This window comes from Curtobacterium sp. UNCCL20, assembly GCF_900101675.1.
Classification (GTDB): Bacteria; Actinomycetota; Actinomycetes; order Actinomycetales; family Microbacteriaceae; genus Curtobacterium.
In genome coordinates this window covers 1393784-1449968 of record NZ_FNKG01000001.1, presented here as the reverse complement: position 1 = coordinate 1449968, position 56185 = coordinate 1393784, and the positions used below count along the sequence as shown (strand labels likewise).

Here is a 56185-nt window from a genome sequence, read left to right as displayed (position 1 = left end):
TGCACCGGCGTGGAGCGGATGTTCGTCCCGTAGTCCATCCGGATCGACGGCGACGGCATCTGGTCCGGCGCCGTGGGGAGGTCCCGCACCCGGGCCGGCGCCATGCAGGCGTGCCACTGGGCGGCGGCTCGGACCACGGTGCCGTCCGTGCGCGCGTCGACGGCAGCGAGGTACGTCAGCCGCTTCGCGACGGCCGAGGCGGCTTGCCCGGCCCCCGTCGGGTCGGTGAGACCGAGCGTGCGGTAGCTCGCGTTGAAGCACCGTGCGACGGCGGTCTGCGAGGCCTTCGCGAACGCGGCGTTGCGCTTCGGGTTCTGGCCCCACGCCCGCATCCCGTCGGTGTTCGCGCCGGCCGTCGAGGGCCCGTGGTAGCCACGGGTGCGGGCGAGGTCCGCGTCGAGTGGCCGGCTCCAGGCGAGCGCCGGCGAGGTGTTGCCCCGCTCCGGGGTCTCGGACTCGTCGGAGGACGCCTCGAGCCCGGCGACGGTCGCCCACGGCACCGGGAAGTCGATGCCGATGGCGCGCAGACACGGCTGGTCGACGAGGTTGCTCGCGTAGTCCTGCTTCGCCCCGGCCGGCTGGACGTACCCGTCGAGCGGCATCGTCCACGCTCCCGGCGAGCGCTCGGTCGTCGGGGCGACCGCGACGTCCGCCCGCTCCGGCATGGCGTGCACGACGCCGGCGGCGAGGCCGACGACGACGAGCGCGAGGGTGCCGGTCTTCGCGATGCGGCTGGTGATCTGCATGGTTCCCCCTAGGCGCGGACGAGGCCGCGTTCGTGTGCGGTGAGGACGACCTGGATCCGGTTCCGGAGCCCGAGCTTCTGCAGGACCGAGCGGACGTGGGTCTTCACGGTGGCCTCGCTGAGGAACACCGACGTCGCGATCTCGGCGTTGCTGAGGCCCTTCGCGACGAGCAGGAAGACCTCCCGTTCGCGGCCGCTCAGGGCGTCGAGCACCTCGTCGCGGCGGTTCGTCTCGACCGGTGTCCCCTGGGCCCGGAGCAGGTCGAGTGCTTCGGCCTCGGTCGGGGCAGGTCGCCCCTCGTGGACGTCGCGGATGGTGGCAGTGACGACGTCGGGCAGCGCGTCCTTGGTGAGGAACGCGGCGGCCCCGGCACGGAGTGCCGCGAGGACGGCGTCGTCCCGGCGGATTGTGGTGAGGGCGATCACCCGAGGCCGGTCGTCACCCTGCTCGGCGAGCCGCCCGAGGGTCTCGATGCCGTTCAGCACGGGCATCCGGAGGTCGAGCAGGAGCACGTCGGGTTGCTCGGCGTCGCAGAGGAGCAGCGCCTCGGCACCGTCCGCGGCCGTCCCGACGCAGGTCATGTCGTCCTGGGCGTCGACGAGCATCTGCATCCCCGAGGCGAAGAGTCGCTGGTCGTCGACGACGGCGACACGGATCGGGGTCACCGGGAGGCCCCGGTGTCGCGGGCGGTGGCAGTGGCCGTGGTCGGGGTGGCCGTCGTCGCGGCGGTCGCTGGCGTCGCGGCGGTCACGGCGGTCGGCGTGGTCCCGGGTCCGGTCTCGGTCGTCCGGGTGGCCGGCGCCGTCGGGACCCATGCCGTCACGACGTACTCGTGCTCCTCGTCACCGGCCCCAGCTCGGAGCCATCCACCGACGAGTCGCGCACGCTCCTGCATCCCCGCGACTCCGGAGCCGGCACCGTCCAGCAGGACCAGCGGCGCCGAGCCACGCGACGTCACCACGACACCGAGGCCCGGGCCGCGCCAGTCGAAGACCACCCGGGCGGCGGACGTCCGCCCCTGGTGCTTGAGGACGTTCGTCAGGCTCTCCTGCACGATCCGGTGCACCGCCGAGCCGACGTGGGGCGACACCTCCGACGCCGTACCGTGCTGCTCGAACACCGCGTCCATGCCGAGCTCCCGCATGTCCCCGACGAGCACCGGGACGTCGTCCAGCCCGTGCCGTGCGTCGTCGCCGGCGCCCTGGATCCGTTCCACGAGCGCTCGGACGTCCCCGAGCGCCGAACGGCTCACCTCGGCGATGTCCTGCAGGGCCCGGGCCGCGTGCTCGTCCCGCACCGCGATCGCCGCCGCACCCTGGGCCTGCGAGACCACCACGGCGAGCGAGTGCGCGAGCGAGTCGTGGACGTCCCGGGCGATCCGGGCACGCTCCTGTTCCGCGTGGAGCTCGACCGTCGTGACCTCGGCCTCCCGCTCGGCCTCGACGACGCGGCCCCGGGCGAGCCCGATCCGCCACGTCGCCCCGAGTGCGACGCCGATCGCCCACCCGATGCCGCTGGCCCCGGCGATCGCGAGCGCGATGAACGCCAGGTCCTTCCGGGTGCCGCCCGACGAGCCGATCCAGAGCGCCCACACGTCCGGGTCCGCGACCGTCGGCACCACCATCGCCCACGCGGCGGCGGCGCTCGCGACCGCCAACACCGGGACAGCGAGCCACCGGAGCAGATCGGACCGCCCGGCACCGACGATTCCGACGACGATCGCGATGGCGAGGTACTCCGGCCAGGTCGTGTCGGTCGGGCGGTGCAGCAGGCGGAGCGCCTGCAGCAGCGGCACGACGACGACGAGGCCGAGGGACGTCGCGGGCATCCAGTTCGTCAGGCCGATCGCGACGGCGAACGCCGAGACCACGACGATGTGGTCGGCGAGGCCGGAGCGGCCCGCTTCGGCGACGATCCAGAGCACGAGGTACACGGCTCCGGCGGCCGGGGCCACGAGGTGCCGGAACCGGCGGAGGGTGGAGGTCATGACGCCGAGCGTATGGCGGCGTTCGGTCGGTCAGCGAGGTGAGCGGGCGGTTTTCATCCGAGGTGATGAGCGACGCGTTCCCACCGGGTCAGCGGCCGCGGCGGGCCTTCCGGGCGGCCGTGAACGCGTCGCGGGCTCGGTCGCTGGCGGCTTCGGCGTCGTCCCGGGCACGTTCGAGGCGTTCGACCTCGGCGGTGGCGTCCGCCAGCTGTCGCTCGAGGTCGGCGTGACGGTCCTCGGCGTGCTCGAGTTCCTGCTCGGCGGCGTCGAGGGCTGCGTCGGCCTCATGGGAGGCGGCGCGCGCCTCGGCCTCCGCATCACGGGCGGCCCGGCGCTCGGCTGACGGATCGACCTTCGGTTCTCGTACGGCCCGATCGCGCGTCGGCTTCGGCTGCGGTTCGGGCTTCGGCGTCGGTTCGGGTTCCGGCGTCGGTCGTCGTTCCGGTGTCTCGTCGCGTTCCGGCGGCCTGGAGGCGCGGCCCGCCTTCCGCGATCGTCTCGCCTGGTCGATGGGGATGGGTGGCGCGTCGCTGCCGGACCACGCATCGGGCACGGCGTCCGGGTCCGCGAGGGCGCCGTCGAGGTCGACGTCGTCGAACCCGGCGCTCTCGAGCGGTCGGACGAGGAGGCCCGAGCGGACCGCGGCACCGGCGTGCGGGTCGGCCATCGCGGCCTCGATCGTCGCCCGGACCTGGTCGAGCACGGCGGGCGTCGCGGGGTGCCCGGCGTCGGAAGCGAGGTCCGCGCCGGCCTGGGCGAGCGCGTCGACGACCTGCGCGCGCTGGTGCCGGAGCTTCCGGATCTCGGCCGGGTCGGCGTCCGCCTGGGCCTTCCGGATCGCCGGTCCCAGGTCGACGGCATCGTCGAGGGCGCCGTCGTGGGCCAGCAGGTCGATCACCCACGCGGCGGGTGCCGGCTTCCGGAGACTCCCGATCGCCGCAGCGAGCTCGCGGTCGTCCTTCCGTGCAGCCCGCTGCCGCGCGGTGCGTTGGGCGACGAAGTCCGCGGGCACGACGAGGAGCAGTTCCCTCGCCACGTCTGCGAACCCCATGCCTCCACTCTGCCCGTTCCGCCTCGGCGAGACACCGGTGTTCGTGCTCAGCGCCGCGGATCGGCGCGGTGCGGAGGACGAACACCGGTGTTCAGCGAGGGGTCACCAGTCGTGGACGGTGCCGTCGGCGAGGCGGTTGAACGGCAGGTAGGCCTGCTCGTACGGGTACTTCCCCGCCTCGTCGACGTCGAGTGTGACGCCGAGTCCGGGCTCGTCGCCGGGGTGCAGGTAGCCGTCCGTGAAGGTGAACGTCTGGTGGAACACCTGGTTCGTCTTCGGGCCGTGCTGCATGTACTCCTGGATGCCGAAGTTGTGGATCGCGAGCCCGAGGTGCATCTGGGCCGCGAGCCCCACCGGCGAGATGTCGGTCGGCCCGTGGAACCCGGACTTGATCTGGTACATCGCCGCGTAGTCCATCGTCTTCTTCAGCGGAGAGATGCCGCCCATGTGCGTCACGGCACCGCGGACGTAGTCGATGAGCTGGTCGCGGATGATGTCCTTGAAGTCCCAGATCGTGTTGAAGACCTCGCCGATCGCGAGCGGCGTCGTGGTGTGCTGCCGGACGAGCCGCAGGGCCTCTTGGTTCTCGGCGGGGGTGCAGTCCTCGAGCCAGAACAGGTCGTACGGCTCGAGGGACTTCCCGAGCTTGGCGGCCTGCAGCGGCGTCATCCGGTGGTGCCCGTCGTGCAGGAGCGGCAGCTCGGGGCCGAACTCGTTGCGGACGGCTTCGAACACGGTCGGCACGTGCCGGAGGTACGCCCGGGTGTCCCAGTCCTCCATCGCCGGGAACGCCCCACGCTGCGCCGGCTCGAAGTCGTACCGGACGCCGCTGTTGCCCTCGGTCGTCTTGTTCGACGCGATGCCGTAGATCGACTCGAGCCCGGGGACGCCGGTCTGCACGCGGATCGACCGGTAGCCCTCGGACTGGTGCTCACGGATGGAGTCGAACAGCTCGGGGAGTTCCTTGCCGGAGGCGTGCCCGTACGCCATCAGTCCGGTCCGGGAGGCACCGCCGAGCAGCTGGTACACGGGCATCCCCGCGACCTTGCCCTTGATGTCCCAGAGCGCCATGTCGACGGCGGCGATCGCGGCCATCGTCACCGGGCCCCGACGCCAGTACGACGACCGGTACAGGAACTGCCAGGCGTCCTCGATGCGGCTGGCGTCACGGCCGACGAGCAGCGGGACGACGTGCTCGGACAGGTAGGCGGCGACCGCGAGCTCACGTCCGTTGAGCGTGGCGTCGCCGAGGCCCGTGACGCCGTCGGCGGTGGTGAGCTTCAGCGTCACGAAGTTGCGGTTCGGGCTCGTCACGATCACCTCGGCCCGGTCGATCAGCTGGCCGCGGTCCGCCGAGGCCCACGTGTCCGGGCGGCCGGAGGTCGGGTCACCCGCGCGGCCCGGGTCGGTCGCGCCGGGCACCGGTGCCGCGGGGTTCGTCGTGGCGGCGCCGTTCGAGCCGGTGCTCGTGTCGGTCATGCGTGGACTCCTTCGTCGGAGGGCTCGCGGGCGGCTGCCGCGGCGGTGCGGATGCGGTCGGCCGCGGCCGTGACGGCAGCGACCAGGGGGGTGGTGTCGAGGTCCGGGGCGATCACGGCCAGGACCTCGTGCACGTCCGAGTCTGGCCCGGGTGCCCCGGCGTCGTCCACGAGGTCGGTCTGCGTCGTGACGTGCAGCCACCACGCGGCGATCGCGGTCGCGGCGCCCGGTCCGATGCCGGCGGCGGGGTCGCGGCGGTGCCGGTGCCGGAGCACGTCCACGACCCGGACGGGCAGCTTCTCGGAGCCGCTCGAGGCGATCTGCCGGAGCGTGTGGCGGATGCGGGGGTTCGCGAACCGTTCGACGAGGTCGGTGCGGGCGGCGGTGACCTCGTCGGCGGGGAGGGGCAGCTCGAGCGCGGCCTCGTCCCAGAGGTCGTCGACCGCGCCGCGGCACACGGGGTCGTCCATCGCCTCGGCGACGGTCTCGTGGCCGAGGAGCAGCCCGAGGTACGCCAGCAGGGAGTGCGACCCGTTGAGCAGCCAGAGCTTCCGCTGCTCGTACGGGGTGACGTCGTCGACGATCCGGACGCCGGCGGTCTCCCACGCCGGACGGTCGATCCCGTCGAAGGCATCCTGGAGCACCCACTCGGCGAACGGCTCGGTGACGACCGGCACGCGGTCACCGGCGAGCGCACCGTCGAGCCCGGTCAGTGACGCGACGTCGTCATCGGTGGTGGCCGGGGTGATCCGGTCGACCATCGAGCTCGGGAACGCGACGTTCGTATCGATCCAGGCGCGCAGTTCGTCGTCGTCGACTGCGGCGAGCACCGCGTCACGCAGGACCTGGCCGTTGTGGGTCAGGTTGTCGAGGCTGACCAGTGCGATCCGACCGCCGCCGGCTGCGCGACGGGCATCGAGCCCGGCGACCAGCCTGGCGGGGACGTCGGAGCCGGCGCGGTACCCGTTCTCGGTGACCGTCAGCGTGACGATCGTGGTGTCCGGGGAGGCGATCGCGTCGTTCCGCGCCGCGTCGTCGCTGCCGGGGTGGGCCGCGACGATCGTCTCGACGACCTCGGCGGTGTCACCATCGGCAGCGCGGGTGACCAGCGTGTACCGGCAGTCCTGCGCGGTGAGCGCGTCCGCCGCGTCCGGGGAGCGCCCGGTGAACGCGGTGATACCCCACGCGTCCCCGGGCACCCGTCCCGTGTACCAGGCGAGGTGGGCCCGTGCGAACGCCCCGATGCCGAGGTGCACGATGCCCGGACGACGATCGGTCATGCCGACACCGGCACGAGGGACCGCAGGTAGGCGAGGTTGTCGGCGGTGCGGGTCTCGAGCGGGAGGTCGGTGGAGAAGTCCTCGATCGTGACCCAGCCGTCGTACCCGACCTGGCGGAGGGCGTCGAGGTACTCGGACACCGACGCCTGGCCGGTGCGGAGCGGTGCCCACTCGTTCTGCCAGATCGCGCTGCCGTCGGCCCGGGTGTCGCCGGTGTCGACCCACCGGGCGTTCTTGACGTGGGCGTGCGCGAGGTACGGGCCGAGGAGCTCGAACGCCGCGAGGTGGTCTTCCTGCCCTTCGATCACGAGGTTGCCCAGGTCGTGGATGACCCCGACGTGCGCCGGGTCGAGTCCGTCGACCAGCCGGAGCGCCGCAGACGCCGAGGGGGTGATCGTCATGTGGTGCAGCTCGACGAGTGCCTTCACGCCGAGCTCCGATGCGCGCGACGCGACCCACTCGAGGTCGGCCCGGGTGCGGTCGAAGAGCTGACCGTAGGTCTCCCCCGTGCGCTCCTTCTCGGCGCGGTAATGCGGCATCGTGACCCGCACCTGGCGTGCGCCGAGCTCGCTCGTGACGCGGAGCATCGTGTCGACGCCCCGGTGGTCCGACGCCGGCTGGTACCCGCCGATGCCGGAGTACTCGAGCCCGGCGTCGTCGGTGATGCGGGCGATGTCGCCGACGTTGTCCTCGATGCCGGTGAACTGCCACGTCGACTTGTTGCCCGCCCAGAACGACCGGCCCGCCGGGACCTCGGTGCCCTCGGCAGGGCGGTCGTCGACGACGCGCCACTCGACGCCGTCCCAGCCCTGCTCGGCGAGCGTCGTCGCGGCCTGCTCGGGGGTCCAGTCGGGGGTGGAGGCGGTGAACACGGAGAACTTCATCGGTCGGCTCCTTCGGTGGCTGCGGTGGCGGGGGCGCCCACGACGGGGATGACGTCGTCGTACTTGCCCTCGATGACGTCGTCGATCCGGACGGGCTGGCCGAGGGTCGCGCTGACGTAGAGCCCGCGCACGGTGGCGAGGGACACGAGGGCGTCCTCGACCCCGACGCCGGGGTCGGTGCCGCCACGGATCGCGGCGACGATGTCGGTGTACTGGCGCGCGTGCCCGGCGGCGAAGTGGTCGGGCTCGGCCGGGCCGCCGACGACGTGCTCGGCGGGGACGACGTCGTCCTTCTGGTCGACCGCCCCGGCGACGGCGGTGGCGTTCGACGTCGTGGACGCCGATTCGAGCGTCGCGGCGTCGGGCGCGATGTGGAAGTAGGCGAGCCGGTCGTCGTCGACGATCGCCGAACCGTGGGTGCCGTAGACGGCGTAGCGCGCGGACAGTCCCGGGTAGGCGGCGGTCGTGCAGTGGATGACGCCGAGTGCGCCGTTCTCGAAGCGGACGGTGGCGACCGCCGTGTCCTCGACCTCGATCCGATCGTGCGCGAGGAGCCCCGTCTGTGCGGAGATCTCGACCGGCCGGCCGAGCACCCACACGAGGAGGTCGACCGTGTGGACGCCCTGGTTCATCACCGCGCCGCCACCGTCGAGCTCCCAGGTGCCGCGCCAGTCCCCGGAGTCGTAGTAGCCCTGCGACCGGTACCAGGCGACGCTCGCGACCCCGGAGGTCACGGTGCCGAACCCACCGCCGTGTGCGGCACCGGCGACGGCGACGGACGCGGGGTCGAAGCGGTGCTGGCTGATGACGCTCGTGACGAGCCCGCGAGCACGGCCCTCGGCGGCGAGCGCGGCGATCGACCGGGCACGGGGCATCGTGGTGTCGAGCGGCTTCTCGATGACGACGTGCTTCCCTGCGGCGAGTGCCGCTTCGGCGAGCTGGACGTGCATGCCGGACGGGGAGCAGATCGCGACGACGTCGATGTCCGTCTCTGCGATGGCCTGTTCGATGGTCTCGGTCGTGATCGGCCGGTCGACGCCCATCGCCTCGAGCTCGTCGGCGGCGCTGGTGGCCGCGGCGGGGATCGCGTCGACGAGGGCGACGACCTGCAGGTCCGGGTGGTGCACGGCGACCTTGGCGTGGTGGCGTCCGATGACGCCGGCGCCGACGACGGCGAGCTTGAGGGGCGTTGCGGTGGTGGTCATCGCAGGGTCACTCCGATCTGGTCGGTGAGCTTCCGGAGGGCGCGGCCGGCGCGGCCGAACGCCGCGGGGCCGGAGAACCCGCCGAGGTGGGTGAAGTCGCTGAGGTGCGGTTCGAGGGAGGCGTACCCGGTGTAGCCGGCGTCGCGCAGTGCGGTGAGGGTCTCGACGAGTTCGCCGTCGCCCTCGCCCGCGGGGACCACGGAGGAGTCGGTGGACAGTGCGTCCTTCACCTGCAGGTAGTCGACGTACGGGGCGAGCTGCGCCCAGCCGTCGGTGAACGGCTTGACGCCGCACTGCACGTAGTTCGCGTTGTCCCAGGCGAGGCGGAGCGCGGGTGAGTCGACGCTCTCGACGATGTCGAGCACCCGCGAGGGGACGTCGCCGTAGATGTCCTTCTCGTTCTCGTGCAGCAGGGTGACGCCTTCGCGCTCCGCGAGGTCGGCCAGCGCACGCATCCGGACGAGCACGTCATCACGGACGGCTTCGGGCGTGCGGCCCTCGAAGTAGAACGAGAAGATCCGGATGTTCTTCGTGCCCAGGGCGTGGGCGGCGCGGATCGCCCGGCCGAGTCGTTCGACCTCGTGCTCGACGGGCTCGTCGACGGACACCTTGCCGATCGGCGAGGCGATGGCGGACACGGTCTGCCCGCGTTCCTCGAACAGGCGGTGGAGCCCGGCGAGCTGGTCCTCGTCGAGGTCGACGACGTTGACGCCCCAGGCGCTGCGCACCTCGATCGCGCTCGCACCGAGCGCCTGCAGGACCGCCACCTGGACGGCGGGGTCGGCGTCGATCTCGTCACCGAAACCGGAGAGCTCCCAACTGAGCTGGGTCATTGCATTCCCTTCATGACGACCATCCTGGAGGCGCGGGGCGGGCTGGCACCGTGCCTCCAGGCGGTCTGTGGACAACTCGGCAGACTGCACAGCGCTACTTCACGGAACCGGCGGTGAGGCCGCCGACGAGGTACCGCTGGAAGATGAGGTAGAGCGCGACCACGGGCACGGCGCAGACGATCGACGCGGCCATCATCTGGCCGTAGATCGGGACGGCGCCGCCCTCCTGGGTGGTGCCGAGCACCTGGAGGACCACAGCGACGGTGCGCGTGTTCGGGGTGGTCATGATCGTCGAGAACAGGACGTCGTTCCAGCCGAGCAGGAAGGCGAAGATCGCGGACACGACGATGCCGGGCCACGACAGCGGCAGGACGATCTTCGTGAGGATCTTCGTCGACGACGCCCCGTCGATGCGGGCCGCTTCCTCGAGTTCCTTCGGCAGTCCGCGGAGGTACGTGACCATCACCCAGGTCGAGAACGGCAGGGCGAACGTCAGGTACGTGACGAACAGGCCCCAGCGGGTGCCGATGATCTGCACGCCGGTCGCGCTCGCGATGTTCGAGAACACCACGAAGACGGGCAGGAGCAGGAGGGTGCCGGGGATGGACTGCAGCGCGAGGAGGCCGCGGAGGATCGTCAGGCGACCGAGGAACCGGAACCGGACGAGCACGTAGGCGGTGGACACGGCGAGCGCAGCACTGGCGACCGCCACCGCACCGGCGGTGAGGATCGAGTTCACCAGTCCCTGACCGAGCGCGACAGTGGACCAGATCTCGACGTAGTTCGACAGCGTGAACTCGGACGGGAAGTACTCACCACGGGCAACGGCGACGTCGGAGTTCACCGAGCCGAACAGGATGTAGAGCACCGGGACGGCGATGAACGCGATGATCACGGCGATCACGACGACGAGCAGCCAGCGCGGCAGGAGCCGGGTGACGTCGGTGTCGTAGGGCCGCTTGTGCCGACGGTCGCCCGAGGCGGTGATGCTCTCGGTGAGCGTCGCGGTGGGGCGTGTGCGGGTCTGGCTGAAGGCGCTCATGCGCGTGCTCCGTCGACGTCGGCGGCGGTGGGGGCGGCAGCGAGCGTGGCGCGGTCGGCGCGGCGCTGCTTCCGGTTGGGTCCGGCGTCGTCACCGGTGTCGAGCTTGACCGCTCGGAGGTAGACGAACAGCGGGATGGCGACGATCACGAGCGAGCAGATCGCCATCGCGGCGGACAGGCCGAAGCGGAACGACTGGAAGCTCGCGATGTACGTCAGGACGGGCATCACCTCGACGCTCGACGGCAGCGGGATGCCGAACAGCACGAACGGGAGCGTGAAGTTGTTGATGTTGTGCAGGATCGAGATGATGATCGCCAGGCTCAGCGGTCCGCGCAGGTACGGGAAGATGATGTACCGGAGCTTCGCCCACCAGGTCACGCCGTCGAGCGCAGCGGCCTCGTGCACCTCGTTGTCGACGGCCTGCAGCCCCGCGAGGGACAGCAGGTAGACGAACGGCCAGCTCGTCCAGATCATGACGCCGGCGAGCGCCCAGTACGACGCCGACCCGTTCAGCCAGAGGACGTCGGTGTGCAGGATCGAGTTCACGACGCCCTGCGGCTGGAGCATGGTGCGGAAGAACGTGCCGACGACGAACGCGGGGAGCACGTACGGGATGAGGTAGATCGACCGGACGAGCCCACGGCCGGGGAAGCGGTTCTGCGTGGAGATCGCGGCGGCGACGCCGATGGGCACGGTCACCGCGGTGACGAGGACCGACAGCGACACCGAGATCCAGATGGAGTGCAGGAGCGGCGAGTCGGTGAACGCCTCGGCGAAGTTCTGGAACCCGACGAACGGGGCGCTGAACCACTGCCGCAGCGTGTACTGGTCGAGGTCGAGCATCGCGATGAACACGCCCACCAGCAGCGGGACCACGATGACGGCGATCATCAGGACACCGCCGGGCAGGAGCATCCAGAGCGGACGCTCGCGCTTGGAGAGCGGGGTCGTACCGTGCGGCCGGACCGGCGGCCGGTCCTGGCCCGGTTGTCCGCGCTCCGCGCGCGAGCGAGTCTGCGTGGCGGTCATCACAGACCTCCGTTCTTCTGACGGTCGAGCGTGGACTGGGCGTCCTTCTGGGCGTCCTGCAGGCGCTTCTCGAGCTGGTCGTCGGTGACCTCGCCGCCCTTGAGGGACGGGATGGACTGCACGACGACGTCGACGAGCGAGAGCTGGATGTCCGACCAGGCGCCGGTGAAGGCGGTCGGCTTGGAGAGCTTCCCGGCGTCGATGATCGGCTTGAGCTGGGGGTTGTCGGCGGCGAGCTGGGCTGCGGCGTCGGCGTTCGTCGGCAGGTTGCCGAAGAGCTTGTAGTACTCGAGCTGCGCCTTCGGGGCGCTCAGCTGCTTGATGAAGTCGAACGACAGGTCCTGCTTCGTGCCGTAGTCGGCCACGACCCAGTTGTCGCCGGACAGGATGCTCGCGGCCTCGATGCCGTCGGCGGGGCGTTCCGTCGCCCCCGGGGGCACGGTGGGCAGCAGGGCGAACTCGTACTTGCCGTCGACCTTGGTCCCCGCGAAGGAGTTGATCGCGGTCGTGGTGGTCATCGGGAAGAAGGCGGCCTTCCCCTCGGTGAACTGCGCGAGGGCCTGGGCGTTGTTCCAGCCGATCGCGGCCTTGTCGACGACGCCGTCCTTCGTCACCCAGTCGAAGTAGGTGCGGTAGGCGTTGCTGACGGCCTCGGTGTCGATCTCGGCCTTGCCGCTCTTCGACACGATCGTGTTGCCGGCGTTCTGCGCCATGCCCCAGATGAACTTCCACGGGTCGAAGCCGTCGGCGTACGCGACCGCCATGCCGTGGTGGTCACCGGTCGTGGTCGCCTTCGCGTCGGCGGTCAGCTGGTCCCACGTGGTGGGCATCGAGTCGATGCCGGCCTGGGCCAGGAGGTCCTTGTTCACGGCCATCACGAACGGTCGGCTGGCGAACGGGATGCCGATCTGCTTCGAGGTGCTCGGGCCGGAGATGCCGAACGACGCCGGGTCGAACTGGTCCTTCCCGCCGACGGCCTTCCACTCCTTCGCCCCCATCTGCACGAAGGCACCGGTGGCGTACGCGGTCGGCGTGAAGGTGCTGCCGATCGCGTACACGTCGGGACCCTGCCCCGAGATGACGCTGGTCTGGATCGCGGTGAGCTCCTCCTGCGCGGACGAGTAGGTCTCCCACTGGATGTCGGCCCCGGTGGTGCGCTTGAACTCGGCGGCGGTGTCCTGCTGCCACTGCTTGCGTTCCTTGGGGTACGTGGTGTCCGCGCCCATCATGACGCGGAGGGTGTTCGGGTCGTCACCGCTGCCGTTCACCACGGCACATCCCTGCAGGGACAGCGCGGCGAGGGCGACCACGGCCACGGCACCGACCAGGGTGCGTGTCCTGAGTCTTCCTGTGCTCATGCGGGGGTTTCCTCCTCGAGACCTCCACCCGGGAGCGACGCTGCATCCCGGGCACCGGTGGACGTGCCGCCGGCGTGGTGACCACTGTTCCGCTGGTGGCAACATCCGGCAACCGGTTGCCACTTGTTGCCAGACCGGCCTACGTTCGGTCCATCGACGAGCTTCCCGGGGAGCACCAGCACCGTTCGGGCGGCCCGTCGCCAGGCGCACCGCGGCGCCGCAGCACGACGGAGGACACGTGACCGACACCGACACCGCCCGGCGGGTGACCATCCGCGACATCGCCGACGCGACGGGCGTCGCGCCGTCCACCGTGTCACGGGCGCTCTCCCTGCCGGACCGGGTGAACCACGCCACGCAGCAGCGCATCCAGCAGGCCGCCCGCGAGCTCGGCTACGTCGCCAACTCGCAGGCGCGGGCACTCACCTCCGGTCGGACCCGCGCGGTCGCCGTGCTCGTCTCCGACATCACGAACCCCTTCTACTTCGACGTCATCCGCGGCACGCAGCACCAGCTCGCGGGCGCCGGGTGGACGCAGCTGCTCGTCGACACCGAGGAGTCCGCCGACGCCGAGATGGCGGCCCTCAGCGCGATCGCCGGAAAGGCCGACGGCGCCGTGCTCACGGCGTCCCGGCTCACCGACGCGCAGATCGCCCGGTTCGCCGAACGCACCCCGCTCGTCGTCGTGAACCGGCGGCCCGAGGGCGTGCCGTCCGTGCTCATCGACACCCCCGGCGGGGTCGAGCAGGCCGTGCAGCACCTGGTGTCGCTCGGACACCGGGACATCCTCTACGTCGCCGGACCGGACAGCTCGTGGTCGAACGAGCGGCGGTGGAAAGCCCTGCTCCGCGTCGCGAAACGGCTCGGCGTCCGCGTCGCACGGGTCGGTCCGCACGCACCGTTCGTCGACTCCGGCGCGGCCGCCGCCGACGCCGCCGTGCACGCCGGCGCCACCGCGTGCATCGCGTTCAACGACCTCATCGCGATCGGCATGCTGCAACGCCTCCGGGAGCGCGGTGTCCGCGTGCCCGAGGACATGTCGATCGTCGGGTGCGACGACATCTTCGGCGCCGACTTCTGCAACCCGCCGCTCACCACCATGACCTCGCCGATCGAACGGGCCGGCCGGGTCGCGATCCGGATGCTGCTCGGCCGGCTCGGAGCGATCCCCGCCGACGAACTGCCCGGCGAGCACATGACCGGCGCCGTCGCCCTGCCCACCCACCTCACCGTCCGCGAGTCCACCGGGCCCGCGCCGGTCCGTCCGTCCTGAAGGAGTCGACGATGACCCAGACCAGCACCGCCACCCCGCTCGCTCCGCACCCCGACCGGCTGTTCGCCGCCGACCCGGGCGCGCGTGACGTCGCGAGGATCGTCTACGAAGCGGTCAAGGACGCGCCGATCATCTCCCCGCACGGGCACGTCGACGCGGCCCTCATCGCGGACGACCAACCGTTCGCCGACCCCGCGTCGCTGCTGATCACGCCCGACCACTACGTGCTGCGGCTCCTGCACGCGAACGGTGTGGGACTGGAGGCGCTGGGTCGCGCCGACCTGTCCGGAACGCACCCCGCGCCTCCAGGCCGGCAGATCTGGAGGCAGCTGGCGGAGCACTGGGACGACTTCCTCGGCACCCCCGTCCGCTACTGGTTCGAGACGGAGCTACACGACGTCTTCGGGCTGACGGAGCAGCCGTCGGCCGCGAACGCGGACGAGCAGTACGACCACATCGCCGAACTGCTGCAGCAGCCGCAGATGCGGCCGCGTGCCCTCTTCGACGCCTTCGGCATCGAGGTCCTCGCGACCACCGACTCCCCCACCGCAGACCTCGCCGCGCACGCGCGGCTCGCCGCCGACCCCACCTTCACCGGTCGGGTCGTCCCCACCTTCCGCGCGGACGCCGTGTTCGACCCGTCGGGCCCGGACTGGAGGCACGTGGTCGTGTCCATCGGAGAGGCCGCCGGCATCGACACGGGCACCCACGACGGCCTGCTGGCAGCGCTCCGCGCACGTCGCCAGTACTTCATCGAGCACGGCGCGACCGCCACCGACACCGGGGTCATCGACCCCGGTTCGACGCCGCTGTCCGCGGAGTCGCGACAGCGCATCCACGCTGCGGCACTCTGTGACCCGGCGTCGGTCTCGCCCGCCGACGCCACCGCGTACCGGCACGACATGCTCTACCGCTGGGCCGAGATGAGCGTCGAGGACGGCCTCGTGATGCAGCTCCACCCCGGCGTCGTGCGGAACCACCACACGCCGACGCTCGACCGCTTCGGGCCGGACACCGGGCACGACCTGCCCGCCGTCGGGTCGTTCACCCAGCCGCTCCGTCCGCTGCTCGAGTCGTTCGGCACCGCTCCCGGCTTCCACCTCGTGCTGTTCACCGTCGACGAGACGGTGTTCTCGCGGGAGATCGGACCCCTCGCCGGCTTCTACCCCGCTGTGTACGCCGGCGCTCCGTGGTGGTTCATCGACACCCCCGCCGCGATCGGCCGCTACCGGTCCGCGATCACCGACTCGGCGTCGTTCACGAAGACCTCCGGGTTCATCGACGACACCCGCGCGTACTGCTCCATCCCCGCTCGGCACGACATGGCGCGACGGGCGGACGCGGCGTACCTGGCGTCGCTCGTGGTCACGCACCAGATCTCCGAGGAGGACGCCGTACGGACGGCGCGCCGCATCGTGTCGGACATCCCGCGGGCGACGTTCAAGCTCTGACGGGCGGGGGTTGCGCGTGGCGCGTGGCATTCGCGCGCGTGGTGGTCGCGCGCGTGGCGATCGTCCGCTTGGCGTTCGCGCGGAGTGGCCCCACGGGGTCCGTCGGACGCACGGGTCCGACGGACCTCGAGCCGGCGGGCGTCAGGCGGTGAGCACTTTTCGCATGAGCACCCGGGGGAAGCCGTTCAGCACGGACGTCGTCGCCGCCGCACGGTCGAACCCAGCCGCCTCGAACAACGAGCGGGTGCCGACGAAGGCCATCGTCAGGTCGACCTTCGCGCCGCGGTTGTCGACCGGGTACCCCTCGACGACTCGCGCACCGTTCGAACGGGCGAACTCGACCGCGCCCGCCAGGAGCGTGTGCGAGATGCCGGTGCCGCGGTGACCGGGACGCACCCGGAGACACCAGACGCTCCAGACGCCTCGGTCGTCGGGGGCATCGAGGTGCGGGATCTTCCGGTTCCGGGCGAACGTCGTGTCCGGTCGCGGGTGCACTGCGGCCCACCCCACGACCTCGTGGCCCTCGTAGGCGAGGACACCCGGGGGGACGTCGGCCGCGAGGAGCTCCCGGACCCGTTCACCGCGGGCCGGCCCACGGAGCGCCTGGTTCTCCTTCGACGGGATTCGGTAGCTCAGGCACCAGCAAACGTTCGCGTCCGGGCGCTTCGGGCCGACGATCGTCCGGACGTCGTCGAAGGACGCCGCCGGCCGCACGTCGATCGTCATGACACGAGGATGCCACCGGCATCGCGGACGCGTCCGAGGGCGCTGCGGATCTGCACCTCGGCGTCGTCGACGTCGGGAGACCACCGGCACTCGAGCGACACCGAACCGCCGTAGCCGCCCTCGTGCACGATGTCGAGGAAGGTGCGCCAGACGTCGTCGACCGTGCCCGGCGGTTGTCGATCCGGGTCGCTGAGGTGCACGTGGCCGATGCGGTGTCCGTACGCGCCGACGACCTCGAGCGGTTCGCCCTCGTTCCGGATGTGGAACAGGTCCGCGACCACGCCCACCCCGTCGATGCCGGCGTCGTCGAGGAACGCCACGGTCTCGGCAACGGTGTGGAGCAGGTTCGTCTCGGCGCGGCTGAGTGGTTCGACGACGACGCGGAGGTCGTGCTCGGCGGCGACGTCACGCGCGGTGCGGACGACCTCGGCGAACCGGCGTCGTCCCTCGTCGGTCGGCATGCCCTCCGGCACCCGCCGCGCCGTACCGGAGCCGAACACGATCGTGGCCCCGGGGTCCGCGACCGAGTGGACGAGCGGGAGCACCGACTCGAAGTACTGCCGAACCGTACCCGGCTCCCCCGTCAGCAACGGGAGGTCCCCGGGGACGAGGACCGCGAACGATGGGAAGCGCTGCCCCGAGTACGACCCGGCGAGCGCCCAGCCCGGCCCGTCGCGGACGACGAGGTTGCCGGCGATCGACGGCTCGACGTGATCGGCACCGGCCCGACGGACGGCGTCGGTCAGTTCTGCTCCGGCGACGACGCCGAATCCCGTGAACGACATGCGTTCATGCAACTCGGGAGCAACCGGTACCGCAGCTGTTGCCAGCTGTTGCCACCTGTTGCCAAGCGCCGGGCGGCGGGTGACTCCACGGCGCTGACCGCCCGCAGGTCGCACGCAGCCGTCATCAGGGGCGCCACCCCGGGGTGACGAGGCCGGTCTCGTAGGCGAAGACGACCAGCTGGGCGCGGTCGCGGGCTCCGAGTTTGATCATGGCGCGGGAGACGTGGGTCTTCGTGGTCATCGGGCTGACGAAGAGGCGTTCCGCGATCTCGGCGTTCGTCATCCCGACGGCGACGAGCTGCATCACCTGGCGCTCGCGGTCGGTGAGCACGCCGAGTTCGGGCGCGAGGGCGGTCGGCTTCGCGTGGGTCGCGTACGCCTCGATGAGGGAGCGGGTGGCCCGCGGCGAGAGCAGGGAGTCACCGGCGACGACGGTGCGGATCGCCCGGAGGAGTTCGGCGGGCTCGGTGTCCTTCACGAGGAAGCCGGCAGCGCCGCCGCGGATCGCCTCGAACACGTAGTCGTCCTCTTCGAAGGTCGTCAGGATGACCACGTGCGCGCCCGCGAGGTCCGGGTCGGCGGAGATCCGCTGGGTGGCGGCGAGTCCGTCGGTGCCGGGCATCCGGATGTCCATGAGCACGACGTCGGGGCGCTCGGCCCGGACGGCTTCGACCGCGGCGTCGCCGTCGCCTGCTTCGCCGACGACGGTCATGCCGGGCTCGGCGTCGACGAGCGCGCGGAGTCCGGCGCGGACCAGGACCTGGTCGTCGACGAGGACCACCCGGATCGGGTCAGGGAGGGCGGAGAGCGCGGTCATGGTCGGTCCCCGTCGGTGGCGGTGGCCGTGGCGTCTGCGTCGGCATCGGCATCGGCGTCAGCGGCGATGACGGGGAGCCGTGCCGCCACACGCCAGCCGCCGCTCGTCGTCGGCCCGGCCTGCAGGGTGCCGCCGACGGCGACCGCACGTTCCCGCATGCCGATGATGCCGTTGCCGGTCGGGCCCAGCACCACCGGCGTGGACGCCTCGTTGTCGTGGCGGGCAGGTCGGTCCTCGACGACGAGGTCGACGACGTCCGGTCCGATCGTCACCGCGACGTCTGCGCGGTGCCCGGGCGCGTGCTTCATGACGTTCGTCACGGACTCCTGGATGATGCGGAAGGCATTGCGGTCGGTCACGCCACCGACGGCCGCCGGGTTCCCCGTGATGGTCACGTCGATGTCGACGCCGGCCGCGCGCGCACGCTCGACCAGGGCGTGCAGACGGTCGAGGCCGGGGGTCGGGTTCCGCTCGTGCGCGCCGTCGCCGTCCCGCTGCCCACCGCCGGTGCCCGGTGGGACGTCGACCGCACGGAGCACACCGAGGATCGTCCGGAGCTCGACGAGGGCGTCGCGGCTGGAATCGCGGATGTTCGCGAGTGACTCGCGGGTCTGCTCGGGCAGGCCAGGACTCAGATGCAGAGCGACACCGGCCTGCAGGTTGATGAGGGACATGCTGTGGGCGACCGAATCGTGCAGTTCGCGGGCGATCCGGACGCGCTCGTCCCCGGCGCGGCGGCGATCGGCCTCGACCCGCTGGCGGTGACGCTCGGCGACCCGCTCGAACCGGACGCGGATCAGCTCGGACACCGCGATCGTCACCGTGACCCACGCGAACGCGAGCAGCACGGTGCTGAGGTCGGGCGCCGGTGCACGGCCGAGCTGGACGTCCGCCGTCGGGAGCACCGCGACACTGATCGTCGCAACGGCAGTCACCGTCCACCGGTGTCCGCGGAGCCAGGCGTTCGCGAGCGCCATCGTCAGCGCTGCGACGAACGGACCTCGCGGACTGACGACCAGGGCGTAGCCGATCGTCGTGGCGAGGGTGACGACGAGCACCGCGCGGGGCCATCGCCAACGCCACGGGAGGACGACCACCCCGGCGACGAGGAGCACGAGCGCGAGCGGTCCGAGGTGGACGGCGTCGATGACGGTGCCGACTGGCTGGCGCATCCACGGCGGACCACTGCCCGCACCGTCGGTGGCGAACCGGGAGGCCAGGAGCGTTCCGACGATCTGCACGAGTGCCACGGGCAGCACACGGCCGACGCGGGCGAACCGACGACGGCCGCGCCAGCGGGCGTCGGTCGCCAGCGGGTCCTCGGCGGTCGGTGCGGTGTCCATGCAGCAGAGCCTAGGGTCGGCCGACGCGCTCGACATCGGACGGCAGCACGACCTGCGGACTACTCCCCCGGGAGTAGGACCCTGTGGAGGAGGCGCCTCTCTACGACTGCGGGAGCAGCCGGAAGTGGGGCCGACCGGCGGACGCGTGACGTGCCTCCAGGCCGGATCGTTGCAGTGTCGCGACAGCGGCACCGAAACCGACCTCAGGAGGTCCCCATGCTCACCACCATCGCAGCGACCGCGCCGTACTGGCACGGCGGCGGGTTCCCGTTCTTCGTCTTCCCCGCGTTCTTCTTCTTCGCGTTCCTCGTCGTCTTCCTGGTGTTCGGGGTCGCTCGACGGGGAAGCTGGCGGGCGCGCTCCGATGCACGATCGGTGCTCGCCGACCGCTTCGCACGCGGCGACATCGACGCCGAGGAGTACCGGGCGCGACTGTCCGAGCTCAGCCGGAAGTGACCGACAGCGCGGCGAGGATCGTCGCCACCGTGTCGTCGACCGACCCCTCGATCGACACGGCGACGGCGGCCTCGTCCGGCTGCGGGCGCTCCAGCGTCGCGAACTGCGAGTCGAGCAGCGTGTTCGGCATGTACTCGTGGTGGCGGTGCGACTGGCGCTCGGCGATGAGCTCGCGCGACCCGTCGAGGAACGCGATCACGAGGCCAGGAGCGCTCTCGCGGAGCCGGTCGCGGTAGACGCGCTTGAGGGCGGAGTTCGCCATCACGCAGCGGCTGCCCGAGTCCTCGACCTCAGCGATACGCGCCGCGCAGGCGGCGAGCCACGGCCACCGGTCCTCGTCGGTCAGCGGCACGCCCTGCCGCATCTTCTCCTTGTTCGCGGCGGGGTGCAGGTCGTCGGCGTCGACGAAGACGCACGGCTCGCCACGCGCCGCCAGCGCGTCCGCGAGGGACTGGCCGATCGTCGACTTGCCGGAGCCGGAGACCCCCATCACGAGCACGGGCGGGAGGACGTCGCTCTCGGTCATCCCTCCACAGTATTGGTCCCGTGAACAGTCATCCCCAGTTGCCGTAACAGCCGTGCGGTCCCAGGGCGCCGACCGTAGGTTGGTGCGGGAAACGTCAGGTGCCGCACCGCACTGTGCGGCACCGCAGGGTGCTGCATCGCACGGTGCGGCACCGCAGGATGCTGCACCGCACGGTGCGGCACCGCAGGGTGCGGCACCGTCAGGACAAAGGAGACCTTCGTGGCAGACAACAGTGGTCAGGCGAACATCGGGGTCGTCGGCCTCGCAGTCATGGGTTCGAACCTCGCGCGGAACCTCGCGTCGCGAGAGGGCAACACGGTCGCGGTCTACAACCGCACCTACGCCCGCACCGAGGAACTCATGAACGAGCACGGCGACGCCGGGTTCATCGCCTCGGAGGACATCGACGACTTCGTCGTGTCGCTCTCGAAGCCCCGCACGGCGATCATCATGGTGCAGGCCGGCAAGGGCACCGACGCGGTCATCTCGCAGCTCGCCGAGAAGTTCGAACCCGGCGACATCATCGTCGACGGCGGCAACGCGAACTTCCACGACACCATCCGCCGCGAGCACGACCTGCGCGAGAAGGGCCTGAACTTCGTCGGCACCGGCATCTCCGGCGGTGAAGAGGGTGCCCTGAAGGGTCCGTCGATCATGCCCGGCGGGTCGAAGGAAGCCTGGGAGACCCTGGGTCCGATCCTCAAGTCGATCGCCGCGGTCGCCGAGGGCGAGCCCTGTGTGACCCACATCGGCACCGACGGAGCCGGGCACTTCGTGAAGATGGTGCACAACGGCATCGAGTACGCCGACATGCAGCTCATCGCCGAGTCCTACGACCTGCTCCGTCGTGTCGGCGGGCTCTCCGTCGAGGACCTCGTGAAGGTGTTCGACGAGTGGAACAAGGGCGACCTCGAGTCCTACCTGATCGAGATCACCGGTGAGGTCCTCAAGCAGCAGGACGCCGACACCGGCAAGCCGCTCGTCGACGTCATCCGCGACGAAGCCGGCTCGAAGGGCACCGGCGTGTGGACCGTGCAGAACGCGGTCGGCCTGGGGATCCCGGTGTCGGGCATCGGTGAAGCGGTGTTCGCGCGCGCGGTGTCGTCGAAGCCGACGCAGCGCGCCGCCGTGCAGGAGTCGGTGCAGAACCGTCCGTCGATCGCCGAGGTGCCGGACACCTTCGCCGACGACGTCCGCGCCGCGCTGTACGCATCGAAGGTCGTCGCGTACGCGCAGGGCTTCGACCTCATCATCGCCGGAGCCAAGGAGTACGGCTGGGACATCAACCTCGGCAACATCGCGAAGATCTGGCGCGGCGGCTGCATCATCCGCGCCCAGTTCCTCAACCGCATCGTCGAGGCGTACGACAAGAACCCGAAGCTCGAATCGCTGTTGGTGGACCCGTACTTCGCGAACGCGGTCGCCGAGGGCGAAGCGGCATGGCGTCGCATCGTCGGCATTGCAGCCGCGTCCGGGATCCCGGCGCCGGGCTTCTCGTCAGCGCTGTCGTACTTCGACTCGCTCGCATCCGAGCGCCTGCCCGCTGCGCTCCTCCAGGGGCAGCGCGACTTCTTCGGCGCGCACACCTACCAGCGCATCGACAAGGACGGCACGTTCCACACGCTGTGGTCGGACGACGACCGTCGCGAGGTCGAGCAGGAACCCTCGACGCACTGACCGCCGACGACCGCGCGGAGCTGTGGTCGACGACCGAGACTGCGCGACGACAGCGCCAGGGAAGGTCCCGCCGATCGGCGGGGCCTTCCGCCTTGTCGTGCGTGTCTTCCGCCTTGCCGTGTGGGCGTTCGCCTTGTCGTGTGTGCGGTGGGCGGCGGAGCTCCGCTACGCCACGATGCGTTCGCGTGCCAGGTCGGCGACGAGCCGTTCGAGCCGCGGGCCCCGACCGAGCATGCGTCGGGAGCCCGGGGCCGATCGGACGAAGAAGGTCGCCACGGCCGTCGTGTCGTCCGGCCGGACGTAGTGCATCGCGATCGCCCACGACCGGCCGTCGCCCTGCACGTCCTCGAGGCCGACGTGCACCATGCGGCTCCACCGGATCACGAGCAGCCGGGTGGCACGACGCTCCTCGAGTTCCCACAGGGAGGCCTCGGTCGCACCGAAGGCCCACGTGACCCGGTGCCCCAGCGAGACCTCGGGTCGGATCGTCTCGATCGAGGACCGCAGTTCGGCGGTGGGCGCCGCGGGGACGAGCCAGACGGTGGGGTCGATGCGCCGGATCGCCAGGGCGAGCGCTTCGTCCTCGTGGCGGCGTCGCATCGACTGGCCACGCACCACTGCGACGGCGATCACGGCGAAACCGAGTGCGATCGAGACGACCTCAGCGATGCCGAAGAAGGTGAGATCCGCGTCGGGTGACACCGCGACGACGATGACGCGCGCCGTGAGCAGTGCGGCCCAGACCCCGACGATGGCCCAGCGGAGCGCGAGGAAACGCCGGGCGGGTGACATCGGGCGGCGCTCCCGCCGTCGGGCGCGGCTGAAGCGCGGAACTCGATCGGGACGCCTCAGCACACCCCGATCCTCGCACGCCCCGCTCGGGATCGGCTGCCGAGCCCTGGTGAACGCCCGACGAAGCCCCGCGGTGAACGACCGACGATGCTCCTCCACAGGGTCCGGGCCGTCGCCGTCCGTCCACAGTGTGCACCGCTGTCAGCCCACACGCGGCACGGGCGACCTACGCTCAGCCCGTGACCATCGACCACGACACCACTCCGAGGACCCGGCGTCCGGTGCTGTTCGCTGCTGCGTCGGGGCTCGTCGCCGCTGCGGCGTTCTTCGCAGCGGCGGAGCTCGGCGCCCTCGTCCTCGGCGGCGCGGGCAGCCCCCTGGTCGCGGTGGGCTCCGCCGTCATCGACCTCGCACCGCGCGGCGCGAAGGACCTCATGGTCGCGCTCTTCGGCACGGGCGACAAGGTCGCGCTCTTCGTGCTCATGGGCGTGATCGTCGCCGTGGTCAGCGCCGCTGCCGGCGTCCTCGAACGGGCTCGTCCGCCGTTCGGTGCCCTCGTGTTCGCGGTCGGGGGCGTCCTCTCCCTGATCGCGGTGAGCACCCGGTCCGGCAGCGGCACGTTCGACGGTGCTCCCTCGGTCCTCGGGGTCGCCGCCGCAGTGCTCGTACTCCGGACCCTCGCGACGCGGCTCCGGCGGTGGGAAGCCGCCGAGGCGGTCCCGTCGGCCGCACCACGCCCGGCATCGGCCGAACGGCGCGCGTTCCTCACCTGGGGCGTCACGGCGGCTGCGCTCGCGGTCGTCGTGGGCACGGCGTCGAGGCTGGGCTCCTCGGGCATGCAGGCGGCAGCGGCGGTCCGGCGAGCGATCAAGCTCCCGTCCCCGGCGACTGCTGCCCCGGCCGTCCCCACCGGCGCTTCGCTCCACGTCGCCGGGATCACCCCCTACGTCACTCCGAACGCGGACTTCTACCGGATCGACACCGCACTGCGTGTGCCCTCCGTCGACACCGCGGACTGGAAGATCCGCATCCACGGTGCCGTCGACCACGAGGTCGAGCTCACCTGGGACGAGCTGCTCGCCCTGCCACTGGAGGAGCACCACGCCACGCTGAGCTGCGTCTCGAACGAGGTCGGCGGTGACCTGATCGGCAACGCGCTGTGGCTCGGGTACCCGATCCGGAAGCTGCTCGAGCGGGCGTCGCCCCACGACGGCGCGGACATGGTGCTGTCCCGGAGTGTCGACGGGTTCACCGCGGGGACGCCGCTCGACGTGCTGCAGGACGACGGGACCGCGGCACTCCTGGCGGTCGGGATGAACGGTGAGCCGCTGCCGCCCGAGCACGGGTTCCCGGTGCGGATGGTGGTCCCCGGTCTGTTCGGTTACGTGTCGGCGACGAAGTGGGTGATCGAGCTCGAGGTGACCCGGTTCTCGGAGGCGCAGGGCTACTGGACGCCTCGTGGCTGGTCGGAGCGCGGGCCGGTCAAACTCGAGTCCCGCATCGACACACCCCGCGACGGTTCGACGGTGAACGCCGGCTCGACCGTCGCAATCGCCGGGGTCGCGTGGCAGCCCCACACGGGAGTGAAGGGCGTGCAGGTCCGCGTGGGGGACGGCGCGTGGCAGGACGCCACCCTCGCGGACTCCGTGTCCGCGGACACGTGGCGGCAGTGGGTCTACCGCTGGACGCCGAAGAAGGGGTCGCACCGCATCCAGGTGCGTGCGATCAGCGCCGACGGCGAGGTCCAGACCAGCGTCGAGCGGCCACCGGCGCCCGATGGCGCCTCCGGGTGGCACACGGTCGAGGTGCGGGCGTCCTGAGCCTCGGCTCGGCCGGCCCGCCGACGTCGACTCATGGGCGTCAGCCTGCTCGACGTCGGCCTGGAGGCACGTGGGGCCGACGCGTGCACACTCGCGTCCCCGAGTCGGCCGGGCTCGGGCGTCACGCCACCGGTCCGCCACGCGCAGTCAGCACCCCGGTGAGATCGCGTTTCGACGGTGATCCGGCACGTCTTCGCGCGCCGGACTGCGATCTCACCGGATGGGGGACGGGCGCGCGCGCGACGCAGCGCGCGCAGCGCGCACGGCGCGTCGCGCACGGCGCGCAGCGCTCAGGACGGACGGGTCGCCACGACGCAAGTGCCGTCGACTGCGTCGTCGGACTCGACGGTGGCGACGAACCCAGCGGCCTCGAATGCCGCGGCCGAATCGGGAGCCTGCGCCTCCGACACCTCGATGACGACCACCCCGCCCGGCCGTAGCCACGCTCCGGCCTCGGCCGCGATCCGCCGGTGGAGGTCGAGCCCGTCCGCTCCCCCGTCGAGTGCGACACGGTGCTCGTGGTCACGCGCTTCGGACGGCATCATCGCGATGGCCGCTGTCGGCACGTAGGGAGCATTCACCGCGATGACGTCGACGACACCGCGGAACCGATCGGGCAGCGGCGCGAAGAGGTCCCCCGCGACGACGATGCCCCGGTCCCCGATGTTCTCGGCCGCCACGTGCACCGCGTCGGGGTCGACGTCCGATGCGACGAGGTCGAGCGCGCCGACACGACCGAGCAGCGCGACCGAGATCGCACCGGCGCCGCAGCAGAGATCGACGACGCGGTCGTACCGCTGCAGCCGTCGGGCGGCCTGCTCGACGACGACGGTCGTCCGGGCCCGTGGAACGAAGACGCCCGGGCTTACTCGGATCCGGTGCCCGTCGAACGCCGCCCAGCCGAGGACGTACTCCAGCGGCTCGCCACCGAGCCGCCGTTGCACGATCGAGCGCAGCCGCGCAGGGTCACCGTCGCCGGCTTCGAGGAGCAGGTCCGCTTCGTCCTCGGCGAAGACGCTGCCCGCGGCCCGGAGTCGGGCCGCGAGCGCGTCACGTGCGGGTGCGGTCAAGCAGCACCGTCGAACATCGAGGTGACCGACCCGTCGTCGAAGACCTCGTGGATGGCGCGTGCGATGAGCGGAGCGATCGGCAGGACCTCGAGGCGGTCCCAGCGCTTCTCCTCCGGCAGCGGCAGGGTGTCGGTGACGACGACCCGGTCGATGAACTCGCTCTGCAGCAGTTCGGTCGCGGGGTCGGAGAACACGGCGTGCGTCGCGGCGACGACGACGCCGGTGGCACCGGCTTCCTTGAGCGCCTCGGCTGCCTTGGCGATCGTGCGACCCGTGTCGATGAGGTCGTCGACGAGCAGGCACACCCGGCCGGAGACGTCACCGACGATCTCGTGCACGGTGACCTGGTTCGGCACGAGCGGGTCGCGCCGCTTGTGGATGATGGCGAGCGGCGCACCGAGCTTCTCGGACCAGATGTCGGCGACGCGCACGCGGCCCATGTCCGGGGAGACCACGGTGAGCGTCGACGGGTCGAGGATCTGCTGGAAGCGCTGCAGCAGGACGGGCATCGCGAACAGGTGGTCGACGGGGCCGTCGAAGAAGCCCTGGATCTGCGCGGCGTGCAGGTCGACGCTCATGATGCGGTGCGCACCGGCGGCCTTGAACAGGTCGGCGACGAGACGCGCCGAGATCGGCTCACGTCCGCGGCCCTTCTTGTCCTGGCGGGCGTAGGGGTAGAACGGTGCGACGACGGTGATGCGCTTCGCGGAGGCACGCTTCAGGGCGTCGACGATGATGAGCTGCTCCATGAGCCACTCGTTGATCGGTGCGGTGTGCGACTGGATGACGAAGGCGTCACAGCCGCGGACCGACTCGTCGAAGCGGGTGTAGAGCTCCCCGTTCGCGAAGGTCCGTGCGTCCGTCGGGACGAGCTCGACCCCGAGTTCCTCGGCGATCTCGGCCGAGAGCGCCGGGTGTGCGCGTCCCGACACGAGGACGAGTCGTTTCTGGCCGGTCGTTTTGATTCCGGACAAGTGCGGTGCTCACTCCCTGACCCCGTGGGGTCGATGCCGACGACGGGTGGTCGCCGAGTTCTATTCGCCGTTCGCGCGCCGAGCAGCCTCGGCCGCCGGCGAGCCGGGTCGGTGTTCCTCGACCCATCCGTCGGTGTTGCGCTGTGGGGCGTAGCTGATGGCCAGCGACCCGGCCGGTACGTCCTTGCGGACGGTCGTACCCGCGCCGGTGTACGCCCCGTCCCCAATCCTAACCGGGGCGACGAACACGTTGTGCGAGCCTGTACGGACGTTCGACCCGACCTCGGTGCGGTGCTTGTGCACGCCGTCGTAGTTCGCGGTGATCGTGTTGGCTCCGATGTTGGAGTCCTCGCCCACCTCGGCGTCGCCGATGTACGACAGGTGCGGGACCTTGCTGCCCCGGCCGATCGTGGCGTTCTTCGTCTCGACGAAGGTGCCGATCTTCCCCTGGTCGCCGAGGATCGTGCCCGGGCGCAGGTACGCGAAGGGGCCGACCGACGCACCGTCACCGATGACGGCGAGGGTGGCGTCGACCCGGTTCACGACGGCTCCGGCACCGACCTCGGTGTCGCGGAGCGTGGTGTCCGGCCCGACGACCGCGCCGGTGGCGATCGCGGTCGCGCCGATGAGCTGGGTGCCCGGGAGGACCTCGGCGTCGGGTTCGATCGACACGTCGAGGTCGATCCAGGTCGTGGCCGGGTCCTGCACGGTGACGCCGGCGACCTGGTGCCGGCGGACGATCCGGGCGTTGAGTTCTCGGGCGGCGTCGGAGAGCTGCGCGCGGTCGTTGATGCCGGCGACGAGCCACGGGTCGGTCAGGGTCACGACGTCGACGAGGCCACCGCGGTCGGCGATGAGGCTCGGCGCGTCGGTGATGTACTTCTCGCCCTGCGCGTTCGCGGTGGTGAGCGTCGGCAGCACGGCCCGGAGGTGCGCGACGTCGAACGCGTAGATGCCGGCGTTCGCCTCGGTGATGGTCAGCTGCTCGGCGCTGGCGTCCTTGTGCTCGACGACGCCGACGAACGCGCCGGCCGCATCTCGCACGACGCGCCCGAGGCCGGTCGGGTCGGGTGCGATCGCGCTGACGAGGGTGGCGGCGTTGGCGGCACCGAGGTGTGCGTCGACGAGACGACGGAGGGACTCGGCGTCGAGCAGCGGGACGTCGCCGGAGAGCACGACGACGGCACCGTCGAAGTCGGCGGGGAGCGCCTGGACGGCGACCTCGACCGCGCGTCCGGTGCCGGGGACGTCGTCCTGGTCGACGACGATGGCGTCCGGCGCGCGCTCGACGACCTCGGCCGCGACGCGGTCGCGCTCGTGCCGCACGACGACGGCGACGTGCTCCGGGTCGAGGGACGACGCCGTCCGCAGCACGTGGGCGATGAGCGGCAGGCCGGCGAGGCGGTGCAGCACCTTGGGGGTGGACGACTTCATGCGCGTGCCCTGCCCGGCGGCGAGGACGACGACGGCGATCCGCTGGTCGGTCATGGCTCCATCCTGGCGCACGCGACCGCCTGAGGTGCCCCGCACCACGGCCCTGTGCAGAACCACGCGGAGAACCGCAGCTGTGGAGGGACGGCGAGCTGCGCCTCCAGGCCGCACAGCGCCGCACCGCGACGCACCACGCCGGACCGCGCCGCACAGCGCCGCACCGCGACGCACCGCGACGCACCACGCCGGGCCGCGCCGCGACCCGCCGCGGCCCGCGCCACCGTGATCAGCGCGGACCGGCCTCCGCGCGCTCCCGCCGCACGAACGCCATCAGGACCAACCCCGCCACGAGCACCACGACCACGCCGATGATGCCGAACCGCGTCGACCCGCCGATCGTCACCGCGATGCCGAACAGCGCCGGCGCGAGGAACGACGCCGCACGCCCGGTGGTGGCGTAGAGGCCGAAGAGCTCCCCCTCGCGGCCGGGCGTCGCGAGCCGCGCCAGGTACGCCCGCGAGGACGCCTGCACCGGTCCGACGAACACGGCGAGCGTCAGCCCGAGGATCCAGAACCCCGAGGTCGCGTTCCCGATGAGGAACACCCCGAGCCCGGTGACCACGAGTCCGACGAGCGAGACGGTGATGACGGCGCGGGAGCCGAACCGGTCGTCCAGTCGACCGGAGAGGAACGTCGCCACGCCGGCGACCACGTTCGCGGCGATCGCGAACAGGATCACCTGCGACGGGCTGAACCCGAACACCTGGCCGGCGATGATCCCGCCGAACGTGAACACCGCGCCGACGCCGTCGCGGAACACCGCGCTCGCGAGCAGGAACGCGAGCACGTTCCGCCGCTCCCGCCAGAGGCGGGCGATGTCCCGGCCGAGGTCCGCGTAGGCACCGAACACGCCGCTGGTGCGGGCTGGTCCGGGCGGGGCCTCGGACACGGTGACGAACAGCGGGATCGAGCTCACGGCGAGCCAGATCGCCGCGATGCCGATCGCCACACGGACGTCCCACTGCCCGGACGCGACGGTGGCGGGCAACTGCAGGAGCCCGCCGACGCCGGGGACGCCGAAGTCTTGGATGCAGAGCACGAGGAGCAGGACCAGCAGCACGATCCCGCCGAAGTAGCCGGCCGCCCAGCCGATCGCGGACACGCGGCCCTTCTGCTCCCCCGACGCGACCTGGCCGAGCATCGCGTTGTAGCCGACGCTCGCGATCTCGTACGCCACCGTGCCGATGCCGAGCAGTGCGGCGCCGAGCAGCAGGAACGGCTGGCTCGGGGCGACGAAGACCATGCCGCCGATGGACAGTACGATGCCGATGGTCGCCATGAGGACGGACCGCCGACGGTGACCGGACGAGTCGGCGAGGCGGCCGACCGCGGGGGCGACCAGCGCGACGACGATACCGGCGATGGTCAGGGCGGTCGAGACGGCGGCGGCGTTGTGCGCGAGCTCCCGTTCGACGACGGCCTTCGCCTGCGCGGACGAGCCCTCGGCGGCGACGAGGGCCGGGTCGACGAAGGCGCGGCTCGCCAGGTACGTGCTGAACACGAACGTGGTGACGACGGCGTTGAACGCCGCGGACCCCCAGTCCCAGAGCGCCCAGGACACGAGCGCGCGTCGGTCGGTGCGCTGCGGCACTGCAGCCGAGGGTGTCGCCGTCATGCGCGAACCGTAGCGCGTCCGGGTGACGCGGCGGTGCCCCCAGTTGCGGTGCGTCCGCCAGGTGGGCGGGTTCCGGGCGTGGGTCGCGCTGGTCGGCGGTGACGGTCTGCGGGCCTGGAGGCGCGGGGCACGTCCGGCACCGCGCCTCCAGTCCGCCCCTCGGTCACGTCGCGGACGGGACCCCGCCGGGGTAGACGACGGACTTCAGGGACGCCGGGTCGGTGTCGCTCTCGAGCGCCTCACGGACGTCGTCGAGACCGAAGCGTCCCGTGACCAGCGAGTCGAGGTCGACCTGCCCGGACGCGACCAGCTCGATCGCGACCGGCCACGTGTTCGTGTACCGGAAGATGCCGGTGACGGTCACCTCCAGGTTCTGGATGTGCTCGACCGGCAGCGTCATCTCGGAGTTCCCGAGCCCGACGAGCACCGCCGCACCGGCCGGTCCGACGGCCTTGATGCCGTCCGACACCGCGCGCGGCGCACCGCTCGCGTCGATGAACGCGTCGACCGGGACGATGTCGGACGCGACCGACACGACGGTCGGGTCGACGACCTCGGTCGCGCCGTACTGCAGCGCTCGGTCGCGACGCTCCGGGACGAGGTCGCTCACGACGATGCGCGAGGCACCGAACGCCTTCGCGGCCTGTGCGCAGATGATGCCGATCGGACCGGCGCCGGCGATGAGGACCGACGAACCGGGGACGATGCGGGCCTTGCGGACCGCGGCGATGCCGACCGAGAGCGGCTCGAGGAGCGCACCCGCCTCGAACGACACGGTGTCGGGCAGGGTGTGCGCGAACTCGGCTTCGATCGTGACGAACTCGGCGAACGCCCCGTCGATCGGCGGCGTCGCGTAGAAGCGCATGTGCAGGCAGAGGTTGTACCGGCCGGCGAGGCACTGGGCGCACCGGTGGCAGGGGCGCTGCGGTTCGACGGCGACGCGCTCTCCCACGCGGGACTCGTCGACGCCGTCGCCCACGGCGACGATCGTGCCGGAGAGCTCGTGGCCGAGGACGAGCGGTTCCTCGACGACGAAGTCGCCGATGCGGCCGTGCCGGTAGTAGTGCACGTCCGAGCCGCACACGCCGACGGCGGCGACCTGCACGAGGACGTCGCCGGGGTCGACGGCGGGGACCGGGCGGTCCTCGACGGTGAGGTCCTGGGTGCCGAGCAGCACGCTGACGCGCTGACGCTGGATGGAGGTCATGCGGGACTCGCTTCCTCGGCCGCAGCGGCGCGGCCGGACGTGGTGGTGGCCGCAGCAGCGCGACCGGTCGGGGTGGTGACGGCGGAGGCGTCGGTCGGGGTGGGGATGACGGCGCGGCCGGTCGGGGTGGGGATGACGGCGGCGGGGTCGCGGAGGAGGTCGCGGAACGCGATCTCGGCCGCGCCGCGCAGCAGCACGTCGGTGCCGAGCGCTGCCGGCGCGATCCGGAGCCGCTCGGTCATCGCGGACATCGACTGCGCCCGGACCTCGGCCTCGATGCGGTCCCCGACGTGTTCGAGCAGCACGCCGAGGAACCCGCCCAGGACGACGACCTCGGGGTTGACGGTGTGGATCGCGTTGCGGAGTGCGGTGGCGAGGGCGGCGACCTGCCGGTCGACGACCTGCTCGACCTCGGGCCGTCGTTCGGCGAGCACCGCGGCGAGCGCCGCCGGATCGTCCGGGGCGACCCCGGCTGCGGCCACGAGGGCGTCGCGGGAGGCCTCGGTCTCGAGGCACCCGGCGGCACCGCAGTGGCAGCGCACCCCGTTCGCCGCGACGAACGTGTGGCCGAGTTCGCCCGCGTACCCGTCCGCGCCGCTGAGGGGCCGGGCGGCACTGATCACGCCGCCACCGATACCGCTCGCGCCGCCGTTCAGGTAGATGAGGTCGTCGACGCCGCGCCCGCTGCCGTAGAGCCGTTCGGCCCAGGCACCCGTGTTCGCGTCGTTCGTGGCACGGACCGGGAGGCCGGTGCGGGCGGCGAGGGGTCCGGCGACGGGTTCGTCGTGCCAGCCGAGGTGCGGGGCGTAGCGGACGACGCCGTCCTCGACCCGGACGGTGCCGGGGACCGCGACGCCGATGCCGGCGATGCGGGGGCGGCCGGGCGCGTCCGTGTCCGTGTCCGCCTCCGTGCCCGTGGCCGTGCCCATGTCTGTGTCTGTGTCCTTGCCCGTGCCCGTGTCTTTGCCCGTGCCGTGCTGTGCCGTCAGGTCGTCGAGCAGGCCGGCGATCGTCTCGACGGCCTCGGACGCCGTCGGCGGGTGGTCGGAGGCCGCGGTCGCACGTGCCGACACGCTGCCGTCGAGACCGACGAGCGCGACGGTCACCTCGTCCACCTCGACGGTGACCGCGACCGCGACGACGTCGGCGGCGGCGCGGACGATGGGACTCGGGCGGCCGACGGACGAGGCCGCGTCAGCGGTGCCGCTGCCCGCGCTGCCGGCGGTACCGCTGCCCGCGCTGCCGGCGCTGCCGGTGCCCGGCGCGTCCTCCCGCACCAGCCCGAGGGCCACGAGCTCGCCGACGATCGCGAGCGTCGTCGACCGGTTCAGCCCGGTCCGCCGGGTGAGCTCGGCACGGGTGAGCGGTCCGTTCTCGTGCACGAGTCGGAGGACACGCGCGGCGTTGCCCGGCGCCGCCGATGGCTTCACGGCGGCACCGGCGGCGGCACCGGTCCCCGCGGCGGCACCGGCACCGGACGGGCCCGTGCCGCTCACCGGGACCGCGAGAACGCCGCGTCGAACGAGGCCTCCGGCGGCGCGATGGTGCCGAGCTGCCGCACGAACGCGAGCGCCTCCGGGCCACCGACGAGCCGGTCCATCCCGGCGTCCTCCCACTCGACACTGGTCGGGCCGGCGTACCCGATGTGGTTGAGCACGCGGAACACCCGCTCCCACGGCACGTCGCCGTGGCCGGCGGTGACGAAGTCCCACCCGCGGCGCGGGTCACCCCACGGCAGGTGCGAGGACAGCCGACCGTTCCGTCCGTCGAGCTGCTTCACCGACTCCTTGCAGTGCACGTGGTACACCCGGTCGGCGAAGTCGAGCAGGAACGCGGCGGGGTCGAGGTCCTGCCAGACGAAGTGCGACGGGTCGAAGTTGAACCCGAACGCCGGGCGGTCGGCGAAGACGTCGAGCGTCCGACGAGCCGTCCAGTAGTCGTAGGCGATCTCGGACGGGTGCACCTCGAGGGCGAAGCGGACCCCGACCTCCTCGAAGACGTCGAGGATCGGCGACCAGCGGTCGTGGAAGTCCTGGTAGCCGGCGTCGATCATGCCGGGCGGCACGGGTGGGAAGCCGGCGACGGTCTTCCAGATCGAGGAGCCGGAGAAGCCGGTGACCGTGTCGACACCGAGTGCTGCGGCTGCCCGGGCGGTCCACTGGAGTTCCTCGGCGGCACGCTGCCGGACGCCCTCGGGGTCGCCGTCGCCCCAGACGTGCGGCGGGACGATGTCCTCGTGGCGCTGGTCGATGGGGTCGTCGCAGACCGCCTGGCCGACGAGGTGGTTCGCGATGGTCCAGACCTGCAGGCCGTTCCGTTCGAGGATCGCCTTCCGGTCGGCGACGTACTCGGGGTCGGTCGCGGCCCGACGGACGTCGAGGTGGTCGCCCCAGCAGGCGATCTCGAGTCCGTCGTAGCCCCACTCGCCCGCCAGACGTGCGACCTCCTCGAAGGGCAGGTCGGCCCACTGGCCGGTGAACAGGGTGACCGGCCGTGCCGTCTGCGGTCGTGCCGTCTCCGGTCGCGTTCCTTCCGGCCTGGAGGCACGGGTCGTGTCCGTCATGCTGCTTCCTTCCCCTCGTGGCCGGTTCGGCCCGCTCGGCGCCTCACCAGGTCTCCGGTCGCGCCCCGGCCGGCACCGTCGCCGGTCGGTCGACGCGCGAGTCGACGGTCACGACGCGGTGCTCGTGCGCAGCGGTCGCGATCGCCTCCATGATCTCGAGCACGTGGTACGCCAGTTCCCCGGACGCACGGTGTGGGCGGTCGGTCGCGATGGCGTGCGCCATGTCCGCGAGACCGTACCCGCGCCCGGCGTCGGCGTACCCGGCGGTGGTCGGCAGGTCACGCCATTCGCGGTCGTCGGCCGTGGCGATCGACACCGTGTCCGAGAACCGGTTCGGGTCCGGGACACCGAGGGTGCCGGCGGTGCCGTACACCTCGAACAGCGGACTGCGGCTCGCCCAGACCTCGAACGACACGGTGACCGTCGAGACGACCCCGCTCTCGTGCTCGAGGATCGCGACGACGTGGGTGTCGATGTCGACCGGGATCGTCGTGCCCGCAGCCGGGCCGGTGGCGATCGTCCGCTCCCGGGTGGATCGGGTGCCGCTGCCGCTGACCCGGACGACCGGGCCGAAGAACGACACGAGGCTGGTCAGGTAGTACGGCCCCATGTCGAGCAGCGGACCGCCGCCAGGCTGGTAGTAGAACGCGGGTGCCGGGTGCCAGAGCTCGTGCCCCGGAGCACTCCACGAGACCGCCGCCGCGACGGGGGTCCCGATCGCGCCGTCGTCGAGCGCGGCGCGAGCGGTCTGGATGCCCGTCCCGAGCACGGTGTCGGGAGCGCTGCCGACCCGCAGACCGGCACGTTCGGCGAGCTCGAGCACCGGGGCGGCCTCGGCGGTCGACATCGCGAGCGGCTTCTCGCCGTAGACGTGCTTGCCGGCGGCGAGCGCCCGGGTGGCGATGTCGGCGTGCGCGGCCGGGATCGTCAGGTTCAGGACGACGTCGACGTCGTTGGCGGCGAGCAGGTCCTCGACGGAGCTGCCCCGCACCCCCTGCGCGGCGCCGACGGTCCGAGCACGCTCGACGTCGATGTCGGCGACCGCGACGAGCTCGAGGTCGGGCAGGGCCGGGAAGTGTTCGAAGTACTGCTGGCTGATCACGCCGACGCCGATGACGCCGACCCTCATCGGGCTGCCCACAGGAGTCCCCTCTCGATGATCGTGCGGAGTGGTTGCGACTCGACGACCTCGAGCCGGTGTCCGGGTGCCGAGACGAACACGCGTCCCTCGCCCCACTGCCTGGTCCAGATCGCGGGCGCGGTCACCGGTCGGTTCCAGGCGTCGAAGTCGCGGGCCTCCTGCGTGGTGGTGGCCAGGACGTCGTTGTACTCGTCGGAGAGCACCCAGTACTGCTCGGTGACGAGGTCGAAGTCCTCGATGCCCTGCGTGATGGGGTGCGACCGCCCGAGGTCCGAGATGTGGACCGTGTACGGGATGTAGTTGTCGGACTGTTCGCCGACCCGCTCGGACGGGTGCTTGCCGGCGTGGTGCGCGAACTGCCCGCCGATCATGTGGAGGTAGTCCGCGGTGTTCCGGAACGCGTCCGCGATGCCGCCGTGCCACCCCGCGAGACCGGCGCCGTTCAGCACGGCCCGCTGGAGTCCGGCGAACTCGTCGTCCGCGATGGTCGACATCGTGACGATCTGGACGATGAGGTCGACCGAGTCCATGACCGAGGCGTCGGCGTAGACCGCCGTGCCGTCCTCGACCCGGACCTCGAAGCCGTTGTCCCGCAGGAACGGGACGAACAGGTCGGTGGTCTCGACGGGCTGGTGGCCGTCCCAGCCGCCGCGGACGACGAGTGCCTGCCGCGTGGCCATCAGATCACCGTCCAGCTGCTGCCGTCGGCGGCGCTGCGTTCGACGGCGTCGAGCACCCGCTGCACGTGCAGCCCGTCGTCGAAGGACGGCGACGGGTCGGTGCCCGCGACGATCGCCTCGACGAAGTCCTTCACCTCGTGACTGAAGGTGTGCTCGTAGCCGATGAGGTGCCCGGTGGGCCACCACGCCGCCATGTACGGGTGCTCGGGCTCGGTGACGAGGATGCGCTGGAAACCCTGCTCTCCCGCCGGCGCCGTCGCGTCGTAGAGGCGCAGTTCGTTCATCGACTCGAGGTCGAACTGGATCGCGCCGGTGGAGCCGCTGATCTCCAGCGTGAGGCCGTTCTTCCGGCCGGTGGCGTAGCGGGTGGCCTCGAAGGACCCGATCGCACCGTCGGCAGCGCCACCACCGAGCCGCCCCAGGAAGAAGGCCGCGTCGTCGACGGTGACCTTCCCGCGCTCGGTCGAGGCGGTTCCGGAGAGCCCGACGCCGTCGGCCAGCAGCGGGCGTTCGGTCACGAAGGTCTCGAGCGTGCCGGAAACGGTGGTGAGTGCCGCGCCCGTGACGTGCTCGACGAGGTCGATCGCGTGGGCGCCGATGTCACTGAGCGAGCCGGAGCCCGCGAGCGACTTGTCGAGGCGCCACGTCATGGGGCCGTCCTCGTCGGCGAGCCAGTCCTGCAGGTACAGCGCCCGGACCTGCCGGATCGTACCGAGCCGACCGGACTCGACGAGCTGCTTCGCCAGGGCGATCGCCGGCACCCGGCGGTAGCTGAAGCCCACCATCGACCGGACGCCGTTCGCCCGCGCTGCCGTCGCGGCGGCGGTCATCGCCTCGGCCTCGGCGACGGTGTTGGCGAGCGGCTTCTCGCAGAGCACGTGCTTGCCCGCTTCGAGTGCCGCGATCGCGACGTCCACGTGCGACGAACCGGGTGAGCAGATGTCCACCACGTCGATGTCCGGGTCGGTGACCACGGCGCGCCAGTCGGTCGACGCCTCCTGCCAGCCGTACTGCTGCCGGGCAGCCTCGGTCCGGTCCGTGTCCCGCCCGACGATCACCGCCATCTCCGGTTCGACCCCGAGGTCGAAGAACCTGGGGGCGGTGCGCCATGCCTGTGAGTGTGCGGCTCCCATGAAGCCGTGCCCCACCATGGCGACCCGAAGTCGTTCCTGTGCCATCCGCTCGCTCCTTTGCGATCACGTCCTTGCCACAAGCAACACTACCGCTTATGTTGGGCGCGGCAACATTTTGTTTCGACGAAGAACGGTGACCACCATGGCAACGACGCCCACCCGTGCAGACAGGTTCTCCTTCGGTCTCTGGACCATCGGCTACAACGGATCCGACCCCTTCGGCGGACCGACCCGGCCCGCCCTCGACGTGGTCGAGGCGGTCGAGAAGCTCGATGAGCTCGGCGCCTACGGCCTGACCTTCCACGACGACGACCTCTTCGCGTTCGGCTCGACCGACGCCCAGCGGCAGAAGCAGATCGACCGCCTCAAGGGCGCGCTCGAGTCCACCGGCATCGTGGTGCCGATGGTCACGACGAACCTCTTCTCGGCCCCCGTGTTCAAGGACGGCGGCTTCACCTCGAACGACCGGCAGGTCCGCCGGTTCGCGCTCCGCAAGGTGCTCCGCAACATCGACCTCGCCGCCGAGCTCGGCGCGTCGACGTTCGTGATGTGGGGTGGCCGCGAGGGTGCCGAGTACGACAGCGCCAAGGACGTGCAGGCCGCGCTCGAGCGCTACCGCGAGGCCGTCAATCTCCTCGCCCAGTACGTCACCGACAAGGGCTACGGCATCCGGTTCGCCATCGAGCCGAAGCCGAACGAGCCCCGCGGCGACATCCTCCTGCCGACCCTCGGTCACGCGATCGCCTTCACCGAGACGCTCGAGCGTCCGGAGATGTTCGGCATCAACCCCGAGGTCGGCCACGAGCAGATGGCGGGCCTGAACTTCACCGCCGGCATCGCCCAGGCGCTCTACCAGGGCAAGCTCTTCCACATCGACCTCAACGGTCAGCGCGGCATCAAGTACGACCAGGACCTCGTGTTCGGCCACGGCGACCTGCAGAACGCGTTCTCGCTCGTCGACCTGCTCGAGCACGGCGCACCCCAGGGCGGCCCGGCCTACGACGGCCCCCGCCACTTCGACTACAAGCCGAGCCGCACCGAGGACATCACGGGCGTCTGGGACTCCGCCGCAGCGAACATGCGCATGTACCTCCTCCTCAAGGAGCGTGCCGAGGCGTTCCGCGCCGACCCCGAGGTGCAGGCCGCGCTCGAGGCGTCGAAGGTCCCCGAGCTCTCCACGCCGACGCTCAACCCGGGCGAGTCGTACGACGACTTCCTCGCCGACCGCACGGCGTTCGAGGACTTCGACGCCGACGCGTACTTCGGTGGCAAGGGCTTCGGCTTCGTGAAGCTGCAGCAGCTCGCCATCGAGCACCTGATGGGCGCTCGTTGAGCGAGAGCGGACAGCTCGTCGCCGGGGTCGACTCGTCGACCCAGTCCTGCAAGGTGACGATCCGCGACGCCGCGACCGGCGCCGTCGTCCGGGAGGGACGCGCGTCCCACCCGGACGGCACGTCCGTCGACCCCCGCCACTGGTGGGACGCGCTCGGGACCGCCGTCGCGGACGCCGGTGGGCTCGACGACGTCGGCGCGATCGCGGTCGCCGGGCAGCAGCACGGCATGGTCGCGCTCGACGCGGACGGCCGCGTGGTCCGCGACGCCCTGCTCTGGAACGACGTCCGCAGTGCGGACGCCGCAGCGCAGATGGTCGAGGAACTCGGACGGGAGGCATGGGTCGCCCGGACGGGACTGGTGCCGGTCGCGTCGTTCACCGGTACCAAGCTGCGGTGGCTCCGCGACGCGGAGCCGGAGAACGCGGCCCGCGTGGCCGCCGTGGCGCTCCCCCACGACTGGCTGTCCTGGCGACTCCGCGGGTACGGCCCGGCGGACGAGAGCCCGCTCGGCCCGGACCTCGACGCGCTGGCGACCGACGCCTCGGACGCCAGCGGCACCGCGTACTGGGACCCGGTGCGCCGGGACTACGACCCGGAGCTGTTCGAACTCGCACTCGGCCAGCCGATGCGCACGGCCGAGACCGGTGACGACGACGCCGTGGTCGTGCCGCGGGTCGTCGCGCCCGACGAGGCGATGGGCACGCTGTCCACCGACGTCGATCTGCCCGGTGGTGCGGTCGCACGCTCCGGACTCCTCGTCGGCGCCGGACTCGGCGACAACGCCGGGGCAGCGCTCGGCCTCGGACTGGACCCGGGCGACGTCGCGGTGTCCCTCGGCACGAGCGGCACCGTCTTCGGGGTCACCGACGCCGAGGTGCGCGACCCGAGCGGGACCGTGGCGGGCTTCGCCGACGGGAGCGGGTCGCGCCTCCCGATCGTCACGACGCTCAACGCGGCACGCGTGCTCGAGGTGATCGGACGCCTGCTCGGCGCCGACCACGACGAGCTGGGCGAGCTCGCGCTGACGGCGCCCGCGGGTGCCGACGGACTCGTGCTCGTGCCGTACTTCGTCGGTGAGCGCACGCCCAACCGGCCCGACGCTACCGCGTCGCTGCTCGGGATGACCCCGCTGACGACGGACCGCGCGCACCTGGCCCGGGCCGCCTTCGAGGGGATGCTCTGCGCACTGGCCGACGGGCTCGCTGCGGTCGAGGCGACCGGCGTCACCGTGTCACGACTGCTGCTCATCGGCGGCGCCGCGCGCAACGAGGCTGTCCGCGTCGTCGCACCGCAGGTGTTCGGACGCGACGTCCTCGTGCCCGCTCCCGGCGAGTACGTGGCGGCCGGAGCCGCACTCCAGGCCGCCTGGGTCCTGACCGGGACTCTGCCCCGGTGGGACCTGGACACCGTCGTCGTCACCGGCGACGCCCACCCCGAGGTGCTCGAGCAGTACCGCGCCGCCGCGCGCTGACCCGTTCCGCACCCGACACTCCCTGCCCCCGGCGCCGTCCACGACGGTGTCGGGGGCAGGATCGTCCCTGGAGGACACACATGCCATTCACCGACCTGCCCCTCGACGCGCTCCGCACCCACCGAGCGGCCGTGCGCCGACCCGACGACTTCGACGCGTTCTGGGCCGACACCATCACGTCCGCACGCACCGCCGGCGCGGACACCCCACCCGTCCTGGTGCCCGCCGACACCCCCGTGACCGGTCTCGTCATCGAGGACCTGACCTTCCCGGGCTTCGCCGGCGACCCCGTCCGTGCCTGGGTCAACCGTCCGGCTGGGGCGTCCGGCGACCTGCCCGTCGTCGTCGAGTTCCTCGGCTACAACGGCGGCCGTGGGCTGCCCGGCGAGCGCGTCTCGTGGGCCCTGGCCGGGTACGTCCACGTCGTCATGGACACCCGCGGGCAGGGCAGCGGCTGGAGCTCCGGTGGGGACACCCCGGACCCGCACGGTTCCGGTCCGCGCATCGGCGGATGGATGACGAGCGGGATCGACTCCCCCGCCGACCACTACTACCGGCGCGTCTTCACCGACGCGGTCCGCCTCGTCGATGCCGTCCGCACCCTTTACGGTGTCGACCCGACGCGCATCGCCCTCACCGGCGGCAGCCAGGGCGGCGGGATCGCCATCGCCGCCGCGGCCCTCGTCGAGGCGCACGTCGGACCGATCACGGCCGTGCTGCCGGACGTGGCGTTCCTGTGCGCCTGGGAGCAGGGCACCGAGGTCGCCGTGGGCGGCCCGTACCTCGAGCTCGCGACCTACCTGTCAGTGCACCGCGACGCGGTCGACACCGTCTGGGACACAGCGGCCTACTTCGACGGGGTCAACCACGCCGCTGGCATCACCGCCCCCGCGCTGTTCTCCGTCGCGCTCATGGACGACGTGGTGCCACCGCGGACGACCTTCGCGGCCTACAACGCGCTCGGCTCGACCGACAAGGCCATCGAGGTGTACCCGTACAACGGGCACGAGGGCGGGGACTTCCGGCACTGGGAGCGGCAGGTGGCGTTCCTCCGCGAGCGCGGCTGAGCCCACCGCGCCGATGCGCGGGTCGGCCGGGCGCCGCACGTTGGTGCGCGTGCGGTGGGCACTGACGTCGTCGTCCATGGTCCGCTCCTCTCCGAGCGAGGGCGGTGCGGCGGCGGGAGCGTGCTGTGCTGGCGGCGGTCGCTGCTGTCCTCAGGAGGTGTTCGGAGCGGCGGGCGCAGCGGGGTGGGACCGGAGGTCACGCCGCTGGCAGCGGCCTCCGCCAGTCGGAGACGAGCACGCGGACCCGGGAGGACGGCGAGCCGTCCCAGTCGACCTCGAGCCCCGCATCGCGGAGCACCTCGACGAGGACCGCTGCCGCGGCCCCGGCGTCGGCCTGGGCCATCGCGTTCCGTCCGTGCTCGGACCGCATCGCTGCTTCGACCACGTGCGCAGGTGTCGCCGGGTTCGGCGCGAACACCGAGAACAGCAGGTACAGCGTCGCCGGCGTGGTCGCCAACCGATCGGCGTCCTGCTGGTGGAAGCCGGCACCGGCCCATGCCTCGCCCCCTGCACTCCGACGCCGCTCTCGCAGTTCGTCCCAGAGCTCGCCCTTGTCGAAGCCCGCAGCCATCGCGGTGACGAAACCGTGGTCACGTTCGAGCACCGCGAACCCGCCGGTGAGCCGGTCGTGGTCGGACGGCCCGACTCCGGTCGCGAGTTCCGCGATGCGTGCATCCCAGATCGACCGGACTCGGGACCGCGCGGCTCGGACGTCGCCACCGGCGTCCTCGATCAGCTCCTCGGCCGCTTGCACGGCGGATTCGAAGTCGGTGAAGCCCGGCCCGATGATTGTGCGGAGTTCCTCGTCCACCCCGTCGTCGTCCGGCTACGCCGTTTCCGTGGTCGGTGCATCGTCCGTCGGCCTGCCCGGACCGCGTCGCCATCGGTCGAAGATCCCCATGCGAGCAGCCTACGAGGCGGACAGGTCACCATCGCGGACGGACGACGCGTGCCTGGAGGCGCGTGGCGGCGCCGCCACGCGCCTCCAGGCTTTCCGCCCCACCGTTCCGGAGCCGCGAGCCGGCGGCGGTAGCGTGGGGCGATGCCACCGATCCGGGTCCGCCCAGCGCGGCCGTCCGACGCCGCCGGCATCGCCGCGGTGCACGTCCAGGCGTGGCGCGAGGCGTACGCGCACCTGATGCCGGCAGACTTCCTCGCCGCGCTCGACGTCGGGCGACGCGAGACCGGCTGGAACGCGATCATCGCCGACGACAGCACCGACGTCGTCGTCGCGACCGACGGTTCGCGCATCGTGGGGTGGGCCACTGTGGGTGCCGGTCGCGACCGTGACCCGGTTCGCGATCGCGAGCTCGAGGGCATCTACGTGCTCGCCGCCGCGCAGGGGACCGGAGCCGGCCAGCAGCTGCTCGACGCCGTGGTCGCGGACGACCCCGCGTACCTGTGGATGGCCGAGGACAACCCCCGCGCAGAGGCGTTCTACCGACGCAACGGGTTCACCCGAGACGGTGCGGTGCAGCAGGAGGCCTTCGGGTCGGCGACGGTGCATGTCGTGCGGCTGGTCCGCTGAGGACCGGCTGTCCATGGTCGTCCCCAGGCGTCCGTGATGGGCTGGTCCGCGTGACCACGCTCATCGTGACCGCCCACCCGGACCCCGACTCACTGACGCACGAAGTCGCGGAGCGGCTGCGGCGAGTGCTGCTGCCGGCTCCGGTCGAAGTAGCCGACCTCGCGGCCGAGGGCTTCGACCCGCGCTTCACCCTCGCCGACCGCCACACGTACCGGACGGGCCTGACGCCGCCCGCCGACGTCGCACGCGAGCAGGAGCGACTCGACGGCGTGACCGACCTCGTCCTGGTCTTCCCGGTGTGGTGGTGGTCGATGCCCGCGCTGCTGAAGGGGTGGATCGACCGGGTCTTCGTGAACGGGTGGGCGTTCGACGTCGATCCCGACGCCGGCATCACCCGGAAGCTCGGTCGGCTCACCACGCACCTGGTGCCGATCGCGGGCGACGACGCGGGCGTGTACGAGCGGCACGGGTACGAACAGGCGCTCCGAACGCAGGTCGAGCACGGCATCGTCGACTACTGCGGCAGCCGGAGGGGCGTCACCGCGTTCGTGTACGACTCGGAACGCACCGACACCGTCGCTCGGGACGCGGCGGTCGACGCTGCGGTGGAGTCGGTGCGGGAGGCGGTCCTCCGCGGCCGGTGACCCGGAGGCGCGGGACGGCCCGCCGCGGGACCCCGATCCCGTTCGTCAGCGGGGAGGGCTACTCCCCCGCCTCGTCCCGCTCCGCCCGGGCCTGCCGACGAGCTTCGCGGCGCGCACGCCACTCGGCGTCCTGCTGCTCCTGCAGCGGACTCCGCTGCATCGAACCCCGGATCGCGAGCGCGATGAGGATCACCACGACGATCAGCACGACCGGTACCAAGAACGTCAACGCGACCACTGCGAACCCCCCTCGAGGAAACCCCTGCACGGAGGGTACCGCTCGCGGTGACCCACAGATCGTGGGGTCCGGTCGTCACAGTCGCCCGACAGGCGGCCTGGAGGCGCGTGGCGGTGCCGCCACGCGCCTCCAGGCCGGCTCCGGATCACCTGCAGTACGTGACGGGTTCCGTCCGCCCCGAGGCGAGCGCTCGCGTCGCCGCCTCGGCGATCGCCTGCGCCCGCAGGCCGTCCTCGAGCACGACCGGCGGCTCCACCCCCTGCTCGAGCGCGTCCACGAACGCGGCCAGCGTCGCCGCGTAGGTCGGCCGCACGCGCTCGAACCAGCCGTCGTGCAGACCGTCCTCGACCACCTGCCCGGGACCGTACCGGGCGACGTTCCCCCGGCGGTTCCGGCGGGACTCGACGAGTCCGGTGGACCCCATGACCTCGATGCGCTCGTCGTAGCCGTACCCGGTGCGCCGGACGCTGTCGATCTGGACGAGCGCTCCGGAGGGCAGGGTCAGCGTCGCGACCGAGGTGTCGACGTCGCCGAAGTCGCGGATCGCGGGGTCGACGAGCGCCGAGCCGGTGACCGACACGGACACCGGGTCCTGCCCGGTGATCCAGCGCACGAGGTCGAAGAAGTGCACGGTCTGGTCGCGGAGCTGCCCGCCGGACACGCGCAGGTACTCGATCGGTGGGAGCGAGGGTCCGCGTGAGCTGAGCTGGACGAGTTCGACGTCACCGACACCGCCCTCGGCGACGATGCGGCGGAGCTCGGCGTGGTCGCGGTCGTACCGGCGGTTGAAGTCGAGCATCGCGGGGACCCCGGCGGCGCGCACGTGCTCGACGACGGCGACGGCTTCGGCGAGGTCCGGCGCGATCGGCTTCTCGCAGAGCACGGCGAGCCCGGCGTCGGCCGCGGCACGGAGGTGCTGCGCGTGGGTGTCGGTCGACGAGGCGACGAAGACCGCGTCGACGATCGACGGGTCGAACACCTCGGCCTCGGTGAGTGCCCGGGTGCCGAACCGCTCGGCGAGCGCCGACGCCCGCGCGGTGTCGACGTCGTGGATGCCGACGAACGCGACGTGCGGGTCGGCGGCGAGGTTCTCGGCGTGCACGGTGCCGATGAACCCGGCGCCGATCAGGGCGAATCGCTGCGTCACGGTCAGCTCACCAGGATCGCGGTGAGGTCGCGCATGGTGCGGGCGACGAGGGCGGGGTCCTGCTCGTTGGCACGGTCGGAGAACATCTCGGTGACCCACCAGCCGTCGTACCCGGTCGCCTTGACCGCGTCGACCCACTGCTGGAGCGGGATCGACCCGCCGCCGATGACGACGTTGCGGTGCACGGACTGGTCGGGGACGTCGTGCGCCCGGTCGAGGTCGAGGCCGTCGGACAGGTGCACGGCCTTGATGAGTTCGGGCGGGAGTGCGCGGACCTCGGCGAGGGTGTCCCCGGTGGTCCAGAAGTGCCAGGTGTCGAGCGCGATACCGACGTTGTCGCGGTCGGCTTCCTCGATGACGTCGAGGGCGTGGCGGCAGCGGTTGAGCCGGGCCCAGGCGAGCGGCTCGAGGTAGATGCCGAGCCCGTGGTCGGCGGCGATGTCGGCGGCGGCGCGGACGTTCGCCCCGGTGACGCGGACGGCGGCGTCCTCGTCGAGCCCGAGGGTGGCACGGTAGCGGGGGTCGTCGGCGCTGAGGGTGCCGGCACGGTGTGCACGGACGACCTCCCAGTCGACCGGGCCGGTGCAGAGCTGGATGATCGGGGCACCGACGGCGACGGCGATCTCGCACATCCGGGTGACCTCGGCGAGGTAGTCCTCCCGTGCGGCGCCCTGGCGCTCGATGTCGAGCACGGCGCCGAGGCCGGTGACCTCGAGTCCGTCGAGGAGCGGCGGGAGCGTCCGGACGTCGTACCCCGCGTCGAGGTAGCGGTACAGCTTCGGGCTCTGCAGCTCGATGCCGGTGTACCCGGCCTCCTTCGCCAGGCGGATGTCCTGGACGACGTTGCCGTGGAACGTGGTCGTCACGTTCATGGAGATCTTGGGTGGCACTGGGTTCTCGCTTCATTGGACAGAACTGGACCGGTCCAGAATAGCCGCTAGTCTGGGTGCATGTCGACCCTCGACCGCGCGCCCACCATCCGGGACGTCGCCGAGCGCGCCGGCGTCTCGAAGTCCCTGGTGTCCCTGGCGCTCCGCGGCGACCCGGGCGTGAGCGAGGCCCGCCGCACCGCGGTGGAGCGTGCTGCCGACGAGCTCGGCTACCGCCCGAACCGCATCGCCCGCGCACTCGGCGAGCGTCGCACCGGCACCGTCGGGGTCCTGCTGAACGACCTGCGGAACCCCTGGTTCGTCGACCTGCTCGCGGGACTGACTGCCACGCTCGACACCGTCGGACTCTCCCCCGTGCTCGTCGACTCCGCGACCACGCGGCGGGTCGGGGGTTCCCCCGTGGACATGCTCCTGCAGCAGCGGGTTGACGGCATCGTCGTGGTCGGCACCACCGAGGACGGCCCCGCGCTCCTCCGCGCCGCCGAGACGACACCGCTCGTGCTCGCCGGCACCTACGAGCCGGAGGACCTCGGCGCCGACGTCGTGGTGAACGACGACGCAGCCGGTGCCCGCCTCGCGACCGCGCACCTCGTCGCGCTCGGGCACACCCGGATCGCGCACCTGGTCGGGCCGGGGCGCGTCGGAGCACTCCGCGCCGAGGGGTACCGCGCCGAGATGACCGAGCACGGGCTCGAGCCGGTCGTCCTGCCCGGCGGGATGACCGAGGAGAGCGGGTACGCCGCGGCGCGCCGGCTCCTGACCGGTGACGACCGGCCGACCGCGGTCGTGGCGTACAACGACCTCGCGGCGATCGGCGCCCTGTCCGCGGCGGACGACCTCACCCTGCGGGTACCGGAGGACGTGTCGATCGTCGGCTACGACAACACCTACCTCGCGGGCATCCGGCACCTCTCGCTGACGACGGTCGACAACGGCACGTTCGCGATCGGCGTCCAGGCCGCCCGCTGGCTCGGGGAGCGCGTCGGCGGGGACACGCGCGCGGCACGGCTGCACCGGGTACCGGTGTCGCTCGTCACGCGGCGCACCACGAGCGCACCCGCCTGACCGGGCCCATCACGCCGGAAGGCGACCGGCCGACGGCTGGAGGCGCGTGGCGGCGCCGTGACGCGCCTCCGGGCCGTCGGCCGGTCGGCGATCGTGCTCGGCGGCCCGACGTACTCGGACGGTGTCGCCCGGACCGTGGAGAGCACCGCAGGGGCGCAGGCGCTCCCGGCCGAGGCGGTGCGGGCGGACGGCGGTGTCCTGACCGGGATCCTCTAACCGGCGTTGGCAGGGTCGCCACCGGCGCGGTCCGCGCCGGCGAGGTCGGCACCGCGCCGCACCACGTCCTCCGCGACCTCGCGGATGCTGCGACCCGCACGACGCGCACTCGCGCGGAGCAGCTGGAACGCCTCGTCCATCCGGACGCCCCGGCGGTGTGCCAGCGCCCCCTTCGCCTGCTCGAGCGTCATCCGCGCGTCGAGGGCGTCCGCGACCTGCTCCTCGAACGTGCTCGGTCCCGGGGTGGATCGCTGGCGGACCAGCGCTGCCGACGCTGCGTCCGCGAGGAGCTGGATGAGGACCACGTCGCGGTCGTCGTGCCCGCGGTCGTGCTCGGCGAAGACGCAGAGCGACCCGATCGTGGTGCGGCGCAGCCGGATGGGTTCGGCGAACGTGCCGCAGAGGCCTTGCTCCCGCATCGTCTGGACGAAGGTCGGCCAGACCGCCTCGTGCGTCGCCACGTCGGGGACGTCGATCGTGTCGCCGGTCCGGTAGCAGTCGAGGCACGAGCCCTCGTCGGTGCCGAGCTGCGCCTCCTCCGCTTCGCTGCTCCGCTCACTCGTCGAGGCGATGACCTGCAGCGCGCCGTCGGCGTCAGCGAGGACGATCCCGGCCTCGGTCGCCGAGGTGAACCGGACGCAGGCGTCGATGACGCGGTCCATCGCGTCGAGGACGTCGAGCGTCGGGTCGAGGACGGCAGCGAGGGCCGGCGCCATGCGGTCGAACCGGTCGCGGCCCCCGTTCGCCTGCTCGTCGTCCGTGTGGTCTCCGTTCGTCCCCATGCCCTCGACGCTACGTCGAGGATCCTCACAACGGCGTGAGCCACCATGCGAACGCATCGGACACCGCGCGAACCGTACAGGCCGGCCGATTCGGCCTTGGAGGACGCGCGGAGCACGTGGCACGCTGTCACGACCCCCGAACGGGTCACCCTGTTCGAGCACCTCGACGACGAAAGGGACATCCCGTGCACAGCACCTACCAGGGCCTTCCCGAGAGCAGCCGCCCGTTCGGCGTGCACCGCTCGTCCGGGCTCACCGACCCAGCCGTCCTGCAGGCGTACGTCGAGCACCGCGTCGCCGATCCGTCGCTGCTCTCGAGCGCCTCGGGCCCCTCCTACGCCGACTTCTTCGTCACCCCGTAGTCCACGTCGGCCTGCCGGAGGGGCCCCACCACCCGGGTCAGACGCACTCCCACGTGACGACCCGGGGATCGGACGCGGTCACCTCGTGCACCGCCCCCGTGACGTGCACCACGGCGCGGTCCGTGGCGGAGCCGGGGACGGGCTCTGGACCGGACCCACCACCGTGCGCGACGATGCCGCCGGAGTCCACCGTGCCTCCAGGCCGTGACGCCGCCGCGTGCGAGGCGACCCAGACCTCGACGTCACCCGGCTCGACGACCCGGCGCATCCGACGGTCGCTGAAGGCGAACCGTTGGACGGGCACCCGGAACCGCACCCGTGTCGACTCCCCCGGACCGAGCCCGACCCGGGCGTAGCCGAGCAGTTGGACGAGGGGCCGTGTGACCGATCCCTGCACGTCGTGCCCGTACAGCTGGACCACGTCCTCGCCCTGGCGCTCCCCCGTGTTCGTGACGGTGACCGTCGCACCGAACGAGCCGTCGGTCGTGACCGACTCGTCGACGACGAGCTCGGTGTACGCGAAGGACGTGTAGCCGAGGCCGAAGCCGAACGGCCGCACCGGCGTCGAGTCCGCCGCGGTGACGTCGGACGGACCGCCGAGCCGCGGGTGCAGGTACGTGTACGGCTGCGCCCCCGCCGACCGCGGCAGCGAGACGGGCAGCCGGCCGGACGGCGACGCGGCACCGGTCAGGAGCTCGGCGATGGCGAGCCCGCCGCCCTCCCCCGGGAAGAACGCCTGCACGACCGCGGCGGGTCGGTGCTGCGGCTCCCCGTCGAGTGCCCAGCCGATCGCGTACGGGCGTCCGGTGAGCAGCACCATCACGGTCGGGGTGCCGGTGGCGACCACCGCCTCGACGAGTTCACGCTGCACGCCGGGCAGGTCGAGCGACTCGGTGTCGTTGCCCTCGCCGACGGTGCCCCGGCCGAACAGGCCGGCCTGGTCGCCGACGACGACGACGGCGACGTCCGAGGCGCGCGCCACGGCGACGGCTTCCGCGATCTGGTCACGATCGGTCCCCTCGACGGCGCAGCCGACCGCGAAGCGGACGGCAGCCTCGCCGAGCGCCTGGGCGAGGGCCTCGCGGACGGTCGGGATGGCGAAGCCGAGGGGCAGGTCGGGGTGCGTGGCGAGCACGTGGTTGGCGAAGGAGTAGCAGCCCTGCAGGGCCTCGGCGCGGTCGGCGTTCGGGCCGACGAGGGCGACGGAGGCTCCGGGACGGAGCGGGAGGACGGCGGCGGCGGTGCCGGCACCCCCGTCCGGCGTCGTGGCCGCGCCCGGCGCCGTGGCCGCGACCGGGGCCTCGTTCGACAGCAGCACGAGCGACCGCGCCGCGAGCCGCTGCGCCAGGTCACGGTGCAGCGGGGTGTCCAGGTCGATGCCGGTGGGGGCCTCATCCTCGAACACGTCGGGGTCGAGCAGCCCGAGCCGCTCCTTCTGCCGGAGCACCCGCAGCACGGCCCGGTCGACGAGCGCCTCGTCGAGGAGCCCCGAACGGACCCGCTCCACGAGCGGTGCGAGGTACGCGTCACCGGTGGGCAGCTCCACGTCGATCCCGGCCGACAGTGCGAGCGCGGCGGCTTCACCACGGTCGGCGGCGACGCCGTGCATGACCTCGAGGAACGCGACCGAGAAGTAGTCGGCGACGACGGTGCCGTCGAAGCCGAGCTCGTCGCGGAGCAGGTCCGTGAGGAGCGCCGGGTTCGCCGCGACCGGCACCCCGTCGATCTCCGCGTAGGAGTTCATCACCGAGCGCGCTCCGCCGTCGCGGATGGCCATCTCGAACGGCGGCACGAACACGTCGGCGATCTCCCGGGCGCCGGCGTGCACCGGGGCGTGGTTCCGCCCCGCCTGCGACGCCGAGTACCCGAGGAAGTGCTTGAGCGTCGCGTCCACCCCCGCGCTCTGCAGGCCCCGCACGTAGGCGGAGCCGACGGTGCCGACGAGGTACGGGTCCTCGCCGATGCACTCGTCGACGCGGCCCCAGCGCGGGTCACGGATGACGTCGAGCACGGGCGCGAGGCCCTGGTGCACGCCGAGCTGCCGCATCGAGTCGCCGATCGCCCGGCCCACCTGCTCGACGAGCTGCGGGTCGAACGACGCTCCCCACGCCAGCGGCGTCGGGAACGTGGCGGCCTTCCAGGCGGCGAGGCCGGTGAGGCACTCCTCGTGCACGAGCGCCGGGATCCCCAGCCGCGTCTCCCGCTTCAGGCGTCGCTGTTCGGCCCAGAGCCACGCGGCGCGCTCGTCCGGTTCGACGGGGCGGGTGCCGTAGACGCGGGTGAACTGGCCGATGCCGTGCCGGGTGATGTCGGCGAGGGCGGCGCCCTGTGCGGCGCCGTCCTGGGAACCGGTCATCTCACCCTGCATCGGGGCGACCACGCCGTTCTGGTCGAGCCAGTAGCCGACGAGCTGAGCGGCCTTCTCCTCGAGCGTCATGGCGGCGAGGAGGGTGGTGGCGCGGTCGGTGGCGGGCGCGTCGGTGGCGGGCGCGTGGGTTGCGTCCGTTGCGTGGGTTGCATGGTCGACGCTGGTCGCATCGGTCGCGTCGTCGACGCTGGTCCCGTCGGCGGCGGTGCCGGCCTGGAGGCGCGGGTCGCGTCCGGCGGTCCGTGTCGCGTCCGTCGCCGTCACCCCTTCACCGCCCCGGTCAGGCCGCCGACGATGCGGCGCTGGAAGACGGCGAAGAACACGAGCGCCGGGATCATCGAGAGCGACGTGAACGCCAGGACCCGCGCGGTGTCGACGGAGTACTGCGACGCGAACGCCTGGACCCCGAGCGGCAGCGTGTAGGCGGACGCGTCGTTGAGGATGAACAGCGGCAGGAGGTAGCTGTTCCAGCTGCCGATGAACGCGAGGATGCCGACCGTGACGACACCCGGCAGCGACAGCGGGACGACCATCCGGAAGAAGAACCCGAGGCGGCTCGCACCGTCGATCGACGCCGCCTCCTCGAGCTCGTCCGGGATCGCCCGGAGGAAGGGCACGAGGATGATGACCGTCGTCGGCAGGGCGAACGCGATCTGCGGCAGGATCACGCCGGCGAGGTTGTTCGTCAGGCCGAGGTCCTTCACGAGGATGTAGAGCGGCGTGATCGCCACGGTGATCGGGAACATCAGCCCGGCGGCGAACAGCGAGTAGAGCGCGCCGCTGCCCCGGAACCGGTAGCGGGCGAGGACGAAGCTGACCATCAGGCCGAGCACGACGACGCCGACCGTGGTGGCGACACCGGCGATCACGGAGTTGCCGAGCTGCTGCCAGAACACCCCGCTCGTCAGCACGGAGACGTAGTTGCCGATCTGCCAGGGGTTGGGCAGGCCGGCCGGACTCGCGGTGATCTGCGAGTTGGTGCGGAAGCCGCCGAGCACGATGTACGCGACGGGGCCGACGCAGACCGCGATGAACAGCAGTGCGATGAAGTACGTGCCCAGGTTGCGTTCGCGACGCACCGGTCCCGAGTCCCGGGGACGGCGCTTCGGCGCGACGATGGAGGCGGTGGCGGTCATCGGTCGCTCTTCTCGGTGAGGGCGCCGGCGGTGTCGCGGCGCAGGACGAACCGCTGGTAGACGAGGGCGACGACCAGCGAGATGAGGAAGATGACCACGGCGACGGCGTTGCCGTACCCGTAGTTGCCGGACAGTCGACCGTTGCCGACCATGTATGTCGCCATCGTCGAGGTGCCCGCGGTGGAGGCGATGTACTGCCCCCAGATGATGTAGACGAGGTCGAACAGCTGGAGCGACCCGATGATCGACAGGAACGCCCAGATCCGGAGCGTCGGACCGAGCAGCGGCAGCGTGATGCGCCGCTGGATCTGCCAGTAGCTCGCACCGTCGAGCTGTGCGGCCTCGAACAGTTCCTCGGGGATGCTCTGCAGGCCGGCGAGGAACAGGATCACCGCGAAGCCGATGTACTTCCACGAGATGATCCCGAGCAGGGTCCAGAGCGCGATGTCGGGGTTCGACAGCCAGTCGTTGCGCAGCGCGCCGAGCCCGAGGGTCTGCAGCAGGTCGTTGATCGCGCCGCTCGACTGGAGCATGAGGCTCCAGCCGGTGCCGACGATGACCTCGGAGATCACGTACGGCAGGAAGATGAGCACGCGGATCAGGCCACGCCCGCGGATGCGCTGGTTGAGCAGCAGCGCGAGGATGATCGCGATCGGCCCCTGCACGAGCAGCGACCCGATGACGATGAACAGGTTGTGCCAGAGCACCGCGCGGAAGTCCGGGTCGGTGAAGATGACCTTGTAGTTCTGCAGGCCGACGAAGTCGACGGGGGCGCCGTAGCCCTGCCACTTGTAGAAGCCGTAGTAGGCGGCGAGCGCGACGGGCAGGATGACGAACCCGACGAACATGATGACCGCGGGGCCGGCGAGGACGGCGATCTCGACCCGGGTTCGGACGTCGGTGCCCTTGCGGACCCGGCGGGCCGGGGCCGACGGCGAACCGTCGGCCCCGCCTGCGCGACGCCCCGTCCCGGACCGTGCCTCCTCGGGACGTGCCGAGGAAGGGCTGGTGACGGAGGTGGTCATGGGTGTCTCAGCCCTTCGCCGCAGCCTGGTTGACGGTCGACACGATGTCCGAGACGGACCCCTTGCCGGCGAGCAGGTTGACGACGCTGGTGTTGAGGGCGTTGCCGACGTTCTGGCCGTAGAGCGTGTCGAGGTAGTTCGAGACGAACGGGGCGTCGTTGTACGCCTTGAGGACCGTCGTCAGGTAAGGCTCGGTGACGACCGACTGCGCCGCCTTGTTCGCCGGGATCGAGTTGAACGCCTTGTAGTAGTTCTCCTGCGCGTCCTTCTGGGTCACGAAGTTGAGGAAGTCGGTGCACTCCTTCTTGGGTGCCTTCGCCGAGCAGGAGAGGCCGCCGACGGCGCCCATCATCGAGCCGGGCGCACCCTTGCCGCCGGAGATCTCCGGGAACGGGAAGAAGCCGAGGTCCTTGAGCGGCTTGCCGTCCGGGGTGAGCGAGGAGATCACGCCCGGGTCCCACGCGCCCATGAGTTCCATGGCTGCCTTGTGGTTCGCGACGAGACCGGCCGAGCTGCCGGCACCCTGCTGGGCGGAGGTGGTCAGGAAGCCGTCGTTGAACGGCTTCGTGTCGAAGAAGGCCTTGGTGTCCTCACCGGCCTGCTTCCAGCACGAGTTCGTGAACTTGAGGTCCTGCGCGGTCTTGTTGAGCGTGTCCGCCGAGCAGGCCCGGAGTGCGAAGTTGTAGTACCAGTGCGCGGCCGGCCAGGCGTCCTTGGCGCCGACGGCGACGGGCTGGATGTTCGCGTCCTTGAGCTTCTGGATGTCCGCGTTCAGCTCGTCCATCGTCGTGGGCGTGCCCTCGATGCCGGCCTGCTTGAAGAGGTCCTGGCTGTACCAGACGCCCTCGGGGTCGACGTTCGTCGGCATCGCCCAGGTCTTGCCGTTCAGCTCGAAGGCCTTGAAGGACCCGTCGCTGATCCCGCTCTTCGCGTCCGAGCCGATGGAGTCGGAGATGTCCATGAGCTGGCCGGCGTTGACCATCGCGGCCATCTTCCCGCCGCCGCGCTGCGAGAAGACGTCCGGGGCGGAGTTCGAGTTGAGCGCGGTCTGGAGCTTGCCGTCCAGGTCCTCGTTCTGGATCGCCTGGATCTTGATGGTCACGTTCGGGTTCTTCGCCTCGAAGGCCTTGACCGTGTCCTGCCAGAACGCCTTGCCCGGCCCGGTGGTCGAGTTGTTCCAGAAGGTCATCGAGACCTTCCCGCCGTCGCTGCCGCCAGCAGCGTCACTGCCCGCCGAGCAGCCTGAGGCCACCAGCGCTGTCGCCCCGATCAGCGCGATGGCTGCCGCGGTACGGATCTTCCTCGTCATCGTGGAACTCCTGGTTGTCGTCGTTGACATGGAGCGACATCCACTGTCGCTGCGGAGAGCGTGTCAGGTGCTCAACAACCTTGTCAATCGTTATCGATAACGTTTTCTTTACCAAACGAACCGCGGACGCAGCGGTACGGTGTGCAGATGGACACGGCCATCGGCGCGCGCCCCGGAGTCGGCCGGGTCACCATCGCCGACGTCGCTCGCGCCGCCGGCGTCTCGATCCCCACCGTCTCGAAGGTCATCAACCAGCGCGACGGCGTGGCCCCGTCGACGATGCTCCGCGTGCAGCAGGTCGTCGAGGAGCTCGGCTACGAGACCTCCCTCGTCGCACGGAGCCTGCGGAGCTCGCGCACCGGCGTCATCGGGATCCTGGTGACCGAGTTCGAGCCGTTCTCGACCGAGCTCCTCCGCGGCATCTCGCGCGCCACGACCGGCACCGGGTACGAGCTCCTCGCGTACGCGGGACTCCTGACCGGCGTCGACCGACCCGGGTGGGAGCGCCGATCGCTCTCACGGCTGTCCGGCACCCTCATCGACGGCGCCATCGTCGTCACACCGACGACGGCCCTGTCGAGTTCCTCGATCCCGGTCGTCGCCATCGACCCGCACACCGGCCCGGAGGGGCACGCCACGGTCGACGCCGACAACGAAGGCGGTGGCGTCGACGCGGTCGAGCACCTCCTCGCGCTCGGGCACACCCGGATCGCACACGTGCACGGCCGTGCCGACCTCGCCTCCGCCCAGCTCCGTGAGGCCGGCTACCGCCGCGCCCTCGCCGCCGCCGGGATCACGGTGGACGAACGGCTCGTCCGGGACGGCGGCTACCAGGAAGACCAGTCGGCCCGCGTCGCCCACGAGCTCCTGACGATGCCGGACCGCCCCACCGCCGTGTTCGCCGCGAACGACTCCGCTGCGATCGGTGTGCTCCGTGCTGCCGCCGCGCTCGGGCTCCGCGTCCCCGAGGACCTGTCGGTGGTCGGCTTCGACGACGTGCCGCAGGCCGCCATGACGAACCCACCGCTCACGACCGTCGCGCAACCACTGGCCGAACTCGGGTCGCGCGCCGTCGAGATGCTCCTGACGATGCTCCGCGGGGAGCCGGCGTCGGCACACGTCCGACTGCCGACCACGCTCCGGGTGCGCCGGAGCACCGGGCCGGTGCCGCGCACCACCCGCTGACGGCGACGGCGGGCACTCCCGACGTCGGCCCGACCGCGACGAGGGCCGCTACCGACGCGCGCAGCCGCCGTCGGTCCTCAGCGCCGCAGCGTCTGCTTCGGGTACTCCCCGAACCGCTCCGCGTAGGACGCCGAGAACCGTCCGAGGTGCGCGAACCCCCAGCGCCGGGCGACGTCACCCACCGCGCCGAGCGACGGGTCCAGCTCGAGCAGTTCGACACGGACCCGGTCCAGCCGCACCTGCCGCAGGTAGGTCAGCGGTGACACGTCGAACACCCGGCGGAAGGACTCCTGCACGGACCGCACGCTGAGGCCGGAGGCAGCCGAGAGGTCTGCGACGGTGACCGGCTCGGCGGCGTGGTCGTGGATGTACTCGACCGCTGCGCGGAGCCGGGCGTTCCGCGGCAGCGCGAGCACCGCGGGGAGGTCGCCCGGCTGCGGCGGGAACACGTCGAGGAACACCTCGGCCGCCATCGTCTTCGCGCCCTGCCATGCCGCGGACTCCGGCCCGCCGACGCGGAGCGACCGGGCGAGCGCCGTCAGGACGCCCTGCCACCGGCGAGCGGTCTCGAGGTCGGGGATGCGTCGCTCGTCGAACCGCAGCGCGTGCTCCCCGACCGACCCGCGCAGCGCGGCGACCCGGCGGACGAACCCCCGGTCGAGGTGCACGATCCGCTGGTCGTGGTCGGTGCTGCGGAACGAGTAGTCGTGGTCCGGCGGCAGCAGCGCGGGGGTGCCGAGCGGCAGCGCGTACCGCTCCCCCAGGCGCTCGACCTCGGTGGAGCCCGAACCGATCCACGTCACGACGTAGTCACCGCCAGCCGGTACGGATCCGGCCAGGACGCCGTGGAGCTGCGCACGCCGGATGGTCACCTCGGAGTCCCCGAGCGCGGTGTAGCGGTAGTCGAACGCTCCGTCGGCCGGCTTCGCGACCCAGCGGTCGCCGCCGTAGATCCCGCTCAGGTCACGCACGGCGTCCTCGGGCTGCCGGCCGGCCACCTCGAAGCGGACGGTCGCGGGCGTGGTCACGTCGCCGGGGTCGGTGATCAGCGGGTCGACCATGACGACCCCCGATCCGCCGCGCCTGTCCGAATCACGCAGTAGGCCTCGTTATCTGGATACGCTGGCAGGGAGAGCGCGGCGTAACGTTGCGCCGAACCGATCCGCACCGAGGGGGCGACCACGTGAGCGAGATCGACCTGACGGCCGCGATCACCCGCCTCGAAGCCGCGATGGGAGCGCTTCGCGGTCGACTGCGTGAACGACTCGAGGTCTCGGGCACGGACCTGACGGTCCTGCAGTTCGTCGCGCGCGCCGAGGCGGCGGAGCGGAAGGTCCGGGTGAAGGACCTCGCGTCGCACCTGGGGCTGAGTGGACCGGCAGTCACGGGCACGGTCGACCGACTGGAACGCGGCGGACACCTCTGCCGCGTGCCGAACCCGGACGACGGCCGGAGCCGGTTCATTGAGTTGACGCCGGAGACCCAGCGCGCGTACGCCGCTGCGATGGACAGCACGAACGAACACCTGCACGAGCTGTTGTCCTCCTTCTCCGACCGCGATCGGGCCAAGTACGTCAAGGTCATCGACCGCGTCATCGAAGCGCTCGAGTACGGCGCTCCGACCCCTTGACGGCAGGCTACGGGCGGCTCGGAGGCTTCCCGGACCGTTTGTCCAACAAGCGCAGTTAGGTAACTTCCCTACCTATCTTGCCGGACGTGGCTCCGGCTCGTCCGTACCTTCTCCTGCGGAGGCCCCCGATCGGGGGTACCCGCAGGTGAGGAGGAATCATGGGCAACTACGAATCCCAGCAGGGCGTCGACCCGGTGCGCATCGAGACGTTCCGCCGGATGCGCAAGCGCTGGAAGTTCGGCGAGCTGCAGGACGGCGCAGGGCTGTACGAGGACTTCTTCACGGACACCGCCCGCGACCCGCGTCGCGGCTGAGGTGGACCACCCCGGCCGCTCGGTGCCGGGCACGTACG

General features: G+C 71.7%; 54 protein-coding genes (1 of these 54 only partly in view). 16 read left to right on the top strand and 38 right to left on the bottom strand.

Annotation, left to right across the window (positions count from 1 at the left end):
- The 12 genes from BLT36_RS07135 to BLT36_RS07080 all read right to left on the bottom strand — a co-directional run.
- Positions 1-746 carry the 5' portion of a hypothetical protein gene (locus BLT36_RS07135; RefSeq protein WP_092093361.1) on the bottom strand. 220 nt of this gene lie to the left of the window's left edge, so only the first 746 of its 966 coding nucleotides appear in the window; it begins with the start codon at positions 744-746; its stop codon lies beyond the left edge, outside the window.
- 8 nt (positions 747-754) lie between these two features.
- Complete coding sequence (locus tag BLT36_RS07130) at positions 755-1411, bottom strand: response regulator transcription factor (protein ID WP_092094447.1); 657 nt, start codon at positions 1409-1411, stop codon at positions 755-757.
- Complete coding sequence (locus BLT36_RS19120) at positions 1408-2733, bottom strand: sensor histidine kinase (RefSeq protein ID WP_092093358.1); 1326 nt, start codon at positions 2731-2733, stop codon at positions 1408-1410. The genes BLT36_RS07130 and BLT36_RS19120 overlap by 4 nt, the downstream gene beginning before the upstream one ends.
- Before the next feature lie 88 nt (positions 2734-2821).
- Positions 2822-3784, bottom strand: coding sequence for a hypothetical protein (locus BLT36_RS07120; protein ID WP_092093356.1), 963 nt, complete (start codon positions 3782-3784; stop codon positions 2822-2824).
- A 102-nt stretch (positions 3785-3886) separates the two neighbouring features.
- Positions 3887-5263, bottom strand: a complete 1377-nt coding sequence (gene manD / locus BLT36_RS07115) for a D-mannonate dehydratase ManD (protein ID WP_254787404.1) — start codon at positions 5261-5263, stop codon at positions 3887-3889.
- Positions 5260-6543 (bottom strand): mannitol dehydrogenase family protein, encoded by a 1284-nt coding sequence (locus BLT36_RS07110; protein ID WP_092093353.1) that lies wholly within the window; start codon positions 6541-6543, stop codon positions 5260-5262. The genes manD and BLT36_RS07110 overlap by 4 nt, the downstream gene beginning before the upstream one ends.
- On the bottom strand, positions 6540-7427 hold the full coding sequence (locus BLT36_RS07105; RefSeq protein WP_092093350.1) for a sugar phosphate isomerase/epimerase family protein: 888 nt from the start codon (positions 7425-7427) through the stop codon (positions 6540-6542). Before BLT36_RS07105 ends, BLT36_RS07110 begins: the two co-directional genes overlap by 4 nt.
- Entirely contained in the window at positions 7424-8632 is a 1209-nt protein-coding gene (locus BLT36_RS07100) for a Gfo/Idh/MocA family protein (RefSeq protein ID WP_092093348.1), read from the bottom strand. Before BLT36_RS07100 ends, BLT36_RS07105 begins: the two co-directional genes overlap by 4 nt.
- On the bottom strand, positions 8629-9465 hold the full coding sequence (locus BLT36_RS07095; protein ID WP_092093345.1) for a sugar phosphate isomerase/epimerase family protein: 837 nt from the start codon (positions 9463-9465) through the stop codon (positions 8629-8631). Before BLT36_RS07095 ends, BLT36_RS07100 begins: the two co-directional genes overlap by 4 nt.
- A 94-nt stretch (positions 9466-9559) precedes the next feature.
- Positions 9560-10507, bottom strand: coding sequence for a carbohydrate ABC transporter permease (locus tag BLT36_RS07090; RefSeq protein WP_254787401.1), 948 nt, complete (start codon positions 10505-10507; stop codon positions 9560-9562).
- The gene (locus tag BLT36_RS07085; protein ID WP_092093343.1) at positions 10504-11538 is read right to left on the bottom strand and encodes a carbohydrate ABC transporter permease; all 1035 of its coding nucleotides are present in this window, start codon (positions 11536-11538) and stop codon (positions 10504-10506) included. Before BLT36_RS07085 ends, BLT36_RS07090 begins: the two co-directional genes overlap by 4 nt.
- Positions 11538-12896 carry an ABC transporter substrate-binding protein gene (locus BLT36_RS07080; RefSeq protein WP_175529530.1) on the bottom strand — a complete coding sequence of 453 codons (1359 nt, stop codon included), beginning with the start codon at positions 12894-12896 and terminating at the stop codon, positions 11538-11540. The genes BLT36_RS07085 and BLT36_RS07080 overlap by 1 nt, the downstream gene beginning before the upstream one ends.
- 238 nt (positions 12897-13134) lie before the next feature.
- Here BLT36_RS07080 and BLT36_RS07075 point away from each other — a divergent pair, with 238 nt between their 5' ends.
- Together BLT36_RS07075 and uxaC are read left to right on the top strand one after the other, a co-directional pair.
- A complete protein-coding gene (locus BLT36_RS07075; protein WP_092093338.1) occupies positions 13135-14169 on the top strand; it encodes a LacI family DNA-binding transcriptional regulator in 1035 nt (344 codons plus the stop codon).
- A gap of 11 nt (positions 14170-14180) precedes the next feature.
- Entirely contained in the window at positions 14181-15620 is a 1440-nt protein-coding gene (gene uxaC / locus BLT36_RS07070) for a glucuronate isomerase (protein ID WP_092093334.1), read from the top strand.
- A gap of 141 nt (positions 15621-15761) precedes the next feature.
- On the opposite strand, the gene BLT36_RS07065 is transcribed toward uxaC, so the two are convergent.
- From BLT36_RS07065 to BLT36_RS07050, 4 genes are all read right to left on the bottom strand, one after another.
- Complete coding sequence (locus tag BLT36_RS07065; RefSeq protein WP_092093331.1) at positions 15762-16346, bottom strand: GNAT family N-acetyltransferase; 585 nt, start codon at positions 16344-16346, stop codon at positions 15762-15764.
- Positions 16343-17131: a sugar phosphate isomerase/epimerase family protein gene (locus tag BLT36_RS07060; protein ID WP_092093328.1), complete on the bottom strand. Its 789-nt coding sequence runs from the start codon at positions 17129-17131 to the stop codon at positions 16343-16345. The genes BLT36_RS07065 and BLT36_RS07060 overlap by 4 nt, the downstream gene beginning before the upstream one ends.
- Positions 17132-17255: 124 nt before the next feature.
- Complete coding sequence (locus tag BLT36_RS07055) at positions 17256-17948, bottom strand: response regulator (RefSeq protein WP_092093325.1); 693 nt, start codon at positions 17946-17948, stop codon at positions 17256-17258.
- The gene (locus BLT36_RS07050) at positions 17945-19291 is read right to left on the bottom strand and encodes a sensor histidine kinase (protein WP_175529529.1); all 1347 of its coding nucleotides are present in this window, start codon (positions 19289-19291) and stop codon (positions 17945-17947) included. The genes BLT36_RS07055 and BLT36_RS07050 overlap by 4 nt, the downstream gene beginning before the upstream one ends.
- A gap of 216 nt (positions 19292-19507) precedes the next feature.
- On the opposite strand from BLT36_RS07050, the gene BLT36_RS07045 reads away from it, so the two are divergent.
- Positions 19508-19747, top strand: a complete 240-nt coding sequence (locus BLT36_RS07045; RefSeq protein WP_092093320.1) for an SHOCT domain-containing protein — start codon at positions 19508-19510, stop codon at positions 19745-19747.
- Here the strand turns inward: BLT36_RS07045 and BLT36_RS07040 are convergent.
- Entirely contained in the window at positions 19734-20273 is a 540-nt protein-coding gene (locus BLT36_RS07040; protein ID WP_092093317.1) for a gluconokinase, read from the bottom strand. The two genes, BLT36_RS07045 and BLT36_RS07040, sit on opposite strands and share 14 nt — an antisense overlap.
- A 219-nt stretch (positions 20274-20492) precedes the next feature.
- Here BLT36_RS07040 and gndA point away from each other — a divergent pair, with 219 nt between their 5' ends.
- A complete protein-coding gene (gndA, locus tag BLT36_RS07035) occupies positions 20493-21950 on the top strand; it encodes an NADP-dependent phosphogluconate dehydrogenase (RefSeq protein WP_092093316.1) in 1458 nt (485 codons plus the stop codon).
- A 165-nt stretch (positions 21951-22115) separates the two neighbouring features.
- On the opposite strand, the gene BLT36_RS07030 is transcribed toward gndA, so the two are convergent.
- Positions 22116-22742, bottom strand: coding sequence for a hypothetical protein (locus BLT36_RS07030; protein WP_092093313.1), 627 nt, complete (start codon positions 22740-22742; stop codon positions 22116-22118).
- Between the two features lie 239 nt (positions 22743-22981).
- On the opposite strand from BLT36_RS07030, the gene BLT36_RS07025 reads away from it, so the two are divergent.
- On the top strand, positions 22982-24562 hold the full coding sequence (locus BLT36_RS07025) for a molybdopterin-dependent oxidoreductase (protein ID WP_254787399.1): 1581 nt from the start codon (positions 22982-22984) through the stop codon (positions 24560-24562).
- 290 nt (positions 24563-24852) lie between these two features.
- Here BLT36_RS07025 and BLT36_RS07020 read toward each other — a convergent pair whose 3' ends face one another.
- The 10 genes from BLT36_RS07020 to BLT36_RS06975 form a co-directional block, all read right to left on the bottom strand.
- The gene (locus BLT36_RS07020; protein ID WP_092093308.1) at positions 24853-25632 is read right to left on the bottom strand and encodes a putative protein N(5)-glutamine methyltransferase; all 780 of its coding nucleotides are present in this window, start codon (positions 25630-25632) and stop codon (positions 24853-24855) included.
- Complete coding sequence (locus tag BLT36_RS07015; RefSeq protein WP_092093306.1) at positions 25629-26606, bottom strand: ribose-phosphate diphosphokinase; 978 nt, start codon at positions 26604-26606, stop codon at positions 25629-25631. The genes BLT36_RS07020 and BLT36_RS07015 overlap by 4 nt, the downstream gene beginning before the upstream one ends.
- A gap of 60 nt (positions 26607-26666) precedes the next feature.
- On the bottom strand, positions 26667-28094 hold the full coding sequence (glmU, locus tag BLT36_RS07010; RefSeq protein WP_092093303.1) for a bifunctional UDP-N-acetylglucosamine diphosphorylase/glucosamine-1-phosphate N-acetyltransferase GlmU: 1428 nt from the start codon (positions 28092-28094) through the stop codon (positions 26667-26669).
- A gap of 229 nt (positions 28095-28323) precedes the next feature.
- On the bottom strand, positions 28324-29712 hold the full coding sequence (locus BLT36_RS07005) for an MFS transporter (protein WP_092093300.1): 1389 nt from the start codon (positions 29710-29712) through the stop codon (positions 28324-28326).
- A 163-nt stretch (positions 29713-29875) separates the two neighbouring features.
- On the bottom strand, positions 29876-30919 hold the full coding sequence (locus BLT36_RS07000; RefSeq protein ID WP_092093298.1) for an NAD(P)-dependent alcohol dehydrogenase: 1044 nt from the start codon (positions 30917-30919) through the stop codon (positions 29876-29878).
- Complete coding sequence (locus BLT36_RS06995; RefSeq protein ID WP_254787396.1) at positions 30916-32415, bottom strand: ROK family transcriptional regulator; 1500 nt, start codon at positions 32413-32415, stop codon at positions 30916-30918. The genes BLT36_RS07000 and BLT36_RS06995 overlap by 4 nt, the downstream gene beginning before the upstream one ends.
- Positions 32412-33482, bottom strand: a complete 1071-nt coding sequence (locus tag BLT36_RS06990; RefSeq protein WP_254787393.1) for a sugar phosphate isomerase/epimerase family protein — start codon at positions 33480-33482, stop codon at positions 32412-32414. The genes BLT36_RS06995 and BLT36_RS06990 overlap by 4 nt, the downstream gene beginning before the upstream one ends.
- Positions 33483-33525: 43 nt before the next feature.
- Entirely contained in the window at positions 33526-34623 is a 1098-nt protein-coding gene (locus tag BLT36_RS06985) for a Gfo/Idh/MocA family protein (RefSeq protein ID WP_092093296.1), read from the bottom strand.
- On the bottom strand, positions 34608-35306 hold the full coding sequence (locus BLT36_RS06980; RefSeq protein ID WP_092094437.1) for a ThuA domain-containing protein: 699 nt from the start codon (positions 35304-35306) through the stop codon (positions 34608-34610). Before BLT36_RS06980 ends, BLT36_RS06985 begins: the two co-directional genes overlap by 16 nt.
- The gene (locus tag BLT36_RS06975; RefSeq protein WP_092093293.1) at positions 35303-36481 is read right to left on the bottom strand and encodes a Gfo/Idh/MocA family protein; all 1179 of its coding nucleotides are present in this window, start codon (positions 36479-36481) and stop codon (positions 35303-35305) included. Before BLT36_RS06975 ends, BLT36_RS06980 begins: the two co-directional genes overlap by 4 nt.
- Positions 36482-36578: 97 nt before the next feature.
- Here BLT36_RS06975 and xylA point away from each other — a divergent pair, with 97 nt between their 5' ends.
- The 3 genes from xylA to BLT36_RS06960 all read left to right on the top strand — a co-directional run bounded on the left by xylA (position 36579) and on the right by BLT36_RS06960 (position 40308).
- The gene (xylA, locus tag BLT36_RS06970) at positions 36579-37769 is read left to right on the top strand and encodes a xylose isomerase (RefSeq protein WP_092094435.1); all 1191 of its coding nucleotides are present in this window, start codon (positions 36579-36581) and stop codon (positions 37767-37769) included.
- Positions 37766-39241, top strand: coding sequence for a xylulokinase (locus BLT36_RS06965; protein ID WP_092093291.1), 1476 nt, complete (start codon positions 37766-37768; stop codon positions 39239-39241). The genes xylA and BLT36_RS06965 overlap by 4 nt, the downstream gene beginning before the upstream one ends.
- A gap of 80 nt (positions 39242-39321) precedes the next feature.
- Positions 39322-40308: an acetylxylan esterase gene (locus BLT36_RS06960; RefSeq protein ID WP_092093288.1), complete on the top strand. Its 987-nt coding sequence runs from the start codon at positions 39322-39324 to the stop codon at positions 40306-40308.
- A gap of 196 nt (positions 40309-40504) precedes the next feature.
- Here BLT36_RS06960 and BLT36_RS06955 read toward each other — a convergent pair whose 3' ends face one another.
- Positions 40505-41119, bottom strand: coding sequence for a DUF6891 domain-containing protein (locus BLT36_RS06955; protein WP_092093286.1), 615 nt, complete (start codon positions 41117-41119; stop codon positions 40505-40507).
- 231 nt (positions 41120-41350) lie between these two features.
- On the opposite strand from BLT36_RS06955, the gene BLT36_RS06950 reads away from it, so the two are divergent.
- Both BLT36_RS06950 and BLT36_RS06945 read left to right on the top strand, forming a co-directional pair.
- Complete coding sequence (locus tag BLT36_RS06950; protein WP_092093283.1) at positions 41351-41836, top strand: GNAT family N-acetyltransferase; 486 nt, start codon at positions 41351-41353, stop codon at positions 41834-41836.
- A gap of 50 nt (positions 41837-41886) precedes the next feature.
- A complete protein-coding gene (locus tag BLT36_RS06945; protein ID WP_092093281.1) occupies positions 41887-42480 on the top strand; it encodes an NAD(P)H-dependent oxidoreductase in 594 nt (197 codons plus the stop codon).
- Between the two features lie 58 nt (positions 42481-42538).
- Here the strand turns inward: BLT36_RS06945 and BLT36_RS06940 are convergent, their stop codons facing one another.
- From BLT36_RS06940 to BLT36_RS06930, 3 genes are all read right to left on the bottom strand, one after another.
- Positions 42539-42718 (bottom strand): hypothetical protein, encoded by a 180-nt coding sequence (locus tag BLT36_RS06940; protein ID WP_092093278.1) that lies wholly within the window; start codon positions 42716-42718, stop codon positions 42539-42541.
- A 145-nt stretch (positions 42719-42863) separates the two neighbouring features.
- Positions 42864-43865 carry a Gfo/Idh/MocA family oxidoreductase gene (locus BLT36_RS06935; protein WP_092093275.1) on the bottom strand — a complete coding sequence of 334 codons (1002 nt, stop codon included), beginning with the start codon at positions 43863-43865 and terminating at the stop codon, positions 42864-42866.
- Between the two features lie 2 nt (positions 43866-43867).
- A complete protein-coding gene (locus BLT36_RS06930; protein WP_254787391.1) occupies positions 43868-44737 on the bottom strand; it encodes a sugar phosphate isomerase/epimerase family protein in 870 nt (289 codons plus the stop codon).
- Between the two features lie 78 nt (positions 44738-44815).
- Here BLT36_RS06930 and BLT36_RS06925 point away from each other — a divergent pair, with 78 nt between their 5' ends.
- Positions 44816-45820 (top strand): LacI family DNA-binding transcriptional regulator, encoded by a 1005-nt coding sequence (locus BLT36_RS06925; protein WP_092093270.1) that lies wholly within the window; start codon positions 44816-44818, stop codon positions 45818-45820.
- A 57-nt stretch (positions 45821-45877) separates the two neighbouring features.
- On the top strand, positions 45878-46036 hold the full coding sequence (locus BLT36_RS18685) for a hypothetical protein (RefSeq protein ID WP_175529528.1): 159 nt from the start codon (positions 45878-45880) through the stop codon (positions 46034-46036).
- Here the strand turns inward: BLT36_RS18685 and BLT36_RS06920 are convergent.
- On the bottom strand, positions 46033-46818 hold the full coding sequence (locus BLT36_RS06920) for a GAF and ANTAR domain-containing protein (protein ID WP_175529527.1): 786 nt from the start codon (positions 46816-46818) through the stop codon (positions 46033-46035). The two genes, BLT36_RS18685 and BLT36_RS06920, sit on opposite strands and share 4 nt — an antisense overlap.
- 185 nt (positions 46819-47003) lie before the next feature.
- On the opposite strand from BLT36_RS06920, the gene BLT36_RS18680 reads away from it, so the two are divergent.
- On the top strand, positions 47004-47180 hold the full coding sequence (locus BLT36_RS18680) for a hypothetical protein (RefSeq protein ID WP_175529526.1): 177 nt from the start codon (positions 47004-47006) through the stop codon (positions 47178-47180).
- 37 nt (positions 47181-47217) lie between these two features.
- On the opposite strand, the gene BLT36_RS06915 is transcribed toward BLT36_RS18680, so the two are convergent.
- From BLT36_RS06915 to BLT36_RS06900, 4 genes are read right to left on the bottom strand one after another with little or no spacing between them, the layout of a single operon-like run.
- Positions 47218-49812 carry a beta-xylosidase/alpha-l-arabinosidase gene (locus tag BLT36_RS06915; protein ID WP_254787388.1) on the bottom strand — a complete coding sequence of 865 codons (2595 nt, stop codon included), beginning with the start codon at positions 49810-49812 and terminating at the stop codon, positions 47218-47220.
- The gene (locus BLT36_RS06910) at positions 49809-50684 is read right to left on the bottom strand and encodes a carbohydrate ABC transporter permease (protein ID WP_092093264.1); all 876 of its coding nucleotides are present in this window, start codon (positions 50682-50684) and stop codon (positions 49809-49811) included. The genes BLT36_RS06915 and BLT36_RS06910 overlap by 4 nt, the downstream gene beginning before the upstream one ends.
- A complete protein-coding gene (locus BLT36_RS06905) occupies positions 50681-51709 on the bottom strand; it encodes a carbohydrate ABC transporter permease (RefSeq protein WP_092093261.1) in 1029 nt (342 codons plus the stop codon). The genes BLT36_RS06910 and BLT36_RS06905 overlap by 4 nt, the downstream gene beginning before the upstream one ends.
- 7 nt (positions 51710-51716) lie before the next feature.
- On the bottom strand, positions 51717-53018 hold the full coding sequence (locus BLT36_RS06900) for an ABC transporter substrate-binding protein (protein ID WP_092093259.1): 1302 nt from the start codon (positions 53016-53018) through the stop codon (positions 51717-51719).
- Between the two features lie 147 nt (positions 53019-53165).
- Here BLT36_RS06900 and BLT36_RS06895 point away from each other — a divergent pair, with 147 nt between their 5' ends.
- Positions 53166-54203 (top strand): LacI family DNA-binding transcriptional regulator, encoded by a 1038-nt coding sequence (locus tag BLT36_RS06895; protein WP_092093256.1) that lies wholly within the window; start codon positions 53166-53168, stop codon positions 54201-54203.
- A 77-nt stretch (positions 54204-54280) separates the two neighbouring features.
- Here the strand turns inward: BLT36_RS06895 and BLT36_RS06890 are convergent, their stop codons facing one another.
- Positions 54281-55264, bottom strand: a complete 984-nt coding sequence (locus BLT36_RS06890; RefSeq protein WP_092093253.1) for a helix-turn-helix transcriptional regulator — start codon at positions 55262-55264, stop codon at positions 54281-54283.
- Between the two features lie 122 nt (positions 55265-55386).
- Between BLT36_RS06890 and BLT36_RS06885 the strand changes: the two genes are divergently transcribed.
- Positions 55387-55833, top strand: a complete 447-nt coding sequence (locus BLT36_RS06885; RefSeq protein ID WP_092093249.1) for a MarR family winged helix-turn-helix transcriptional regulator — start codon at positions 55387-55389, stop codon at positions 55831-55833.
- Between the two features lie 158 nt (positions 55834-55991).
- A complete protein-coding gene (locus tag BLT36_RS18675) occupies positions 55992-56147 on the top strand; it encodes a hypothetical protein (RefSeq protein WP_175529525.1) in 156 nt (51 codons plus the stop codon).
- The last annotated feature ends 38 nt before the right edge of the window (positions 56148-56185 follow it).

What these genes read in the sequence shown, in the direction of transcription:
- BLT36_RS06950 (WP_092093283.1), top strand. Translation starts at nt 41,351, where the DNA reads ATGCCACCGATCCGGGTCCGCCCAGCGCGGCCGTCCGACGCCGCCGGC.
- BLT36_RS07005 (WP_092093300.1), bottom strand. Translation starts at nt 29,712, where the DNA reads ATGACGGCGACACCCTCGGCTGCAGTGCCGCAGCGCACCGACCGACGC.
- BLT36_RS06900 (WP_092093259.1), bottom strand. Translation starts at nt 53,018, where the DNA reads ATGACGAGGAAGATCCGTACCGCGGCAGCCATCGCGCTGATCGGGGCG.
- glmU (WP_092093303.1), bottom strand. Translation starts at nt 28,094, where the DNA reads ATGACCGACCAGCGGATCGCCGTCGTCGTCCTCGCCGCCGGGCAGGGC.
- BLT36_RS07060 (WP_092093328.1), bottom strand. Translation starts at nt 17,131, where the DNA reads ATGTCGTTCACGGGATTCGGCGTCGTCGCCGGAGCAGAACTGACCGAC.
- BLT36_RS07065 (WP_092093331.1), bottom strand. Translation starts at nt 16,346, where the DNA reads ATGACGATCGACGTGCGGCCGGCGGCGTCCTTCGACGACGTCCGGACG.
- BLT36_RS07050 (WP_175529529.1), bottom strand. Translation starts at nt 19,291, where the DNA reads ATGGACACCGCACCGACCGCCGAGGACCCGCTGGCGACCGACGCCCGC.
- BLT36_RS06895 (WP_092093256.1), top strand. Translation starts at nt 53,166, where the DNA reads ATGGACACGGCCATCGGCGCGCGCCCCGGAGTCGGCCGGGTCACCATC.
- BLT36_RS07000 (WP_092093298.1), bottom strand. Translation starts at nt 30,919, where the DNA reads ATGACCTCCATCCAGCGTCAGCGCGTCAGCGTGCTGCTCGGCACCCAG.
- BLT36_RS07040 (WP_092093317.1), bottom strand. Translation starts at nt 20,273, where the DNA reads ATGACCGAGAGCGACGTCCTCCCGCCCGTGCTCGTGATGGGGGTCTCC.
- BLT36_RS06920 (WP_175529527.1), bottom strand. Translation starts at nt 46,818, where the DNA reads ATGGGGACGAACGGAGACCACACGGACGACGAGCAGGCGAACGGGGGC.
- BLT36_RS06890 (WP_092093253.1), bottom strand. Translation starts at nt 55,264, where the DNA reads ATGGTCGACCCGCTGATCACCGACCCCGGCGACGTGACCACGCCCGCG.
- BLT36_RS06975 (WP_092093293.1), bottom strand. Translation starts at nt 36,481, where the DNA reads ATGGCACAGGAACGACTTCGGGTCGCCATGGTGGGGCACGGCTTCATG.
- BLT36_RS07100 (WP_092093348.1), bottom strand. Translation starts at nt 8,632, where the DNA reads ATGACCACCACCGCAACGCCCCTCAAGCTCGCCGTCGTCGGCGCCGGC.
- BLT36_RS06905 (WP_092093261.1), bottom strand. Translation starts at nt 51,709, where the DNA reads ATGACCACCTCCGTCACCAGCCCTTCCTCGGCACGTCCCGAGGAGGCA.
- BLT36_RS07090 (WP_254787401.1), bottom strand. Translation starts at nt 10,507, where the DNA reads ATGAGCGCCTTCAGCCAGACCCGCACACGCCCCACCGCGACGCTCACC.
- BLT36_RS07045 (WP_092093320.1), top strand. Translation starts at nt 19,508, where the DNA reads ATGCTCACCACCATCGCAGCGACCGCGCCGTACTGGCACGGCGGCGGG.
- BLT36_RS06930 (WP_254787391.1), bottom strand. Translation starts at nt 44,737, where the DNA reads ATGAACGTGACGACCACGTTCCACGGCAACGTCGTCCAGGACATCCGC.
- BLT36_RS07110 (WP_092093353.1), bottom strand. Translation starts at nt 6,543, where the DNA reads ATGACCGATCGTCGTCCGGGCATCGTGCACCTCGGCATCGGGGCGTTC.
- BLT36_RS06910 (WP_092093264.1), bottom strand. Translation starts at nt 50,684, where the DNA reads ATGACCGCCACCGCCTCCATCGTCGCGCCGAAGCGCCGTCCCCGGGAC.
- BLT36_RS19120 (WP_092093358.1), bottom strand. Translation starts at nt 2,733, where the DNA reads ATGACCTCCACCCTCCGCCGGTTCCGGCACCTCGTGGCCCCGGCCGCC.
- BLT36_RS07095 (WP_092093345.1), bottom strand. Translation starts at nt 9,465, where the DNA reads ATGACCCAGCTCAGTTGGGAGCTCTCCGGTTTCGGTGACGAGATCGAC.
- BLT36_RS18675 (WP_175529525.1), top strand. Translation starts at nt 55,992, where the DNA reads ATGGGCAACTACGAATCCCAGCAGGGCGTCGACCCGGTGCGCATCGAG.
- BLT36_RS07105 (WP_092093350.1), bottom strand. Translation starts at nt 7,427, where the DNA reads ATGAAGTTCTCCGTGTTCACCGCCTCCACCCCCGACTGGACCCCCGAG.
- BLT36_RS07120 (WP_092093356.1), bottom strand. Translation starts at nt 3,784, where the DNA reads ATGGGGTTCGCAGACGTGGCGAGGGAACTGCTCCTCGTCGTGCCCGCG.
- BLT36_RS07080 (WP_175529530.1), bottom strand. Translation starts at nt 12,896, where the DNA reads ATGAGCACAGGAAGACTCAGGACACGCACCCTGGTCGGTGCCGTGGCC.
- manD (WP_254787404.1), bottom strand. Translation starts at nt 5,263, where the DNA reads ATGACCGACACGAGCACCGGCTCGAACGGCGCCGCCACGACGAACCCC.
- BLT36_RS06925 (WP_092093270.1), top strand. Translation starts at nt 44,816, where the DNA reads ATGTCGACCCTCGACCGCGCGCCCACCATCCGGGACGTCGCCGAGCGC.
- BLT36_RS06990 (WP_254787393.1), bottom strand. Translation starts at nt 33,482, where the DNA reads ATGACGGACACGACCCGTGCCTCCAGGCCGGAAGGAACGCGACCGGAG.
- BLT36_RS06960 (WP_092093288.1), top strand. Translation starts at nt 39,322, where the DNA reads ATGCCATTCACCGACCTGCCCCTCGACGCGCTCCGCACCCACCGAGCG.
- BLT36_RS07030 (WP_092093313.1), bottom strand. Translation starts at nt 22,742, where the DNA reads ATGTCACCCGCCCGGCGTTTCCTCGCGCTCCGCTGGGCCATCGTCGGG.
- BLT36_RS07085 (WP_092093343.1), bottom strand. Translation starts at nt 11,538, where the DNA reads ATGACCGCCACGCAGACTCGCTCGCGCGCGGAGCGCGGACAACCGGGC.
- uxaC (WP_092093334.1), top strand. Translation starts at nt 14,181, where the DNA reads ATGACCCAGACCAGCACCGCCACCCCGCTCGCTCCGCACCCCGACCGG.
- BLT36_RS07055 (WP_092093325.1), bottom strand. Translation starts at nt 17,948, where the DNA reads ATGACCGCGCTCTCCGCCCTCCCTGACCCGATCCGGGTGGTCCTCGTC.
- xylA (WP_092094435.1), top strand. Translation starts at nt 36,579, where the DNA reads ATGGCAACGACGCCCACCCGTGCAGACAGGTTCTCCTTCGGTCTCTGG.